This is a genomic window from Acidocella aquatica (genome assembly GCF_030160635.1).
In the GTDB taxonomy this organism is placed as follows: domain Bacteria; phylum Pseudomonadota; class Alphaproteobacteria; order Acetobacterales; family Acetobacteraceae; genus Acidocella; species Acidocella aquatica.
The window spans coordinates 1-57045 of record NZ_BSOS01000024.1 but is presented as its reverse complement, the minus strand read 5'-3'; the positions used below and the strand labels follow the sequence as shown (position 1 = coordinate 57045).

Below are 57045 nucleotides of genomic sequence, written 5' to 3'. Positions count from 1 at the left end.
GAAACCGAGATGGAGATCGAGGCCCTGATGGAGACCGACCTCTCCGCCCGCCTCGCCGCCTCGGGCAAGCTCGGCCGCGCCTCGCGCCTGGTGGATGCCGCCGGGCGCTACATCGAGGCCGCCAAATCCTCGCTGGAACGCGGCCTGCGGCTGGATGGCCTGCGCATCGTGCTCGATTGCGCGCATGGCGCGGCCTACAAAGTGGCCCCCGCCGCCCTATGGGAGCTGGGCGCCACCGTCATCTCCATCGGCGTCGAGCCGGACGGTTTCAACATCAACCGCGACGCCGGCTCCACCGTGCCCAAACACCTCTGCGCCGCGGTGCTCGAACACGGCGCCGACATCGGCATCGCCCTGGACGGCGACGCCGACCGCGTCATCCTCGCCGACGAACACGGCGAGATCATCGACGGCGACCAGATCCTCGGCCTCATCGCGCGCGACATGCACGAATCCGGCCGCCTCACCGGCGGCGGCATCGTCGCCACCGTGATGTCCAACCTCGGGCTGGAGCGGTTTCTCGGCGCGCAGGGGCTCACCCTGCACCGCACCAAAGTAGGCGACCGCTACGTCGCCGAAGCCATGCGCGAGCGCGGCATCAACCTCGGCGGCGAGCAATCCGGCCATGTCATCCTCTCGGACTTCGCAACCACGGGCGACGGGCTGATCGCGGCGTTGCAGGTGCTGGCCGTGCTGGTCCGCACCGGGGAGCGCGCCTCAAAAACCTGCCGGGTGTTCCAGCCGCTGCCGCAGCTTCTCCGCAACGTGCGCTACGCCGGCGCCTCGCCGCTGCGCCTGGCGCATATCCAGGCCGCCATCACCCAGGCGGGCGAACGGCTTGGCAACACCGGGCGCGTGCTGATCCGCCCCTCGGGCACCGAACCGCTGATCCGCGTAATGGCCGAGGGCGAGGATTCCGCCCTTATCCACGCCATCGTCGGCGAATTATGCGACACCATCGCCCTGGCCACTCTCTGAATGTTCCGCGTTCTAAGCATAGCCGGGTCGGATTCCGGCGGCGGCGCCGGCATCGAGGCGGATATCAAAACCATCTCCGCGCTGGGCGGCTACGCCTGCACCAGCATCACGGCGGTCACCGCGCAAAACACCCTGGGCGTGGCGGGCGTGCACCCTCTGCCCGCTGATTTCGTGCGCCTCTCCATCGAGACCGTGCTTTCCGACATCGGCGCCGACGCCATCAAGCTCGGCATGCTGGCCAATGAGGAGATCATCCGCGCCGTCGCCGCCTGCCTGCCCGCGAACATGCCCCTGGTGCTAGACCCGGTGATGGTCGCCACCTCCGGCGCCGTGCTGCTGCCTGATGCCGCCATCGCCGCCCTGCGCGAGCGCCTGCTTCCCCGCGCCACGCTGGTCACCCCCAACCTGCCCGAAGCCGCCAAGCTCACCGGCCTGCCCGTGGGCACGCAGGGCGAACAAATCGCCGCCGGGCGCGCACTGCTGGCGATGGGCGCAAAGGCCGCCCTCATCAAAGGCGGCCACGCCAGCGGCGACATGTTAACTGACTACCTCATCACGCCGGACGCGGTGGAAGCCATCTCGCTGCCCCGCCTGCACACCAGAAACACCCACGGCACCGGCTGCACCCTGGCCTCCGCCATCGCCACCGGCCTTGCCCAGGGCATGGGCCTTTCCGCCGCCGTGCACCGGGCGCGCAACTACCTGCAACAGGCCATCGCCACCGCGCCGGGTTTCGGCGCCGGGCATGGTCCGGTCAACCACCTCGCGCAATCTACTCTCGGATAATCGCCTCAGGCGGCTGAAAGCTGCAGCGCTCCCGCCACTGACCCGCGCGTCAGCCGGTAATTCGCCTGATCCGCGAAGACCGCGCGAAGCAGCTGATTATTCAGCGCATGCCCCGTCCTGCTGCCCACAAACCGCCCGCAAACCGGCGCCCCGGCCAAGGCCAGATCGCCCACCACATCGAGCAATTTATGCCGCACGAACTCATCGGCAAAACGCAACCCTTCCGGGTTCAAAATATTCGCGCCATCCACCACAATGGCATTTTCCAAACTGCCGCCACGCGCCAGCCCAACCTTGCGCAGCGCCTCAATCTCCGCCGCCTGCGCAAAGGTCCGCGCCGCCGCGATCTCGGCTGCGAAACTCTCCGCCGTCAGCGTGAAACTATAGGCCTGCGCGCCAATCGCCGGGGCGGCAAACTCAATCGCCAGCGAGAGTTCAAACCCCGCGCCGCCAGCGCCATGCGGCCGCAGCTCGGCAAACGCGCCATCCTGCTCCACCCGCACGGTGCGCAAAATCTCCAGGCTCTCGCGCAACCCGCCATGCGCAACCACACCGGCGCTCTCGATCAAAAACAAAAACGGCGCGGCCGAACCATCAAAAATCGGCAATTCCGCGGCATCGACCTCAACCACCAGGTCATCCACCCCGCTCGCCGCCAGCGCCGCCATCAGATGCTCAATGGTCCCCACCCGCGCGTCACCCACGCTCACCACCGTGCACAGCCGCGTATCGTTCACATAATCAAACCGCGCGGGAATGCGCACATCCAAATCGGTGCGATGAAATACAATCCCGCTCCCAGCCTCGGCCGGTACCAGCCGCATCGTCACATCCGTGCCGCTGTGCAGCCCATGCCCGATGCATGAAATCGCCGCCTTCAGCGTCTGGCGCGGGGCCAGGGCGCGTTCGGTGCCGCTAAAGCTGTATCTGTCACGCAAAGACGACATTTTCGGGTCCATCATTAATAACACCTTACTATCTACCCGCCCCCGCACGCCACCGCCAGTCAATCATTATTTCCAATTATGTCGACAGAATCCCTTGAATTTAAACAATAAAAAAGCACCGGACAGTCCCCTGTCCGGTGCTTCACAGCGGCGCGGCCAACCCCCGCCGGGGTGTTAGTTATTGCGGCGTAAAAACGCGGGAATTTCCAACCCGATCTCATCAATCTGCGCCGGACGCACCGCGGCGCGCGGCGCTTCGGCATGCACGGCCGGTTCCTGGCGATGCGGCTGCGCGGGTGCGGCAGCCTTCGAGCCGCCAAACCCGAACACTGATTTAAAGATGCTCGTGCTGCGCGGCGCCTCGGCCGGGCGATGCGATTCGGGCATCACGGCGGGGCGCATAACCGGCGCCGGGCGAGCGGGCGCCTGCGCGGCCGGCTCACCCAGTTCGAGTTCCTGGCCGCCATAGGCCTTGGAGACCAGGGGCGCGGCCGGCGGTTCGGGCACATAACCCGCCGGACGTGAAACCGGAGCCCCCTGCGGCATCTGCATCATCTGCGGCGCGCCGGCATTCTGCTGCCCGCCGTTCTGGCTCACCGCCTGCGCCGGAAACGCCACCGGCTCGGCGCCGCCATTCACCACCTGCAGCTTCGGCATCTGCTGCGGCGCGCTGTCGATCCCGGTTGCGACCACCGACACCCTGATCCGCCCCGCCATGCTCTCATCGAGCGACATGCCGAACATGATGTTCGCATCCTTGTCGACTTCCTCGCCAATCCGGTGCGCCGCCTGGTCAACCTCAAAGAGCGTCACATCCGAGCCGCCGGTGATGTTGATCAACAGACCATGCGCGCCGCGCATATTGGTATCTTCCAGCAACGGATTGCTGATCGCGGCCTCGGCCGCGCGAATCGCGCGATCCTCGCCCTCGGCCTCGCCCGTACCCATCATCGCCTTGCCCATGACTGACATCACGGAGCGGATATCGGCATAGTCAAGGTTCACGATGCCTGGCAGCACCATCAAATCGGTCACGCCGCGCACGCCCATGTAGAGGACGTTATCGGCCATCTCGAAAGCCTCTTTCCAACCAGTGCGCTCATTGGCGACCTTGAAGAGATTTTGGTTGGGAATCACGATCAGCGTGTCGACATAGGCCTGCAGCTCGGCAATGCCTTCCTCGGCCGCGCGCATGCGCTTCTTGCCCTCGAAGGCAAACGGCTTGGTGACAACACCAACGGTCAGAATGTTACGCTCGCGTGCCATCCGCGCGATCACCGGCGCGGCCCCGGTGCCCGTGCCGCCGCCCATGCCCGCGGTGATGAACACCATATGCGTATCTTCCAGATGCCGCGCCAGATCATCCGCCGCTTCATCAGCCGATGCCTTGCCCACTTCCGGCCGCCCGCCGGCACCGTTGCCCTGGGTCAGATGCGGCCCGAGCTGAATGCGCTTTTCCGCCAGCGAGCGCTGCAACTGCTGCGCATCCGTATTCGCCACGACAAAATCAACGCCCGGCAATTGCAGCGAGATCATGTTATTAACAGCATTACAGCCGCCGCCGCCGACACCGAACACGGTAATCCGCGGCGTGAAATCTGTGGTCGACGTCTTCTGGATCGTCAGGTTCAGGGTCATCGGTTATCTCCTCAAGGCAGTATCGGTAAAGAACACATCGTTTTCATGTCAAACACGATTTTTTAAAAAATCCACGAGACCGCGGAACCATCCGCCGCCGCGCTCACTCTCGAAATTTATATCCTGCATGGTCTGGCCTTCACCGGCCGCGAAAGCCAGTAATCCCACCAGCGTCGCGAAGTTCGGCGCGCTCGCCGAATCGGGCAGCCCGATCACCCCGCCCGGCCGGCCGAGCCGCACGTTGCGTTCCAATATCTGCGCGCTGAGTTCACGCACACCGCCCAGTTGCGAGGCCCCGCCGGTCAGCACCACGCGCGTGCCGCCCGCATTGCCAAGCCCCGCGGTTTCCAGCCGGTCCTTCACCAGCTCAAAAATCTCCTCGAGTCGCGGCCGGATCACACTGATCAACATCGAGCGCGGCATTTTCGCGATCTGGTGTTCATCCTCGCCCACCTGCGGCACCGGCAACAGCTCGCGCTCGTCATCGGGGCTGCCCTGGCAGTTGCCGTACAGCGCCTTTAACCGCTCGGCATGCGCCACTGACGTCGAAAATCCCCGCGCGATATCATTGGTGACATGAATGCCCCCCAGCGGAATCTGCGCGGTATGCACCACATGCCCCTCGGAGAACACGGCCATCGAGGTCGTGCCGCCCCCCATATCGATCACCGTCGCCCCCAGCTCGCGCTCATCGCCCACCAGCGATGCCAGCCCCGCCGCCATCGGCGCCGACACCAGCGCCGCGATATCCAGCTCGCAACGCGACAAACAGGCCGAGAGCGTGCGCAGCGCGGTGTTGCCCGCATCCACCACATGCAGCTGCGCCGAGAGCGTATCACAAAACAACCCGCGCGGATCGAGCACACCTTGCGTCTCGTCGGTTGAAAAACTCAAAGGCAGCGCATGGATCGTTGCCCGCCCCTCAGCCGCCGCGCGCGTGCGCGCCTCGCGCACCACGCGCTTGATGTCATCAGCGGTCACGGCCCGCCCATCCACCGGCCATTGCACATTAAACAACCGCGACTCCGGCTGCCCGCAGGAGAGATTCACATAAACCGACTTCAGCCGCATATCGGCCATATCCTCGGCCGCGCCCACCGCCGCGCGGATCGCCTTCTCCGCCTCATCCAAATCGACAATGCCGCCCGACTTGATCCCCCGGCTTTTCTGCCAGCCAAATCCCAACGCCCGCAGCCGCCCGTCGGATTCCGCCCGCCCGATCAAACAGGCGATTTTTGCCGAGCCGATATCCAGCACGCCAAACGGCCCCGATCGCATCACCTTGCCGCGCAGCGTCTCCTCCGGCAGCGGTTTCATCGCGCGTTCGGGCGCAGCCCGGCGAGACAGATCATTCATGCGCGCGCGCCCCTCTTCATGTATGGCTATCCTTTGCCGAGCCGGGCGGCGGCGCCGCCGGATAAGGGCGCACCACCAGCTTGCCCGCCTGGCGCAGGTCGATCACCTCAACCGGCCGGTCAAGCAGCTGCATGCTGGTCTGCAAGGCGCCGAGCTGGTTAATCGCGTCCTGCTCACCCGCAACCGGCAGCTTCACCAGCGCCTGGTCCTTCAAAATCAGGTTCCAGCGCAGCCCATCCACCCGCTCCGCCGCACTCACCCGCGAAGCCAGCGCCGGCACGGCCTTCAGCTCGCTCACCAGCGCCGCCGCGTTCTGCGGCGCATCCGCCCCCGTGAGCAACAACAGCGACGGCTCACGCCGCTTCGCCGCCGCCGCATCCTGCCCCTCGATCACCTTGCCGGTCTTGTCGATCAACACAAAGCGCGGCGGCGCGCCACCGGCGCCCCCGGTCTGCCAGATGGCAAACGCATCCCGCTCGGTAATGTTCACAATCAGCGTTCCCGGCAGCACACGCTCCACCGTGGCGCTTTGCACCGGCCCCAGTTGCTCGACGCGCGCCCGCACCGCCCCCAGCGAAAACCCCAGCGCCGGCTCCCCCGGCTGCACGCCGATCGCCGCCTGCAGCAGCGCCGGGTCCACCGTCTGCGCGCCCACCACCTCCACTTTCGAAATCCTCAACCCCACATCGGCCGCCAGCGCCGCCAGGCCAAAGCCGCCATGATGCGCGGCCACCGGCGCTGGCACCGGCGCCGACCTGACCGAGGGCAGCGAGCGCACCAGCTCCCCCCCCACAATCAACACCGAAACAGCGCCCAACACCCACAGCCCCGGCTTCAGGCTGCGCTTCACCCGCCGGAAATAAAGCTTGCGCGTGCTCAGCCGGTCCTGCGGCGCGGCGGTCTTTTTCGCCCGCGCGCGCGGCGGCGGCGCCGGCATCGCCGCCCGCGCGGTGGCGCCTACACGCGGCATGCCGCCCGCTCCACCATCCAGGTGCAAAGTGCGCGGAAATCCATCCCCACATAGGCCGCCTGCTCGGGCAGCAGCGAGGTCGGCGTCATCCCCGGCTGCGTGTTCACCTCCAGCAGCACGAGCCGCCCGCTGGCATCGTCATAGCGCAAATCCGCCCGGCTGGCGCCCCGGCACCCCAGCGCCCGGTGCGCCGCCAGCGCCACATCGCGCGCCCGCTGCGCCACCTCGGCGGGAATATCCGCCGGCACCACATGGCGCGAGCCGCCAGCGGCATATTTCGCGTGGTAATCATAAAAACTCTCTTCGGAGAGTATCTCCGTCACCACCAGCGCGCGGTCATCCAGCACGCCCACGGTCAGCTCCCGCCCCGGCACGAACTGCTCGACCATCGCCGGGCCATAATGCCATTCCTTCACAATCCGCGCCCGCTCGTTATCGCCCGGCTGCACGATATAAACCCCCACCGATGAACCCTCGTTCACCGGCTTGACCACATAAGGCGGCGGCAGCGGGTCATGGTCCGCCAGCTCCGCGATATCAATCACCCGGTGCGGCGCCACCGGCAGCCCGGCATGCGCGAACACCGCCTTGGCCGCCGCCTTGTCCATCGCCAGCGCCGAGGCCCGCACGCCCGAATGCGTGTAGGGAATCCCCAGATAATCCAGCACACCCTGAATCGTGCCATCCTCGCCAAAGCGCCCGTGCAGCGCGTTGAACACCACATCCGGTGCTGGGGTGAGCGCCGCGATCACCGCGCGCAGATCCTCGCCCACTTCCACCGGCAATACCTCAAACCCGGCACCGCGCAGCGCCGCGATCACCTGCGCGCCCGAGCGCAACGAGACCTCACGTTCAGCGGACATACCCCCCAGCAAAACCGCAACGCGCATCATCCGGGCACTCCAATCCGTTTAATTTCCCAACGCAACGAAACCCCAGCGTTGCGCTCCACGCGCGCGCGCACTTCCTCCCCCAGCCCCTCCAGATCCGCCGCCGTGGCCTCTCCGGTATTAATGAGGAAATTACAATGAAGTTCCGAAACCTGCGCACCACCGCGGCGCAACCCCCGGCACCCGGCGGCATCAATGAGCTCCCACGCCTTCTGGTCCGGCGGATTGGCGAAGGTCGAGCCCCCCGTGCGCGCGCGCACCGGCTGGCTCGCCTCGCGGCTGGTCTTTATCTGCGCCATCTTCGCCGCAATCGCCTGCGCCTCGCCCTTGCGCGCGCGCAACCGCGCCCGCACCACCACCGCGTCCGCCGGCAAATTCGCGTGGCGATAGCTCAACCCCAGCTCATGCGCCCCCACGCGCACCAGCTCGCCCGCGCGCGTCACAATCTCCACCCAGTCGAGCACCTGCGCCATATCCCCGCCATAAGCGCCCGCGTTCATCGCCACCGCGCCGCCAATGGTGCCGGGAATGCCGGAGAGAAACTCCAGCCCCGCCAGCCCCGCCGCCGCCGCGTGCTCCGCCACCGTCACATCCAGCGCCGCGGCCCCCGCGATGATGCCCTCATCCTCAACCACGATCTCGCCAAACCCGCGCGCCAGCTTAATGACAACACCGTTGATCCCGCCATCGCGCACAATCAGATTCGAGGCCGCGCCGATCACGCTCACCGGCATCTCCAGCGGCAATTCCCGCAAGAACGCGCATAAATCCGCCACATCAGCCGGGCGCACCAAAAACTCCGCCGGTCCGCCGACACGGAACCACGTCATCGGCGCCAAAACCGCTCCCGGCGACACCCGCCCGCGAATTTCCGGCAGGACCAGGCTCATCATCACAGCCGCCCCCGCGGGCGCGCCGCATCCTGCAACCCCTGCAACTGCGCCGGCAGCGCCGCCGCCCAATGCGTTATGCTGCCCGCACCTAGGCAGATCACAAAATCGCCGTGCCGCGCGATGGCATGCACCATCTCCGCCAGATGCGACGGATCCGTCAGCGCCACCACCTGGCGGTGCCCCCGCGCGCGCAAGCCTTCAACCAGCGCATCGCGGTCCACACCCTCAATCGGCGCCTCACCCGCGGCATACACATCCGCGACGATCACCGTCCCCGCATCGTTCATGCAGGTGCAGAATTCCTCAAACAACGACTGCAACCGCGTGAAGCGGTGCGGCTGCACCACGGCCACCACATCGCGCGCCCCCGCCTGCCGCGCCGCCTTCAACACCGCGGCGATCTCCACCGGATGATGCCCGTAGTCATCAATCACCGTAATCCCGCCCGCCTCCCCGGTCTTGGAGAAGCGCCGCTTCACCCCTGCGAAATTCGCCAGCGCCGCCTTTATCTGCGCCTCGGGAACATCCATCTCGGCCGCCACCGCGATCGCCGCCACCGCGTTGGAGACATTATGGTTGCCCAACATCGGCAGCCGGAACGGCCCCATCCGCCGCGCCCGCTCCGAAACCCGGTCGGAGAACCGTACCTCAAAGGTCGCGCCGTCCTTGCTTGAGATGATCCGCTCCGCGCGCACATCCGCCTGCGGTGAAAATCCATAGGTAATCACCCGATGATCCGAGAGCGCGGGGATCATCTGCTGCACCGCCGGATGATCGATGCACAAAACCGCAAAGCCATAAAACGGAATGTTCGAGACAAACTGCCGGTAACCCGCCTCCATCGCCTCGCGCGTGCCCCAATGGTCCAGATGCTCCGGGTCCATATTCGTCACGATCGTGATCACAGCGGGAAGCCGCAGGAAACTCCCGTCGGACTCGTCAGCCTCCACCACCATCCAATCGCCCGCCCCCAGCCGCGTGTTGCTGCCATAGGCGTTGATGATCCCGCCGTTAATCACGGTCGGGTCAAACCCCGCGCCTTCCAGCACCGCCGCCACCAGCGAGGTCGTCGTCGTCTTGCCGTGCGTGCCGCCAATCGCCACGGCCCATTTCAGCCGCATCAGCTCCGCCAGCATCTCGGCGCGCCGCACCACCGGGATCAACTTGCGCCGCGCCGCCACCACCTCGGGATTATCCTTGGGCACGGCTGTGGAAATCACCACCACCTGCGCATCGCCCAGGTTCTTCGCATCATGCCCGATGGCCACCCGGATCCCCGCCGCGCGCAACCGGATCACATTGGCGCTCTCGGCAATATCGCTGCCCTGCACGGCATAGCCCAGCTCATGCAGCACCTCGGCAATGCCGGACATGCCGATCCCGCCGATGCCGACAAAATGAATCGTCCCGATGGAAAGCGGCAACGCCCTCATGCGCCCACTCCTTCCATCACCAGCCCCGCCAACCGCTCCGCCGCGTCCGCGCGCCCCGCGCTCGCGGCCGCTTGCGCCGCTGTCACCAAAGTCTCAGGCTTCATCAGAATACTTTCAATTTTATCAGCCAGCGCCTGGGCGCTCAGCCCAACCTGGTCCAGCCGCCACGCGGCATGCGCATCCACCAGCGCATCCGCGTTGGCGCGCTGGTGGTCATCAATGGCGCTGGGCAGCGGGATGAAAATCGCCGGCCGCCCCGCCACCGCGATCTCGGCCACGCTCGAAGCCCCGGCCCGCGCAATCACCAGATGCGCCCGCTGCAAGCGCGCCGCCACATCGTTGAAAAACGGCGCCAGCTCCGCCTCTATCCCCGCATCCTTCAGCGCCACCCGCGCCGCGCCCAATTCTTCCACCCGGCATTGCTGGCTCACCACCAGCCGCGCCCGCAACGCCGCCGGCAACAACGCCAGCGCCTGCGGCATCAACGAGCCAAAAACCTTCGCCCCCAGCGAGCCGCCCAAAATCAACAGCTCGATTTTCCCGTCCGGCGGCGCATAACCCTGCCCATGCAGCGCCGCCACCGCCGGGCGCACCGGGTTGCCGAGCAACACGGTCTTAACGCCCGCGGGCACCGCCGAGGTCTTCGCAAAACTCAACACCAGCACATCACAAAACCGCGCCAGCAGCCGGTTCGCCCGCCCCAGCACCGCATTCTGCTCATGCAGAAAAATCCTTGGCCGCCGCCCCAACAAAACCGCCGCCACCACCGGCGGCACCGCCGGATATCCGCCAAACGCCACCACCACGCCCGGCTGCAACGCCCGCAAAATCTTCCGCGCCTGGAACACGCCCTTCGCCAAGGCCAAGGCCCCCTCCAGCGCACTGCGCAAACTGCGGCCAGACAATCCCGCCCCCGCGATCACATGCCGCTCCGCATTGGCAAACACCGCGGATGACAACCCGCCAGAGCGCGCATCAGTCAGCAACACCACCCGCTCGCCGCGCGCCAGCAGCGCCGCCGCCAGCGCCTCGGCCGGGAAAAAATGCCCCCCCGTACCGCCGGCCGCGATCACCACCGGCCTTTGCACCGGCGCCCTCATGTATAATCCCCCTGATGGCGCTTGCGCGTCAGCGCCAGCAAAAACCCCATCTGAATCGAAATCGCCAGCACCGAACTGCCACCATATGAAATAAACGGCAGCGTCATCCCCTTGGTCGGAATCAGCGAGAGCGAAGAGGCCATATTCACGAACGCCTGCAGCCCAAACCCCACGATCAACCCGCCCGCCGCCAGCACCACGAACAAATTCGGCTCCGCCAGCAGGCGCACCAGCGCACGCATCACAATCGAGGCGAACACAAAAATAATGAACCCGCAAAAAAACAGCCCAAACTCTTCCCCCGCCACGGCAAACACAAAATCCGCCCGCGCATCGGGCAGATAATGCTTAACCTGCCCCTCGCCCGGCCCCAGGCCAAACATCCCGCCATTGCCAAACGCCGAGAGCGCGGTCAGCGCCTGATACGCCGAGGTTTTCGTCGGATGCAGAAACAATTCAACGCGCGTGTGCACATGGCTGATGAACATGAACGCGCCGATAAACGCGAGCACCACGAGCGCTGCGGCCACGCCCACCCATTTCACTTCCATCCCGTCGAGATAAAACTGCGAGAACACCACCATGGTGAACAAAAACGTCATGCCGATATCGGGCTGCATTTTCAGCATCAGCGCGGTGATCAAAAACACTCCCAGCGCCGCCCGCTTGCCCGGAAACCCCGGCGTGCGCCGCGATTCCGCAATCAGCCAGGCGGTGATGATGATAAACCCAGGCCGCAAAAACTCGCTCGGCTGAATGGTGAACCCGGGCAGTGAAATCCACCGGTGCGCGCCATCCACCTCCACGCCATGCACCAGCGTGAAGCCGGTGAGGAAGAAGAACACAATCCCCAGCCCCAGCGCGCTCAGCTTCACCTGCCGCAGCGAGAGCATCGACATGCCAAGCATCACCCCGCCCCCCATGGCGAGAAAGAAAATCTGCCGGACCATCGCCATCGTATGCGGGTCGGTCAGGCGCATCGAGATCCCCGGCGTCGCCGCCAGCGCCAGCACATAGCCAATGCCGATCAGCACCGCGAGCGCCAGCAGCGTCACCCGGTCCACGCTCCACCACCAGCGGCCGATCACCGATGTATCGGCGCGCGAGAGCGGCGGCATTACACGCCCCCCCTTGCCAACGCGGCAAACCGCGAGCCGCGCGCCTCAAAATCCACAAACTGGTCAAAACTGGCGGCCGCCGGCGAGAACAGCACCACCTCCGCCCCGCTCGCCTTCGCCGCCTCAAACGCCAAGGGCACCGCCGTCTCCAGCGTCCCCGCAATATCGTTCGCCACGCCATGCGCGCTCAATGTCCGCGCGAACGCCGGCCCATCGCGCCCGATCAAAAACGCCTTCTCAATGCGTGAAAAATACGGCACCAGCGCGTCAATCCCGCCCGCCTTGCCCACACCGCCCGCAATCCACACAAAGCGCGCATAACAGCCCATGGCCCGGGCCGCCGCGTCGGCATTGGTCGCCTTGCTGTCGTTGATGAACCGCACCCCCTCGCGCAGCGCGACATCCTGCTGCCGGTGCGCCAGTCCGGGGAAGCTCTCAATCCCCCGCGCAATCGCCGTGCCGTCCACCCCCAGCGCCCGCGCCGCCGCCGCCGCCCCCGCCGCATTCTGCGCGTTATGCTCACCCGGCAACGCCCGCGCCCTGCTCACGCCGCCCACGCCCGAAACCCGCACCACGCGCGCCGCCTGGCCATCCAGCCAATCCGCCATCTCGCGCGAGAATTCATCATCCACGCCAACCACCGCCACGCATTCCGCATCCTGGCGCGCGAAAATCTCGCGCTTGGCGGCGGCATAACCTGCCATGTCGCCATGGCGGTCCAGATGATCGGGGGATAAATTCAGCATAACCGCGACATCGAAGCGCAGGCTGGCGAGTCTCTCCAACATATAGCTCGACATTTCGAGCACATAAACGCCGTTGTCCGGCAACAGCGGCAGGCTCAGCGCCGCCGGCCCCAGATTCGCCCCCGCCGCGCTGGGCACCCCTGCCGCATCCAGAATATGCGCCAGCAGCGCCGTGGTGGTCGATTTCCCGTTTGTCCCGGTAATCCCCACAAACCGCGCCCGGCTCCCGCTGCCCCTTACCGCGCGGAACAACAACTCCGCATCAGTGAGCACCGGCACCCCATGCGCCAGCGCCCATGCCGCCTGCTCATGCGCCTTGGGCAATCTGTGCGCGATCCCGGGCGAAATCACCAGCGCGTCCACCCTGCCCGGCACCTCGGAAGGTTTCGCCACCTCAAACCCAACCGCCGCCCTGCGCGCGCCCGCCGCGTCATCCCAGACAAACACCTGCGCCCCCATATCGCGCAGCGCCCGGGCCGCGGGCAGCCCCGCCCGGCCCAGCCCCAGCACGGCAAAGCGCATCCCAGCAAATACCGGAGCGTAATTCATCGTATTTTCAACGTGGCCAGGCCCACCAGCCCCAGGATCATGGCGATAATCCAGAACCGGATCACAATCGTCGGCTCCGCCCAGCCCTTTTTCTCAAAATGGTGGTGCAGCGGCGCCATCAGGAACACCCGCCGCCCCGTGCGCTTATACCAGAACACCTGCACGATGACCGAGACCGTCTCCACCACGAACAACCCGCCGACAATCGCCAGCACGATCTCGTTCTTCGTCGCCACCGCCACCGCGCCCAGCGCCCCGCCCAGCGAGAGCGAGCCCGTATCGCCCATGAACACCGCCGCCGGCGGCGCGTTGAACCACAAAAACCCCAGCCCCGCGCCAATCAGCGCGGAGAGAAACACGGTCAGCTCGCCTGATCCGGGAATAAAATTAATCTCCAGATACCCGGCAAAAATCTTGTTCCCCACCAGATACGCGATCAGCCCGAACACCGCCGCGGCGATCATCGCCGGCACAATCGCCAGCCCGTCCAGCCCATCGGTCAGGTTCACCGCATTGGAGGCGCCCATCATCACGAACATCGCCACCAGCGGGAACAGCAGGCCAAAGGGTATCAGCACGTTTTTCAACATCGGCAGCGCCAGCTCGGTGCCCAGCGGCGCTGGCATCAGCGCCAGCATCCAAACCGCCGCCACCAGCCCGATCGCCGCCTGCGCCGCCAGCTTCACCCGGCCGGAGACCCCCTTGGTGTTGCGCCTCGTCAGCTTCAGGAAATCATCGGCGAAGCCAATGCCGCCATACCCGAAGGTCACCAGCAGGCTCGCCCAGATATAGCCGTTGCGCAGATCCGCCCAGATCAGCGTCGAGAGCCCCATCGCGATCAAAATCAGCACCCCGCCCATGGTCGGCGTGCCCTTTTTCTCGATCAGATGCCGCTCCGGCCCATCCGTGCGGATCGGCTGCCCATGCCGCTGCACCGACTTCAGATACCGGATCACCTTCGGCCCGGCCCAGAAGCTGATAATCAGCGCCGTCAGGCACGCCCCGCCCGCCCGGAAGCTAATGTAGCGGAACAGGTTGAACACATGCACATGCCCAGCCAAGGGGAAGAGAATCGCATACAACATCAGGCGGGGCTTTCCAGAACCGAGATAACATCACGCATGCGGCTGCCGTAACTGCCCTTCACCAGCACAGTGTCCCCCGCGCGCAATGCGGCTTTCACCAGCGGCGCCAGGGTGGCGGCGTCAGCTGCATGCGCGCCCTGCTTGGACCGCGGCAGCGAGTCGAACAAAGCCTTGCTATGCGCGCCGCACGTAAAAACACTGTCCGCGCCTGCCAAAACCGCCGGCAAAAGTGCTAAATGCTCACCCTGCGCAAAATCCCCTAACTCCAGCATGTCCCCCAGCACGGCCACATGCCGCCCAGGTTGCAACGCCAGCACCGCCAGCGCCGCGCGCATGGAGGCCCCCGAGGCATTGTAGCTCTCATCGAGCAGCACCGCCGCCCCGCCCGGCACAGCAATCCTCCGCCGCGCGCCCCGGCCGGAGAACGGCGCAAACCCATCCAGCGCCGCCGCCGCGCGCGCCAGGTCCAGCCCCAGCCCCGCCGCCGCCGCCAACACTGAAAGCGCGTTCATCGCCATATGCCGCCCCGGCGCCGCCAGCCCGAACCACACCGGAACGCCATCAATTTCGGCTGCAATCTCAGAGGCTTCCGCCGAATTCTTCAACTCAACCAGCCGCGCATCCACAGCGCCCTCGCCAAACACCAGCGCCCGGCACCCCACCGGCACCGCCGCGCGCAGCAGCGGCAGAAACATCGAATCCCCCGGCAAAACCGCCGTCCCGCCCGGCACCAGCCCCGAAAACACCGCCGCCTTCTCGCGCGCGATCGCCTCCTCGGAGCCCATCAACCCGAGATGCGCCCGGTCCACGCAGGTGATAATCGCCACATCCGGCTGTACCAGCGCCACCAGCGGCGCGATCTCGCCCGGATGGTTCATCCCGATCTCAAACACCCCGAACGCCGCATCCCCCGGCATCCGCGCCAGGGTGAGCGGCACCCCGATATGGTTGTTGAAACTCGCCTCGGCGGCATGCACCGGCCCAAACGCGCATAAAGTCCGGCGCAGCATCTCCTTGGTGGTGGTCTTGCCCACGCTCCCCGTCACCGCCACAATCTTCGCGCCCGCCCGCGCCCGCGCCGCCCCGCCCAGACGCTCCAGCGCCCGCAGCGTATCCGCCACCACAATCACCCGGCCCGGCATGGGCTTTGAGACCAGCGCCGCCGCCGCCCCCTTGGCAAACGCGGCTTCGACAAACTCATGCCCATCGCGCTCGCCGCGCAGCGCCACGAACAAATCTCCCGGCGCCAGCGTGCGCGTATCGATGCTGATCCCGCTCACATCGCGGCCAACATCCACGCCAAACACCGCGCGCAATTCAGCCGCGCTCCAAAGCGCGCTCACAGCGGCGTCCCTGTCTGGGGCGCGGCGCCCAGCGCGCGGATCACCGCGGCATCGTCAAAAGGTATCACCTCCCCCTGCACAATCTGCCCCTGCTCATGGCCTTTCCCGGCCACCACCAAAACATCCCCGGCGCGCAGCGCGCTCAGCCCGGCGGCAATCGCCTCCCGCCGGTCGCCAATCTCAATCCCGCCCGGGCATGCCGCCATAATCGCCGCGCGGATCAGCGCCGGGTCCTCGCTGCGCGGATTGTCATCGGTCACAATCGCCACATCCGCCAGCCTCGCCGCCTGCTCGCCCATCAACGGCCGCTTGCCCGCATCCCGGTCGCCGCCCGCGCCAAACACAATCACCAGCCGTCCGGCGGCATGCGGACGCAGCGCGCTCAAAACCCGCGCGATCGCATCGGGCGTATGCGCATAATCCACATAGGCCGCCGCGCCGTTATCCAACACCAGCGCGCGTTCAAGCCGCCCCCGAACCCCTTGCAATTGCGGCAAATACTCAACCGCCCCGGCCACGCCCACCGCCTCGGCCAACGCCGCTGCCAGCACCGCGTTATCCGCCTGAAAGCGCCCCGGCAGATGCAGGCTCACCTGCCGCCCCTGCGTATGCACAACCTGCCCATCGGGCCGCGCCTCCACGCGCGAGACGCCCACGGCCCTGAATTCCAGCCCGCGCCGCGCCGCGATCTCGCGCAGGAGCGCCAGCGTCTGCGCCTCCATATCCGCCATCGCCACGGCCACCGCCCCGCGCGGCAGCAACACCTCGAACAGCCGCAGCTTCGCCGCCCGGTAGGCATCCATCGAGCCGTGATAGTCGAGATGGTCGCGCGTCAGATTGGTGAACCCCGCGGCGGCAAAGCGCAGCCCATCCAAGCGGCACTGCTCGATCCCGTGGCTGGAGGCCTCCAGCGCCACATCGGTAAACTTCCGCGCCGCCAGCATCGCCAGCGTGTTCGCCAGCGTCACCGGGTCGGGCGTCGTGAGCGAACCGCTCACCGGAACCCCCGGCGCGATCACCCCCAGCGTCCCCAGCGACGCCGCCTCGCGCCCCGCCGCGGCCAGAATCTGCCGCAGAAAATCCACCGTGCTGGTCTTGCCGTTGGTCCCCGTCACCGCGACCAGCCGCTCGGGCATCTTGCCCGCCAGCTCCACCGCCAGCTCCGCCAGCCGCGCGCGCGGCTCGGCCGCGCAATAGAGCGGGCGCGGCGGCACGCCAGGCGGCCAGCTCGTTCCCTCCGGCGCCAACACAGCCACGGCGCCGCGTTGCACCGCCTCGGCGATATAGCGCCGGCCATCCGCCTTAACCCCCGGCAGCGCCACGAACAAAAACCCCGGCCGCACCGCCCGGCTGTCAGCCGTTATGCCGCTCACCCCGTTCAATTCAGGACTCCTCATGCCCAGCCCCGCTCTCACGTTGCGTCATATGGCTGCCCGGCAGCGGATACACGGGCGCCATCACACCGTTATGCGCGCGGTGGCTGGCATGCGAGGCCGAGAGCAGCGGCGCCGGCGCGCTGGCCGCCTTCCCCGGTGCAGGCTGCGCGGGCGCCGCCGGCGGCTTCTCGCCCAGCAATTCATAGGCAAACGCATTCGCCCCCGGCGGCAGCGGATTCCCCGGCCCCAGCGCCGCCTTGCCCGGCGGCGGCGCGGGTTGCAACGGCACGGTCCAGGCCGCATCCAGCGCCGCCAGCTGGTCGCCCGCCGCCGGCAAAATACCCAGCATCGGCCCAATCCGCGCGATAATCCGCGCCACCGCGGGCGCCGCGATATACCCGCCCGTGGTAAATCCGTGCGTCGTCGCATCCGCATGCGGCTGCAACACCAGCACATAGATCACATATTGCGGGTCCTGCATCGGGAACGCCGCCATGAACGAGGCATTATTCGTATGCAGCAGATACCGCCCGTTCGGCCCCACCACCTGCGCCGTCCCGGTCTTGCCGCCCACCACATAGCCCGGCACCGAAGCAAAGGTGCCGGTGCCCGAGAGCACCACATTGGTCATCAGCTTGCGCATCATGTCCGAGGTGCTCTGCTGCATCACCCGCACCCCCTGCGGCTGCGGCCCGCTCGGGTCCACCGCCAGCAGCGTCGGGTCATACCGGATGCCGCCGTTCACAATCGGCAGCACCCCGGTCACCAGATGCAGCGGGCTCACCGCGATGCCGGCGCCAAACGAGACCGTCATCGTCGTCGCCAGCCCCCACTGGCTCAGCGGCGGATATTGCGGCATCGGCGGCCCCGGCAGCTGCACATTCAGCGGCTTGAAAAACCCCTGCTTGGCCAGCCACGCCTGCTCGATCTTCGGCCCCAAAATCGTCGCAATCCGCGACGCGCCGATGTTGGACGACACATTGAGAATCTGCGGCACCGCCATCCACACATGCGCCGGCTCAAAATCCGTGATGGTAAAGCGCCCCACGCGCAGCGGATGCGTGGTATCAAAATAATCCCAGTAATGGATCATCCCCGAATCCAGCGCCATGGAAATGGTCTGCAGCTTGAACACGCTGCCCGGCTCATAATCGCCATTGACGCATTTATTGAACTGGCTGTTCGGGTTTGCCGTGCCATAAACATTCACATCATAATCCGGCAGGCTCGACATCGCCAAAATCTCACCGGTATGCGCGTTCATCACAATCGCGCAGCCCCCCGGCGACTGAAACTCCTTCACCGCCGAAGCCAGCTCATCATGCACGATGCTCTGAATCCCCGCATCGATGGAGAGCGCCAGCGGCGCCGGATCGCTGGTCAGCCGCTGGTTGAAATACTCCTCCACCCCCGCGATGCCGTTCCCGCCGACGCTGACCCCGCCCAAAATATGCGAAGCCAGATCCCCATCGGGATAATGCCGCTTCTCGGCATCCTCAAAATACACGCCAGGAATACCAAGCTGGTTCACCGCCAGCTCCTCGGGCGGCGTCAACTTGCGGTCCAGATACACAAAATCCTTGCCCGAGGCGAGCTTCTTCTCCGTCCCCGCCACGTCCAGCCCGGTCAGCACCGTGGCCAGCTTCTCCGCCGCGCCCACCGGGTCGGGCACCTGGCGCGGATCAGCATATAACTCCGCCCCCGGCAGCGATACCGCCAGAATCGTGCCGTTGCGGTCGGTGATATCCGCGCGCCCCGGCGGCGGCGGCGTCACATCCAGCACCGGCTGCATCGCCGCCAGCTGCGCCTGGCTCGGCAAAATCGGATGCCAGATGGTGGCATAGGTCAGCCGCAGCGCCAGCGCGCCAAACAGCACGGCAAACATCAACGCGCCGATCAACAGCCGCCCATGCGCCTTCTCCAGCGCCGCCCGCTGGTCCAGATCCGGCGAGGTGACCCGCACATGCTCCATCATCGGCACGGCACCGCGCTCCGGCGCACCCTTGCGGCGCGACGGCGGCGGCGGCTCAGGCCGCAAAGTCAGTGTCAATTGCCGCTCCCGCTCTGCGCCATCCCCAGCAGCGAGCCCCCATCGTCCTGCGCCGAAGCCATCGGCACCGCCTGCGCCACCGCGCGGACCGACATCACCTGCGCCCCCATCGGCGGCCGGACCGCCGCCAGCGGCTGCGCGCTGAACGCCGGGCGGTTCTGGGCATATTCATGCGTCACGCTGGCTTTGTTATGCCGCACATGCGCCATATGCGCCTGCCCCAGCAGGCTGCGCGGCTGCGCATCAGCGCTGGCGAGATGCACCGCCGCCTTGTCCGCACCAACAACCCCCTGCGCCCGGGCGAGATGCACCATCGCCTTCGCCACCGGCTGCACGCCCGCCATCTTCACCGCCGGTTGCACCATTGTTTGCCCAGCCGATTGCACCGCTGACGCCACCGCCGCCGGCATGGGCGCCACCACCGGCAACACCGGCACCGCATCCAGCGGGTTAGGCCCCGGCGCCGCGCTGCCCGGCGCCGGCAACGCGCTGCCAAGCGCCGCCAGCGTCATAAGCTGGTTCGGCTTCATCGGCTGCAAAGTGGTGAACTGCGTGGAGAGCTGGGCCAGACGCGAGGGATCAGCCTCCAGCGCCCATTGCGCCTGCAACACGCGGATACGCTGCTGGTCCAGCCGGGTCGCCTGCGTCACCGCGGCAATCTGGTCATCGAGCATCTGCGCATGATGCTTCACCACAAACAGATACGCGCCCGAAACAAAGAACAAGATCGCGCTGAGCAAGGTGAGCGGCCGGATCATGCTGCCAGCCTTTCCATCGCCCGCAGCTTGGCGCTGCGCGCGCGCGGATTGGCCTTTACCTCCGCCGCCCCCGGCCCCACGGCATTGCTCGTCAACAATTTAAACCGCGGCTTCGCGCCGCCCTGCATCCCCGCCGGATCATGGCGCGACACACCGGGCGCGCGCCCGCTCTCCTGCGCGAAAAACCGCTTCACAATGCGGTCTTCCAACGAATGAAAACTCACCACCACCAGCCGCCCGCCCGGCGCCAGCAACGCCGCCGCCTGCTCCAGCGCCGCCGCGATATCGCCAAGCTCATCATTCACGGCAATGCGCAACGCCTGAAAACTCCTGGTCGCGGGATCAATGCCCGATTTATCTGGCCGCACAACGCTCCGTATCACCCCGGCGAGATCCGCCGTTGTTACAAATTTCTCTACTTTCCGCCGCTCAACAACGGCTTTCGCAATCCGCCGGGACGCTTTTTCATCCCCGAACTGGTAAAGTATATCAGCGAGTTCGGATTCGGGTAGCGTGTTAACGAGCGTCGCCGCCGTCATCTCCGCGCTGCCCATCTGCATGTCCAAAGGCCCGCTCTGGCGAAAAGAAAATCCGCGCGCCGCATCGTCGATCTGGTACGAAGAAACGCCCAGATCAAACACCGCGCCATCCAGCGCCTCGACTCCCCTCTCGCCCAATAGCTTTAAAATTTCGCTGATCCTGCCTTGGCAAATCTCCAACCGGCCCGGATACTCACCGGCCATCTCCAGCGCGCGCGCCACCGCCGCCGGGTCGCGGTCAATGGCGAACAGGCGGCAATCGGCGGCATCGAGAATCGCCTTCGCATAGCCGCCGCCGCCAAACGTGCCATCCAGATAAACGCCGCCGCCGCGCGGGCGCAGCATCGCCACCGCCTCATCGCGCATCACCGGAACATGAGAGAAGCTGTTCATGCCTGGCCTCCTGGCACAGCCGCGCGCGCCGCCGCCAGATGCGCCGCCCCCGCCGACGGCTCCCAGATATGAAAATTATCGCCCCGGCCAAAAAACGCCACCGCGTCCTTAATCCCGGTCAGCGCCAGCGCGCCGGGCGGCAGCATGATCCGCCCCTCCTTATCGGTCTCCAACTGCCAGGCATCGGTGAACAGGCGCGAGACGGTCTCGTCATAGGCCGCGTCCAGCCGGTCATATTTGCTAAGCTCCTTGCGCGCCATCTCCGCATAAGCCGAAGGCGCCCAGGCCTCGATGCAGCCCTTGATATGCGACGGACACAAAACCAGCGGAATCGCCCCCGGCTCACTCTTCAGAATCGCGCGGAAAGGCGCCGGGATGGAAACCCGCCCCTTCACGTCCAATCGATTCTCGTGCTTGCCAAAAAACAGGGACATCGGGGGGGGTTCTCGTTGGGCCTTCATATATCCCGCATGGGATCACATGGGATTTCCCCCCACTACCATGTTCAACACCCCCACGTCAAAGACAATCAAGCCGATACGGCCTCGATTCAACCCGATTCACCCCCTTCGCGCCTTTAAAGTTTCAAAGCCAATGTTTCTGATTTGTTCCATATCCGGCGCGGCGCCCGCCCTGGCGGAGAACCCGCGAGAGCCATATCCAGACGGTCTGTAAGCCGGGTTCTGTCCACATCTTTAACGATGCTGGACGGCCATTCCTCTGGGACGGACCTTACAGCCCGCCTCAACGCGACCAACCCGGGCGGCGGGTCGAAAACACCCCCGCGTTCATGCCTTGCGGGCACAACGCCGGCCGCCCCTATTCGGTCTTGCTCCCGGTGGGGTTTACCCTGCCCTCTCTGTCACCAGCGAGGCGGTGCGCTCTTACCGCACCGTTTCACCCTTACCCCGGACAAGCCGCGGCGGTTTGTTTTCTGTGGCACTGTCCCTGGGGTCGCCCCCGCCGGCTGTTAGCCGGCACCGTATTTCCGTGGAGCCCGGACTTTCCTCCAGCGAGTTTCCCCGCCAGCGGCCGTCCAACCGTCTGGATGTGCGCTCATAGCACCTTTTCACGCCGGCGCGTCAATCAGCGCCCGCACCGCCGCCGCGCGCGCCGCGGTCATCATATCCGCCTCGCCACTTAAATGCTCCGGCAAAAAATGCCGCTGAAACGCGATGATCACATCGCGCGCGGCAAAGCGCGTATCATAGCCGATCGCCGCCAGATCATCGAGCAAATCCCCCGGCGGCGCGAACCCATCGCTCCACAGCCCAACCCCCGCCGCCGCCAGCCCGCGCCAGTCAAACAATTCGCCAGGGTCCCATTTGCGGTCAGGCGCAATGTCGGAATGTCCCACCACATTGCGCGCCACAATCGCGGGCCAGCGGCCCAGCACCTCCAGGCACAGCGCCGTCACCGCCGCCATCTGCCGCGCGGGGAAGGCAACATAGCCAAACGCATGCCCCGGATTGACGATCTCGATACCAATCGAGGCATCGTTGAGCATACTCACCCCGCGCCAAAAACTCACCCCCGCATGCCAGGCGCGCTTCTCCTCGGCCACCAGGGCATAAACCGCCCCATCCTCATCCACCACATAATGCGCCGAAACCTTGGCCACCGGGTCGCGCAACCGCGCAATCGCCGCCTCGGCGGTCTGCATCCCGGTGTAATGCAACACCAGAAACGCAACCCCGCCCGGCCGCTCGTCAAAATTTGGCGAAGGTGCCGGAATCAAAGACGCTGGAATCAAATCTTCCGCTCGCGCTTGATGGTATCGTAGGCCGCGTTGATCCGCGCCACCCGGTCGGAGGCTTTCTTCACCATATCGGCGGGCACACCCTTGGCCGCCAGCGTGTCCGGATGGTTCTCGCGCATCAAATTCTTCCACCGCGCGCGTATCTCCTCTTTCGTGGCCTGCGGCTTCAACCCCAGCACGGCATAGGAATCCTCGGCCGGCGGCGGGGCCATCGCGCCGCCGCGCGCGGCACGCTGCGCCGCATCCATATCCAGCCCGAAACCATACGCCACGCGGGAGAGAAACTCCGCCTCCGCCCCGTTCACCGGCCCATCCGCCCGCGCGATCTGATACAACCCGGCCAGCACCTGCTCCAAAATCCCCCGGTTGTCAGAGAACGCCTGCCCGAGCTGCACCGCATAGGTCTCAAACCCGGCGGCCGACTCGCGCGCATTATCAAACAACCGCCCCACCTCGGCGACGCTGCCCTCCGGGATGGCAAAGCTGCGCCGGAACGCATCGATCTCCACCCGCCCCACCGGGCCGTCGCATTTCGCCAGCTTCGCCGCCAACACGGTGACGCCGACGGCAAAAATCTGGTCGCGCCGCCCCAGCATGGCAGCCGCCCGCGCGCTCTCAAAGGGCAACGGCCGCCCCGCGAAGCTGAATCCGTTCAAATTCCCCTCATCGGCGGCATGGCCCATCGCCGCGCCAAACAGCGCGCCCACCGGCCCGCCCATGGCGAAGCCCGCCATACCCCCGATAATCTTACCCCAAAACGCCATACACCCCACCTACCATACCCGCACCCTTGAACCCAACCCAACAATCATACATCAACCACCCCATCTCTCACGGCGGGAAGCATGACAGGCTGGCATTTCTGGGTCGATCGCGGCGGCACCTTCACCGATATTGTGGCGCGCGCCCCCTCCGGCCAGATCACCACTAAAAAACTCCTCTCCGAAAACCCTGGACACTACCAGGACGCCGCCCTGGCCGGCATCGCCGCCTGCCTCGGCCTGCCCCCTGGCGCGCCAATCCCGCCGGGCGCCATCACCCAGGTTAAAATGGGCACCACCGTCGCCACCAACGCGCTGCTGGAACGCAAGGGCGCGCCCACATTGCTACTGGTCAACCGCGGCTTCGCCGATCTGCTGCGCATCGGCAACCAGGCCCGCCCCCGCCTGTTCGACCTCGCGATACAACGCCCGGGCATGCTCTACACAATGGTTGCCGAGGTCTCCGCGCGCACCGGCGCGCACGGCACCATCATCGAACCGCTTGATGAGGCCGACGCCCTGCAAACCCTGCGCGCCGCCCGCGCCCAGGGTATCAACTCCGCCGCCATCGCCCTCATCCACGCCTGGAAATACCCCGCGCACGAGGCCCGCCTCGGCGAACTGGCAGCCCAGGCCGGTTTCACCAACATCTCCCTCTCGCATATCGCCAGCCCCTTGCTCCGCCTCGTCCCGCGCGGCGACACCACCATGGCCGACGCCTATCTCTCGCCCATTCTCAAACACTACGTCGCCCAGGTTTCCCATGGCTTAAACCATGCGCCCCTCTATTTCATGCAATCACACGGCGGCCTCGCCAGCGCGGAAAATTTTTCCGGCAAGGATGCGATCCTCTCCGGCCCCGCGGGCGGCATCACCGGCGCGGCGCGCACCGCCGCCCTGGCCGGGTTCCACCGCGTCATCGGGTTTGACATGGGCGGCACCAGCACCGACGCCGCCCTCTATGACAACGGCTTCGCCCACGCCTTCGAGACCGAGATCGCCGGCGTGCGCCTGCGCGCCCCCATGCTCGCCATCAACACCGTAGCCGCCGGCGGCGGCTCCATCCTCAGCTTCGACGGTGCGCGCCTGCAAGCCGGGCCGCAGAGTGCCGGCGCCAACCCCGGCCCCGCCGCCTACCGCAAGGGCGGCCCGCTCACCATCACCGACGCGAACATCCTGCTCGGCAAAATCCTTCCCCACCATTTCCCCGCCATCTTCGGCCCCAACGGCGATCAACCACTTGACGCCGCCATCGTGCGCGCAAAATTCACCGCCCTGGCGGAAAAAGTTTCCGCCGCCACAGGCAACCCCACGACCCCAGAAATCCTCGCCGAAGGCTTCATCCGCATCGCCGTCGCCAACATGGCCCACGCCATCCGCCAGATCACCGTGCAGCGCGGCATCAACCCGGCTGACTTCACCCTCGCCAGCTTCGGCGGCGCGGGCGGCCAGCATGCCTGCCTGGTGGCTGACGAGCTTGGCATGGACACCATCTTCATCCACCCCCTGGCCGGCGTCCTCTCCGCCTACGGCATCGGCCTCGCCGATTTTTCTCTGCTGCGCGACCAGGCCGTCGAACTCCCGTTCACGCCGGAAACCATTTCCGCCCTCGCCGCCACCGCCGCCACCCTGGCCGCCAGCGCCACCGCCGCCCTGCGCGCCCAAAACCCCGGCGCGCAAACCACCACAACCACCACCATCCTGCTGCGCTACGCGGGCACCGACACGGCCCTGCCCATCGCGCTCACCACCCACGCGCAAATGGCCGGACAGTTCGCCGCCGCCCATCAGCGCCTCTTTGGTTTCACCACCCCGGAGAAACCCCTCATCGCCGAAACCGTGGTGGTTGAAGCCAAGGCCCCCGGCGAGCGCATCGAGGAGCCGGAAATCCCCCCGGCCCCCTTGCCTGCCCCGCTGGAGGCCGCCGCCATATTCACCGGCGGCAGCCCGCGCGCCGCCCCGGTGTATGATCGCGCATCCCTGGGCGCTGAGAGCATCATCACCGGCCCCGCCATATTGCGCGAGCAAAACGCCACCACCGTCATCGAACCCGGCTGGAGCGCCACCATCACCGCGCAAAACCACTGCATCCTGCGCCGCACCACCCCGCGCGCGGCCACCCTCATCGCCGACCCCTCCCGGCCAGACCCCGTCCTGCTCGAACTCTTCAACAACCTCTTCATGGCCATCGCCGAACAGGCGGGCACCGTGCTGCGCAACACCGCGCAGAGCGTGAACATCAAGGAGCGGCTGGATTTCTCCTGCGCCATATTTGATTCATCCGGCGGGCTTGTGGCCAATGCTCCCCACGTTCCCGTCCACCTCGGCGCCATGGGCGCTTCCGTCCGCCACGTTATTGCGCGCCGCGGCCCCACCTTGCGCCCCGGCGATTGCGTGGCACTGAACAATCCCTACGCCGGCGGCACGCACCTGCCCGATATCACCTTAATCACCCCGGTCTTCGACGACGCGGGAACAAAAATCCGCTTCTTCACCGCCTGCCGCGGCCACCATGCCGACATCGGCGGCCTCACCCCCGGCTCCACACCTCCCTTTTCGCACACGCTGGAGGAAGAAGGCGCCGTCATCGATAATTTTCTCCTCCTCTCTGGCGGGCAGTTTCATGAGGCCGAATTCCGCGCCCTGCTCGCCGCCGCGCGCTACCCCGCCCGCAACCCGGACCAGAACATCGCCGACATCAAAGCCCAGATCGCCGCCAACGCCACCGCCGCCAGCGCCCTCGCGGCCGTCATCGCCCGCTACGGCTGGGAGGTGGTGGATGCCTATATGCGCCATGTCATGAACAACGCCGAAGCGGCCATCCGCCAGGTCATCGCCAAACTCCGCGACGCTGATTTCACCTACACGATGGACAGCGGCGCCCCGCTGCGGGTCAAAATCACCATCGCGCGCGCAACCTCCAGCGCCACCATTGATTTCACCGGCACCGGCCCGGCCGATCACGGCAATTTCAACGCCCCGCCCGCCATCACCACCGCCTGCGTGCTCTATGCCTTCCGCTGCCTCACCGGCGCCGGCATCCCCCTCAACGAAGGCTGCCTCAAGCCGCTTACCATCATCATCCCCGAAAACACCTTCCTCTCCCCCCCGCCCGGCCACGCCGTGGTGGCCGGCAACACCGAGGTCTCCCAGGCCCTCGCCAGCGCCCTGCTCGGCGCGATGGACGCCTGCGCCAGCGCCCAGGGCACCATGAACAACTTCCTGTTCGGCGACGCCAAACTCCAGTATTATGAAACAATCTGCGGCGGCTCTGGCGCCGGGCCCACATTTCATGGCACCTCTGCCGTCCATACGCATATGACCAACACCCGCATCACTGACCCCGAAATCCTGGAGCTGCGCTATCCTGTCCGAGTCGAAGAGTTTTCCATCCGCCAGGGCTCCGGCGGCCCCGGCACCCATGCGGGCGGCGATGGCTGCGTGCGCAAAATCCGCTTCCTGGAACCCATGACCGCCACCATCCTCGCCTCCCGGCGCACCATCGCCCCCTTTGGCCTGCACGGCGGCGGCGCGGGCGCGCGCGGTGAACAATATATTGAACGCGCCGATGGCACCCTGGAACACCTGCCCGGCTGCGCCCAGGCCCAGCTTGGCGCGGGTGACGCCTTCGTCATCAAAACCCCCGGCGGCGGCGGCTATAACCTCCCGTGAACAAAAACCGCCTCTGGCTCATCCCGCTTGGCCTCATCGCCGCCGCCGCCGCCGCCGTGCTGGCGCTGCCCGGTTTCGTCGCCTCCAGCGCGCACCGCGCCCGCATTGAGCAACTGGCCTCCAGCCTCACCGGGCGGGATGTCCACATCACGGGCAAGCTCACCCTCAGCCTGCTGCCAGCGCCCGAGCTCAACGCCCAACAGATCACCATCACCGGGCCAGACAACGAGGTCATCACCGCCAAGGCCCTCACGCTGGACATCTCCCTGCCCGCCCTGCTGCACGGCCAGCTCAGCGCGCAGACCCTCACCCTGGAGAGCCCCACGATCGCCTTCCCCTGGCCCTTGCCCGGCGGCCCGAAATCCATCGCCCCGCCCGGCTGGCTCGCCGCCCTGCACGCGCAGATCCACCACGGCAACATCAGCCTCGGCGGCGCGCAATTCGCCAATGTTGACGCCGATCTCTTCACCGGCGCGAACGGCGCCGTCACCATCTCGGGCACCGGCAATCTGCAAGGCAACAATCTCAGCCTCACGGCCGCCCTGGGCGCCACCGCCCTCACCGGCGCCGCGCCGCTTTCGCTCACCGCCAACAGCGGCCCCCTCGCCCTCAACTTCTCCGGCAGCCTCGGCGGCGACAGCGCCTTGACCGGCCAGCTCAGCCTCGCGGCCCCCAACACCTCCGGCAGCGCCAGCCTCACCATCGCGGGCAGCACAGCCACCGCCGGCGCGCTGCACCTCACCATCGCCAAGGCCAGCGTCACCGGCAGCGCCACGCTCGATTTCTCGCAGCCCGCCCTCACCGCCACGCTGGACGCCCAGAACCTCGACCTCACGCCGCTGCGCGCCCTGCTGCCCGGCTGGCCGAGCCTGCCCATCGCGCTCGATCTCACCGCCAGCAACCTCACCTACAACGGCCAGAGTCTTCCCGCGCTCACCACCAGCCTCAACCTGTCAGCCGGCGGCCTGAACATACAATCCCTGCAGGCCACCCTGCCCGGCACCACCACACTCGCCACCAGCCTGAAAATCTCCGCCGCGGGCGCGCTCACTGGCCAGGCCAGCCTCAACAGCCCCGACCTCCCGGGCCTGCTCACCGCCTACGGCCTCACCCCGCCCCCCGCCTGGACCTCGGCGCAGCTCTCCACCAACCTCTCCGGCACCATCAGCCAGCTCACGCTCGCCAACCTCACCGGCAGCCTCGGCCCCAGCCACCTTACCGGCGGCCTCATCATCACCGGCCACCACGCCACCGGCGCCCTCAGTTTTGACCGTCTGGACCTCACCCCCCTGCTCTCCTGGCTTGGCCAGCGCCCCGGCAATTTCACCGCCGACGGCCAGATCACCGCCGCGCGCGCCAGCCTCGGCCCGGTTCCGCTCACGCATCTGCTGCTTGACGGCGCGCTGAACAACCAGCTCAACATCCGCCGCATCTCCGCCAATGTGCTGGGCGGCCTCGCCGCCGGCAGCGTCACGCTCGACGCCCAGAGCAATGTCACCGCCGCGCGCGGCTTCCTCTCGCTGCCCTCGGCGGCGCCGCTGGCCGCGCTGCTGCCGGCATCCTGGCCGCACCTGCCCGCCGCTTTGGTGCAACCCCGCCTCAGCCTCACCCTGGCCGCCCGCGGCCCCGCCAGCGCCCTGGCCGCCAGCGCGCTCGCCGTGCTGGGTCCCTTCACGCTCACCGCCACCCCGGTCATCAACCTGACGCAGCCAAGCGCCACCGGCGCCATTTCGCTGCAACACCCCAGCGCCATCGCCGCGCTGAATATTTTTGGCCTCTCGCAGGGCCTCGCCTATCCTGGCGCCGGGTCCATCTCGCTACGCGCCAATTTCATCGCCTCTCCAACAAGCTTCGGCCTGCCAAATTTCGTCCTCTCCCTCGGCGACCTCACCGCCAACGGCCAGCTGGTGAGCAACAAGGGCATCATCTCCGGCCAGATTGACTCCAGCACCCTCGCCCTGCCGCCCATTCCGGCGGGCTACACACTCCCATGGCAGGCTCTCGCCGCCGCGCAGGGCAAAATCGGCATCACCGCCAGCCGCGTCCTCTATGGCGGCAACCCCATCCTCGGCGCCACCAGCGCCAGCCTCACCTTCAGCCCCGGCAGCCGCCTCACCCTGGCCCTGCCCCAGGCCAGCCTCGCGGGCGGCACGCTGGCGGGCAGCATCACCGCCACCGCCGCCGGCAACCAGCCCCCGGCACTCACCGCCCAGTTCACCGCCAGCCATATCGACCCCACGCAGCTCAACCTGCCGCTGGCCTTCCCCTACACACTCTCCGGAAATTTTGACGCTTCAGCCGCGCTCACCGCCACGGGCTACGCGCCAAAAACCTGGGCCGCGACGCTCGGCGGCACCGCCAGCCTCAACGCCAGCAACGGCCAGCTCCAAGGCTTCTCTCTCGCCGCGCTGGCCCAGGCCCTGCATGCGCCAGACCGCGCCAAGGCCCTGCGCGCCGCACTGGCCAGCGGCAACACCGGCTTCACCACCCTGGCTCTCTCGGGCACATTCGGCCACGGCAACTGCACTTTAAACAGCGCCAGCCTCACCGGCCCCTCAGGCAGCGCCAGCGCCACCGGCAGCATCGACATTTTTGACCACAGCCTCGCCCTGCGCCTTGCCCTGCTCCCCAGCGTCACCCCGCCGCTCACCCTCAACACCGCGCTGCTCGGCAGCTGGGCAAAGCCCAACCAATACCCGCGCCTCAAACCCGCGCTGGACTGGGCACCACCGGCGCCAGAACCAGCCCCAGCCGCGCCGCCGCAATAACGCAGCCGGCCGTTTGTTGTGTTTCCGGCACGCACCCGCGCAAATTGGGGCGCAAGTGGGAAGCTAAAGCCGCTTGACCACAACGGGTACTCTAGAAAAACATCTTCACAAAAGCTCCATGTGAAGCAGCTGCTTATTGCACCCGCGCCTCTATCAACGCCAGCGCGCGGGCAAACGCCGCGTCGGCATCCATCTCGGTGGTGTCGAACAAAATCGCATCCGCCGCGGCCACCAGCGGCGCCGCCGCCCGCCTGGCATCCGCCTCGTCGCGCGCCGCCAGATCCTCGCGCACCGCCTCCAGCGAAACCTCATCGCCCTTGGCGCACAGTTCGGCATGCCGCCGCCCCGCCCGCGCCTCCAGGCTCGCCGTGACGAATAATTTCACATCCGCCTCGGGGAAAATAATCGTCCCGATATCGCGCCCGTCCAGCACCGCGCCGTTTTCATTGCCGAACTGCCGCTGAAACGCCAGCAGCGCCGCCCGCACCTCGGGGATTGACGCCACCTGGCTTGCCGCCTTGCTGGCCGCCGCATCGCGCAGATCGCCCCTGGCGAAATCCGCCGCCCGCAGCGCCTTGGCCGCCGCCGTTGCCGCCACCGGATCGGCCGGGTCGCCCCCCGCCTCCAGCACCAGCCGCCCCACCGCGCGGTAGAGCATCCCGGTATCGAGATACGGCAAGCCGAGCGCCGCCGCGATCCGGCGCGCCAGCGTGCCCTTGCCCGCCGCCGCCGGCCCGTCGATGGCGATGATCATGGCACCGAAATATCCGCGCCCAGCCGGCGCATCAGCGCCACGAATCCCGGAAACGAGGTGTCGATGAAGCTCGCATCGTCAATGCGCATCGGCTCGCGGGTGGCCTGGCCGAACACCAGCGCGCTCATCGCCAGCCGGTGGTCCATATGGGTCTCCACCAGCCCGCCGCCCGCGGGCTGCGTGCTGCCATGGATGATCAGGTCATCCCCCTCGATCTCGACCCGCACGCCCCCGGCGCGCAACATGGCGGCCGTGGCGGCCAGCCGGTCGCTCTCCTTCACCCGCAGCTCCGAGAGGCCCCGCAACCGCGACACCCCGCGCGCGCAGGCGCAGGCCACGGCCAGCACCGGGTATTCGTCGATCATGCTCGGCGCCCGCCCGGCCGGGACATCCACCGCCACCAGCGCGGTATGCTCGACATGAATATCGCCAACATTCTCGCCGCCCTGAATCCGGAAATCACGGATCTCCAGCTCCGCGCCCATCTCGCGCAAAGTGTCAAACAGCCCGGTGCGCAGCGGGTTCAGCCCGACGCCGTTGATCACCAGCTTCGAGCCCGCCACCAGCAGCCCCGCCACCAGCGGAAACGCCGCCGAGGACGGATCGCCCGGCACCACCACATCGGCCGCGCGCAGCTCCGGCTGGCCGGTCAGGCGGATCATCCTGCCCCGCCCCGCCTGCGTCACCTTCACCTGCGCGCCGAAATGCGTGAGCATGTTCTCCGAATGGTCACGCGTCGGCTCGGGCTCCTCCACCTCGGTGATGCCCCGCGCGTTCAGCCCCGCCAGCAAAATCGCCGACTTCACCTGCGCCGAGGCCACAGGCAGCCGGTAGGTGATCGGCAGGGCATCCCGCGCGCCCTGGATGGTCAAGGGCAGCCGGTTGCCCTCGCGTGCCGTGAACACCGCTCCAGAGGCCTTGAGCGGCTCGATCACCCGCCCCATCGGCCGCTTGCGCAGGCTCGCATCGCCGGTCATCACGGAGGAAAAATCATGCGTCGCTAGAATCCCCGCCAGCAGGCGCGCCGCGGTGCCGGAATTGCCCATGTCCAGAACATCCTCGGGGGGCGTCAGCCCGCCGATTCCCCGGCCCGAGACCAGCCAGTCGCCGCCATCGCGGGTAATCTCGGCACCCAGGGCGCGCATGGCGGCGGCGGTGCGCAACACATCCTCGCCCTCCAGCAGGCCTGTTATGCGCGTCTGGCCAACCGCCAGAGCGCCGAACATCAAGGCCCGGTGGCTGATCGATTTGTCGCCGGGAACGGCGATTTCCCCGGCGAGGGGCGTTGATGGGCGGCGGGCGGCCAGTGGCCGTGCGGGTTGTGTCTCCATGCCGCGCCGCTTAGCATAAGGTAAGCCGTTTGACATAGCTGGCTGGGCATGGCATCGCGCCGCCCTTGTTGAAATCGCGTTCAGAGCAGAGGTTGGGCATGGCGAAACCGGAACTAGGATCAAAACATACCTGCGTGTCGTGCGGGGCTCGGTTTTTCGATCTCGGCAAGGAGCCGGCGGTCTGCCCGAAATGCGCGACCGAGCAGCCGGCCGAGCAGCCGCGCCTCAAGCGCGCCGCGCCGATGCCCGAGGAAGTGAAGAAAGTCGTCAAACCGGCGGCGGTCGACCCGGATGATGTGGATGTCGAGGTTGTCGATGACGGCGACGACGAGGACATTCTGGAAGATGACGATCTGGACGACGATGCCGACGTGCTCGACGCCGATATCGACGTGCAGCCGGAATCAGACGACACCGAACGCTAAATTCGTTTATGCGGCCACAAAAAACCTCCGGCTGGCGCCCAACGCGCTGACCGGAGGTTTTTTTATTTCAGGCGTGGTCCGGGGCGGGGCGCCTCACAGGAAGCGCCGCCGCCTGGGCCTGGGTTAAACGCTGGCCTGGGTTACAAACTTCGTCACCAGATAAGGCTCCAGCCCTTCGGCGCCGCCTTCCGAGCCGTAGCCGCTGTCCTTCATGCCGCCGAACGGCGTTTCAGGCAGCGCCAGGCCGTGGTGGTTGATGCCCACCATGCCGGACTCGATGCCAGCGCCGAGGCCCGCCGCCGTGGTGGCGGAGCGGGTGTAGGCGTAGGCCGCGAGACCGTAGGGCAGACGGTTGGCTTCGGCGATCGCGTCGTCAAAACTGCCGAAGGGCATGAACAGCGCCAGCGGGCCGAATGGCTCCTCGTGCAGCACGCGGGCATCGAGGGGGATATCGGTCACCACCGTCGGCTCGAAGAAATAGCCCTTGTTGCCTGAACGCTTGCCGCCGGTGGCGATTTTGGCACCCTTGCCCACGGCATCGGCGAGCAGCGACTCCATCGCCGCGACCCGGCGGTCATTGGCGAGCGGGCCCATGGTGGTGCCATCCTCCAGGCCGTTGCCGAGTTTGATGGCCTCGCATTTGGCGACGAATTTTTGCAGGAACGGCTGGTAGACCTCGTTCTGCACGATGAAGCGCGTGGGGGCCACGCAAACCTGCCCGGCGTTGCGGAACTTGTTGGCGGCGAGAATGGTGGCCGCCGCGTCGAGATCAGCGTCGTTGAAAATAATCGCCGGGGCGTGGCCGCCCAGCTCCATCGTCGCGCGCTTCATGTGCGCACCGGCCAGGGCGGCCAGATGCTTGCCCACGACGGTTGAGCCGGTGAAGGAAATTTTCTTCACCACCGGGTGGGGAATCAGATATTCGGAGATTTCCGCCGGGACGCCGAAGACAAGCTGGACCACGCCGGCGGGGGTTCCGGCATCAACAAAAGCGCGCACCAGTTCGGCGCAGCTCGCGGGAGTTTCCTCCGGCCCTTTCAGGATGAACGCGCAGCCTGCCGCCAGGGCGGCGGAGACCTTGCGCACGGCCTGGCTCATCGGGAAGTTCCACGGCGTGAACCCCGCGACAACGCCGACAGGCTCACGCAGCGAGAGCTGGTAGATGCCCGCCGCGCGCGCCGGGATGACGCGGCCATAGGCGCGCCGGCCTTCCTCGGCGAACCAGTCGATCACATCCGCCGAGCCGAGAATTTCCATCCGCGCCTCGGCCAGGGGCTTGCCCTGCTCCGCGGTCATGAGCCGGGCGATGGACTCGCTGCGCTCACGCACCAGATCGGCCGCCTTGCGCATGATCTTGCTGCGCTCATAGGCCGAGAGTTTCCGCCACACGGCAAAACCGGCGGCGGCGGATTCCAGTGCTTCGTCAAGGTCGGGAATGCCGGCATGGGCCAGCGTGCCGATGACCTCTTCCGTCGCGGGGTTGACGACACCAAGCGTGCGGCCACCATGGGCCGCGCGCCACTTGCCCGCGATATGCAGCAAAACGTCCTGATACATTATCTATACTTCCTCTAGCTCTCTTTGATGACTTTTCGCATGATATCGATCATCTGCGAAAGCTCGTCCGCCGTGGCGGCAAATGGCGGGGCGAGGACGATGGTGTCGCCCGCCGCGCGCAGCACCAGACCGGCCTCGAACGCCTTGCAGAGAATGTTGAAGCCCCGGTCGCCGGGCTTGCCTTTTGGCTCCAGCTCCACCGCGCTGAGCAGGCCGTAGCCGCGCGTGTCGGTGACGTAGGGCAGATCCTTGAACGCGCCGATCTGCTCCAGGAAGGCTGGGGCGAGATTGCGCACGCGGGCGAAGGTGTCTTCCTCGCGGAAGATTTTCAACGTCGCCAGGGCAGCCGCGCAGGCAACGGGGTGCCCGGAATAGGTGTAGCCATGGTAGAACTCGATGTTGTTCTCGGGCGCGGCATCGAGAATGGTCTGCTGGACCTCCTCGCGCACCGCGGTCGCCGCCATCGGGATGGAGCCGTTGGTGAGCGCCTTGGCCATGGTCATGATATCGGGCGTGACGCCAAAGGTCTGCGCCGCGAAATTCTGCCCGGTGCGGCCGAAGCCGGTGATGACTTCATCGAAGATCAGCAGGATGCCGTGCTTGGTGCAAATGTCGCGCAGGCGCTGCAGATAGCCCTTGGGCGGGACCAGGATGCCGGTGGAACCGGCGATCGGCTCGACGATGCAGGCGGCGATGGTGTCGGCGCCGTGGAGATCAACAAAACGCTGCAGATCATCCGCGAGGTTGGCGCCATGGGTGCCCTCGCCCATCTCGTACTGGTTTTCGGGGATTTTGGTGTGGCGCATGTGCAGCGCGCCAGGCAGGCCGAGGCCGAAGCTCTTGCGGTTGTTGACCATGCCGCCGACGGACCATCCGCCAAAGTTGACGCCATGGTAGCCGCGCTCACGGCCGACGATGCGCTGGCGCTGCCCCTCGCCGCGGACGCGGTGATATTGGATGGCGATTTTCAGCGCGGTTTCGACTGATTCGGAACCGGAGCCGGAGAAGATGACGCGGTTGAGGCCGGGGGGGAGCATTTCGGCCATCTCGGCGGCGAGACGGAAGGCCGCCGGGACGCCGTATTGAAACGGCGGGGCGTAATCCAGCTCCTGCATCTGCTGGGTGACGGCTTCGCGGATTTCGCGGCGGCCGTGGCCCAGCGGAATGCAGTAAAGACCGGATGAACCGTCAAAGATTTTGTCACCACGTGTATTATAATAATAGACACCTTCAGCGCCCGTGATCAGCCGGGGCTGCTCCAGAAACTGCCGGTTGGCGGTGAAAGGCATCCATTGGTGAACAAGCGGGACGTTACTTGGGGCGTGGGTGTCTGGCATGGTGCGGCTCCTCTGCGTTTTCTCTAGTTAACTATTTTAAACACCCAATACCAGAAAAATTTTTATGATGCACTATGATTTAGAGGCATGGCTTTGGTTGCGCGGCGGGCCTGGGGTAGAATTGCGGGCGGCAGATGCGGGAGAGCGGGTATGAACGATGCGATCGCCTATAAAATATTAACCGGCACGGAGTTCGCCGCGCTGAAGGCCGGGGTGTTTGATGGCGCGCCGGTGGATCAGGCGGATGGATATATCCACCTCTCCACCGCTGCCCAGGTGCGCGAGACAGTGGACCGGCATTTCGCCGGGCAGGATAATCTGGTGGCGGCGGCGGTGGATTTGGCGGCGCTGGGCGAGGCCGTGCGTTGGGAGGTCTCGCGCGGGGGGCAGAAATTTCCGCATCTCTACGGCCGGTTGAGCATCGCCGCGGTGGTGGCCCATGCACCGCTGGCGCGCGCGGCGGACGGCAGCGTAAAACTGCCCTGACGACACCATTTTTTCCTACACCATTTTTTCCTACACCATTTTTTCCTACACCATTTTTTCCACCGCGCGGGCGATTTTGAGGACCACATCGTCACGGTACAGAGGGGCTGCGATTTGCACGGCGACCGGCAGGCCGGCGGCATTCACCCCCATGGGCAGCGAGATCGCCGGCTGGCGGGTGAGGTTGAAGAGCAATGTCCACGGTGCCCAATGGTGCATCAGGGCGTGGACGGGGTCTTCCACCGGGACACCGGCAAGCGGGGCGGCCTGGGGGACGCAGGGGCAGATCAGCGCATCATAATCAGCGGTGGCCATGGCGTGGGCGGCCTGCACGCGCAGGGCTTCAGCCTCTAGCATGTCAATCGCCGTGGTCTGGGCGAATTGTTGGGCGAGGCTGGTGAGGCCGTAATCCAGCAGGGCGCGATGCTCCGGCGCGATGGCGGCGACCTGGCGGGCCAGGGCGGCGCCCCAGATTTTGGCGAAGCTGGCGGAGGCGTCCGGCAGGGGGATGGTGGCCTCGACCAGTTTCGCGCCGAGGGATTCGAGGATTTGACGGGCGGATTGCAGGGCGTCCATCGCGTCATCATCCGCCGGGGCGGCGAAGCCGGGGCTGGTGAGGATGCCGATGCGCAGGCCGGCCACGCCGTCCTCGATACCGGCCAGGAAGTCACGTTTTGGCTCGGGCAGGGAGAAGGGGTCGCGCGGGGCGAAACCGGCGGTGGCGGAGAGCATGAGGGCGGCATCGCGCACCGTGCGGGTGATGGGCCCGGCGACGGCGACATGGCCGAAAGCGCCCAGCGGCCATTGCGGCACACGGCCGAAGCTGGGCTTGAGGCCGACCACGCCGGACCAGGCGGCGGGGATGCGGATAGAGCCGCCGGCATCGGTGCCCACATGCAGCGGGCCGAAAAACGCGGCGGCGGCGGCGGCGGCGCCGGAGGAGGAGCCGCCGGGGGTGTGGGCTGGGTTCCAGGGGTTGCGGGTGATGCCGGTGGCCGGGCAGTCGCCGGGGCTTTTCCAGCCGAATTCGGTGGTGGTGGTTTTCCCCAAAATCACCGCCCCGGCGGCGCGCAGGGCGGTGACGGCGGGGGAGTCCACTGGCTGGGGCGCGGGGCTTGAGGTTTTGCTGCCGCGCCGGGTGGGCAGGCCCGCGACGTCTATAATGTCTTTGATGGTGACGGGCACACCGTCCAGCACGCCTTGCGGCGCGCCGGCGGCCCAGCGGGCGGTGCTGGCCTGGGCGTCACGCAGGGCGGCTGGGTTCATCACCGCGAAGGCGTTGATCTCGGGGTTGCGCCGCGCGATGCGCTCGGTGATGGATTGCAGCGCCTGCAGCGGGGTGAGGGTTTTGGCGGCGTAGGCGGCCAGCAGCTCCTCGGCGTCAAGCGTTGAGGGGTCTTCTAGAGCCATGCCGGCACCGGCAGGTTTTTGGAGCGCAGGAATTCCGGGTTGAAGAGCTTGCTCTGGTAGCGCGCCCCGCCGTCGCACAGGATGGTGACGATGGTGTGGCCCGGGCCGAGGGTTTTGGCGACGCGGATGGCGGCGGCGACGTTGATGCCGGCCGAGCCGCCGACGGAGAGGCCCTCGTGGATCAGCAGGTCGAACACTTGTTCCAGCGCCTCCGGGTCGGGGATGCGCTCGGCGTCGTCAATGATGGCGCCGCCCAGATTTTCCGGCACGCGGGACTGGCCGATGCCCTCGGTGATGGAGGAGCCGGTGATGGTGAGATCGCCGTTTTTCACCCAGCCGTAGAGGCCGCTGCCCTCTGGGTCGGCCAGGACGATTTTGATATCCGGGTTGTGGGCCTTCAGCGCGAGGCTGACCCCGGCCAGCGTGCCGCCGGTGCCGCAGGCGCAGGTGAAGGCATCCACCTTGCCGCCGGTCTGGGCCCAGATTTCGGCGCCGGTGGTGGCGCGGTGGCCCTCGCGGTTGGCCAGATTGTCAAACTGGTTGGCCCAGAGAGCACCCAGCTCCCCGGCCAGGCGGCGCGAGACGTGGACGTAATTGCCGGGGTCTTTGAAGGGTTTGGCGGGGACCAGGCGGAGGTCGGCGCCGATCATGCGCAAAAAGTCGATCTTCTCGCGGCTCTGCGTCTCGGGCATGACGATGACGCATTTATAGCCCAGCGCGTTGGCGACCAGGGTGAGGCCGATGCCGGTGTTGCCGGCCGTGCCCTCGACGATGGTGCCGCCGGGTTTGAGCGTGCCGTCAGCCTCGGCGGCGCGGATGATGGCGAGGCCGGCGCGGTCTTTCACCGAGCCGCCGGGGTTGAGAAACTCGGCCTTGCCCAAAATCTCGCAGCCCGTGGCGGCGCTGGCCCGCCCGAGCCGGATGAGCGGTGTGTTGCCGATTGCGCCGATCAAACCGTCCACGACTGTTTCCATTGCTTAATGTCCCCGCTATGCTGGCCGTAATCGGCATACAATACTTGCGGGGGACATTATGATCGAAGATTTGGCGCCGCGACAGGTCTGGGAAGCGTTAATGAGCAATCCCGATGCTGCTTTGTGCGATGTGCGGACAAATGCCGAGTGGAGCTTTGTCGGCGTGCCGGATTTGACCCAGACCGGCAAGCAGCCGGTGCTGGTGCAGTGGCAGATTTACCCCACCATGCAGCCCAACCCGAAATTTTTGGAAGCGCTGGCAGCGGCGAAGCTGGAGCATAGCGACCATATATATTTCATCTGCCGCTCGGGCGCGCGCAGCATGGCGGCGGCGATGGCGGCCAAGGCGGCCGGGTATAAGCATGTGTATAATGTGAAGGACGGGTTCGAGGGGCCGCAGGACGCGCGGGGGCACCGCGGGAATGTGGGGGGCTGGAAGGCGGAGGGGCTGCCCTGGAAGCAGGGGTAGGGGGTTAGGGTTTTAAGATCAGGGCTCTGCCCTGCAACCCGCCGGGGCCTGAGGCCCCAGACCCCCATTATCTAAATAACACCTTGCCGCCACTTACAATCTATTACATCCATACGTCTTTAACATGGTGCCGATTGTCACCGACTGGTATTCCCCGTTATGCTTCGCACAAGGTAAAAAAATGGCAAGTGTCCCGCAAACCTACACAATTTCTGATTTCATAGAGTGGTATAATAAAAAACAACTAATCCTCTCACCTGATTTTCAGCGCGGTTCTGTTTGGACGCCTTCGGCAAAAGTATATCTGATCGATACGATATTAAACGACTTTCCAATGCCCCAGATCTACTTTCGCACCATACTTGATCGAATCAGTCAAACTACCGTTCGTGAAGTTGTCGATGGGCAACAGAGATTGCGCGCCATTCTTGAGTTTGCCGCCGGCAAATTGAAACTGACTTTAAAGGCCCCAAACCACAAAGGGAAATTTTACGCAGACCTCAACGCAGAAGATCAGGAAAGTTTTCTTTCGTACAAAGTGTCAGTAGTTCAACTTTTGAATGCTAACGATGCTGACGTGCTGGAGGTATTTGCTCGGTTAAATTCATACAGTGTAAAAGTTACCCCAGCTGAGCTTCGTCATGCCGAGTACTCAGAACCGGTAAAATGGGCTATTTACGATGCCACATCGGACTGGAGCAAGCTTTGGAACGAGTTCAAGATTGTCAGCGTCCGGGAAAGCGTTAGACTTAAAAACACCTCAGTCATGGCTGAGATGTTCATGGTCGTCGATGTAGGATTCGGGGATGGTGGTGAACCATCGATTGGAAGATACTACAGGGAGCATATCGGAAATGATGAAACCTATTTCCAAAAGCTTCGAGTAAAGATCGACGAGACAATCAACGAGATAATCAAACATACTTCCCAAGATTTTGTTGAAACGACCTTCTATGATGCACCCAATTTTCTCGCACTATTTGCGGCGGCAGCTTATCTCAACGGGAATGCACCCGATAACCGACTAACCGAAGGCATTACGGAACTCCGTGGAGTCGGTGTTGATTGGGAGAGTGCTGGGAATTCACTTGCACAAATTGCGCAAGCATTCGACTTGGAAGACGATGAAAGCTCGCCCTACGCTCAGTTCGTCGGGGCAAGTAAAAGTACTACACATCGCGTTTCCTCACGAAAGACCCGCCTCCATTTCTTGGTGAATGCAATCGCTAATCATGGAGCTAAGTAGACGCCTTTTCCGGTTTGGAGCACGGATTGACGCCTTAACCCAAACCATCAATGAGTATGACCATGGTACAAGTCTCGCCTCTCACGAGATTTTCATTGTCGAGAGATCGCTGATCCAACTTCAAATTGAATGGGAACTGTTCATTAGAAATCTCATTCTTGATTGCGCAACAGGCAATTATTGCGACAGCTCTGGTCCAATAGTTTCAAAACTGCCCATCCGTCTCTCGACAAGGGAAGCTGCGTGCCATGTGCTCCTTGCCCAATATAGGAACCAAAAGCGACCGATGGAACCTGATTGGTATCTACCCGACAAAGCAGTCCAAGCCGCAACACATTTAGCTGTTTCAAATTTACAAAACATCACAGATCAATTGGGCGTTACCCCTTGGGATATTTCGGACTTGAGATACGTCAGAAATTTCATCGTGCATCGTTCAAAACGATCCGCTTTGACCATACGAGAGCGTCAACTCGTAACGGGTCCAGAAAAAATTGACCCCGTTTCAATCGCCTATAAATTCTGTTCTTCTGGAATTCAAAACCACAAAAATTGGGCCCAATTCATCAAACTTGTCGCAAAAAATCTCGCTACCTAATTATCAATCTTTGAATCTATTCGAAAGATTAACTTTTTAACTTCTCAAACACCACCACGCTCTCAACATTTTCCGAATACGGAAACTGGTCGATCGGCGTGGCGTTGCGGACCAAATATCCGGCGCGGCGCAACACGGCGGCGTCGGTGGCCAAAGCGTCGGGGTTGCAGCTTACATAGATGATGCGGGCAACGCCGCTGGCGGCTAAAAAGCGCATTTGGGTGGTGGCGCCGGCGTAGGGGGGGTCTAGGACCACGGCTTTGGCGCCGGCCATGTCGGCGGCTTGCAGGGGGCGGCGGTGGAGGTCGCGCTGGGTGACGCGCATGCGCCCGGCCAGATTGTTCAGGCGGATGGCTTTGTCCTGCGATTGGGTGGCGCTGGCATCGCCCTCATAGGCCTCCACCCGCGCGTGCTGCGCGAGGGCGAAGGAGAGGGTGCCGGCACCTGCGTAGAGTTCGACGATGCGCGATTTGAGGCTGAGTTTGGGCAGGCCCGCGAGCACGGCAGCGATGATGGCTGCCTCCCCTGCCCGGCTGGCCTGGAGAAAGCCGCCCGGCGGGGGGTCTACCGGGACGCCGGAGAAGCTGATGGCGGGGGTTTGCAGGATGACCGCTGGCTCGGGCAGTTCAGCCCCCGTGGCGATGCTGATGCGCGGCGCGTTGTGGGCGCGGGCGAAGGCGATGATCTTGGTGCGGTCGGGGCCGGTGAATGCGGCGTCCATGCGCAGCAGGATATCCGGGCCATTGTCGAGCCAGTTGATGACGACGGCGCCGGTGCTGCGGAAAGCCTGAAGGCTGCGCAGGAGGATTCGTAGATCAGGCAGCAGCGCCACGATTTCCGGCAGGAGCAGCGCGCATTCGCGCATGTCAACCACCGCGGGGCTGGCTGTGCGGTGCAGGCCGAGAGAGATGTCACCGGCTTTGCGGGTGGCGCCGAGGTCCGCGCGGCGGCGGCTGCGCAGCGGGGTTTCCACCAGCGGGGACAAAGGGGCGTCCGCGAACCCGGCTCTGGCCAAAGCCTGAGACAGCGCCAGGGATTTTTGCGGCGCGGCCAGGGTATCCGTGGCGCAGCCGCCGCAGATGCCAAAGTGGAGGCAGTGGCTCATGGGGTTAGTTCAGGCCGGGGTGGAGAGGCGAAGCGGGCTTGAAGGTCAAGCCGCGATGCCCTCGCCGTTGCTGGCATCGCCGGGCTGAACCACATCGTCTTCCTCGGTCTCGTTTGGCTCGTCCAGAATGGCGGCGAGCGGGCCGCGCTTGCGGATGAGCATGAAGGCCGGGACATCGGCGCCGAAACCGCGCACGCTGGGGCCGTTGTTGTCGCTCGCGTAGATGGTGCGCGGCTCGCGGCGGCGGGGTTCCTCGACGCGGGCGGCTGGCTCCTCACGGCGCGGCTCGCCGCGTGGCGGGCGCGGGGTGCGCTCGCGGGCTGGTTCGCGCTCACGCTCACGGGCGGGTTCTTCCTCCTTGGCCTTGGCGGGGGCCTTGGCGGGGCGGGCGGGCGCCTTGGCGGCGGGTTTGCCACGGCCTGTGCGGCCGCCACGGCCGCGGCGGCCATCGCCCTCGGCCCATTCGACGATATCCAACCCCGGGATCTCGATGCGCGGGATGGGGGCGGCGATCAGTTTTTCGACGGCTTCGACGGCCAGGCGGTCATCGGGCGTGGCGATGGTGAAGGCGCGGCCTTCCTTGCCGGCGCGGCCGGTGCGGCCGATGCGATGGACATAGTCTTCGCAATGATGCGGCACGTCAAAATTGAACACATGGCTGAGGCCGCCGATGTCGATGCCGCGGGCGGCGACGTCGGAGCAGACCAGGAGGCGCAGTTCGCCGGCCTTGAATTTTTCGAGGGTGGCGAAGCGCACGGATTGCGCCAGGTCACCATGCAGGGCGCCCGCGGAGAAGCCGTGTTTGAGGAGGGATTTGAGCAGAATGTCGACATCGCGCTTGCGGTTGCAGAAGATCAGCGCGTTCTGCACGTCCTCGGAGCGGATGAGGCGGCGCAGGGCCTCGCGCTTGTCATGCTCGTTGACCAGCACCAGGCCGGAGGTGATGGTGGTGGCGACCGAGGCCGGTTTGGAGACGGTGATCTCCTTCGGGTTGCTCAGGAAGGCGTCGGCCAGGCGGCGGATTTCGGGCGCCATGGTGGCGGAGAAAAAGAGCGTCTGGCGGGTGGCGGGGAGCATGGCGACGATGCGCTCAATGTCGGGGATGAAGCCCATGTCCAGCATGCGGTCGGCTTCGTCGATCACCAGCACGCGCACGTCGCGCAGCAGCAGGCCGCCGCGCTCGAACAGGTCGATAAGGCGGCCGGGGGTGGCGATGAGCACATCAACGCCCTTGGCCAGCGCGTCCTTCTGGTCGGACATGCTCTCGCCGCCGATCAACAGCGCGTGATTGAGCTTGAGGTATTTGCCGTAGGCGACGAAGTTTTCGGCGACCTGGAGGGCGAGTTCGCGCGTCGGCTCGAGGATGAGCGAGCGGGGCATGCGGGCGCGGGCGCGGCTGCCTGAGAGAATGTCAAGCAGCGGGAGGGTGAAGCCCGCGGTTTTGCCGGTGCCTGTCTGGGCGCAGCCGAGAACGTCGCGCCCCATGAGAACGGTGGGGATGGCCTGGGCCTGGATCGGCGTGGGGCGGAGGTAGCCCTTGTCGTGCAGGGCGCGCAAAATGGGTTCGGAGAGGCCAAGCGGGGCAAAGCCATCGGCTTCGGCGGCGGCATCCTCGGCGACGCGCTCGTCGGCGTCGGCTTCGTCGGACTCTTGAACAGGCTCCGGCCCGGCCGGGTCTGGCACATCCGGCGCGGCGGCTGGAGTCTCAATGATTCCGCTTACGGCGAGGTGCTCCGCGCCGGTGTCTTGAATAGTCTCATCGAGCGCAGTGGTCTGTGCGCCGGTCTCAGGAGTGTCTGACAAAAATTGAACCCGTTCGTGTTGTGGTCGTGCGCGCGACAACGCGCCTAGCGCAAACCGCGCTATTTTCCTCAGGCCTCCTATCGGCAAAGCGGGGCGCAAAGTCAAGGTTTACCGCCGGTGGAGGCATGGGGGAAGGCGGACTCGCTCATTTTTGCCGCCATTTGCGCAGGCGCAGCGCGTTGGCGACCACGCAAACCGAGGAGGCGGCCATGGCGGCGCCTGCGATGGTGGGGCTGAGCAGGCCGAAGGCGGCCGCCGGGATGCCGATGAGGTTGTAGATCATCGCCCAGAACAGCCCCTGCCAGAGCACGCTCCAGGTCTGGCGGGAGAGCGCCAGGGCGTCGGGCACCAGAGCGAGGTCTGGCCGTAGCAGGGAGACATCGGCGGCCTCGATGGCGGCATCGGCGCCCTGCCCCATCGCCATGCCGAGGCTGGCGGCGGCCAGGGCCGGGGCGTCGTTAACGCCGTCGCCGACCATGGCGGCGGTTTTGCCCGCCGCGTGCAGGGCCTGGATGGTGGCGATTTTCTGCTCCGGCGTGGCGTGGGCGATGATTTGTTCGATGCCGAGTTCCTGGCCCACGGCCTGGGCCGCGGCCTCGCGGTCGCCCGAAAGCAGCATGACGCCGATGCCCATGGATTTCAGGCGCTCGATCGCCGCGCGGGCGCCGGGGCGCAAGGTGTCGGCGAAGGCGAAGGCGGCGAGGCAGGTGCCGTCCGCCCGGGCCAAGTAGGAGAGCGTGGCGGTGGTTGCGACCTCCGGGGCGGTGCCGCCGGCATCCGCTATGAGCGCGGCAGACCCGAGAATATAGCGTTGCCCGGCGATGGTGCCTTCCACGCCGCGGCCGGGGAGAATGCGCACCGCCTCGGCCTGGGGCGGGCTTGGCCGGCGCAGGGCCGAGGCGAGCGGGTGCGTGTCGGACGCGGCCAGGGCGGAGGCGATGTCCAGCGCGCGCTCAACGGTGATGCCGCGCAGGAAGGGGATGTCAGTGAGGTGGGGCTGGCCGCTGGTGAGGGTGCCGGTTTTGTCGAACACCACCATGTTGACATGCGCGGCGGTCTCTATCGCGTCGGCATTGCGCAGCAGGATGCCCAGCCGGGCGGCGGCGCCGGTGCCGGCCAGGATGGCGGCTGGGGTGGCCAGGCCGAGCGCGCAGGGGCAGGCGATGACCAGCACGGAGACGGCATTGATGATGGCGGTGGCCAGGGTGGCGCCGTGCAGCAGCCAGCCGAGGAAGGTGAACGCGGCGATGACCATGATGACCGGCACGAAGACGGCTGCCACACGGTCCGCCAGATGCTGCACCCGCGCCTTGGAGGCCTGGGCCGCCTCGATCAGCCGGGCGATGCGGTCGAGGAAGGACTCCCCCGCGCGGGAGGTGACACGCAGGCGGAGCACGCCATCCAGGTTGAGGGCGCCAGCCAGCAGGTGCTCGCCGGGGGCGCGGGCAACGGGGAGGGATTCGCCGGTGAGCGGGCTTTCATCCAGGCTGGAGGTGCCGCTGAGAATCACGCCGTCAGCCGGGACACGCTCGCCGGGGCGCAGCTCCACCTCGTCGCCGGGGATGAGGCTTTGCACCGCGACATCGCCGCGCCCTGGCACATGTGCCAGGGCCGGGCGCAGGCTGTTGAGGCCGGTGATGGCGCCGGCGGCCTCGCGCTTGACGCGGGATTCGAGGAATTTGCCGAGGCGGATGAAGGTGATGATGGCGGCCGAGGACTCAAAGTAGAGCGGCCCGGTGGTGGCGAAATCCCACAGCGAGAGGCCGTAGGCGGCGGTGGTGCCAAGGGCGACCAAAACATCCATATTGGCGGCACCCGCGCGCAGGGCCTTGAAACCCGCGATGTAGAAGCGGGCGCCAAGCCAGAATTGCATGAGCGTGGCGAGGGCGAGCTCCAGCCCGCCCGGCAGGGGGACAAGCATGGAGGCGAATAACGGCGCGGACAGCGCGACGGCGGCGATGAGCTCCAGCTTCTCGCGCCGGTGGGATTGCGGCCTGGCCTGGGCGCGCAGCTCGGCTGTATAGCCCGCGCGGGCGACTGCTGCCGTGAGAGCCTCCATGCTGGTGCCGGGGGCGGCGAGCAGATGCGCGCTCTCGGTGGCGAGATTAACCGCGACGCTCTGCACGCCGGGAACCTTGCCAAGGGCTTTTTCGACCCGGGAGACGCAGCTGGCGCAGGTCATGCCGCCGATGGCGAGGTCGATTGTCCGCGCGGGCGTAACAGGCTGGTCCATGCGGGAGTATGTGGCTCCCATCGCGGGGCGGTCAAGGCTTGACCTTGCCGGGGGGAAACTACTTACTATGTGTAATCAAGGAGAAAATCATGGCCAGCGAGACCAGTTTGCAAGTCACCGTGCCTGATATGGATTGTTCCTCTTGCGTGCGGGCGATTACCGCCGCGGTGCAGGGGGTTGACCCCCACGCCACCGTTGCCGCCGACCTGCAGAGCAAGAAGGTGGTGATCGGCGGAGATGCGCAGGCGCAGCAGTTCATCGAGGCGATCCGGGAGGCCGGGTTTAGCGTGACGCCCAGTTAAGGACACAGGCGGGCGATGCGCGCGCATGGGCCGAAGGCCTGCGCGCTCATGCGTGTTTGCCCAAAATCATGTCCGCAGCTTTCTCGCCGATCATCATGGTTGGGAAGTTGGTGTTGCCGCTGATGATGTTGGGCATGATCGAGGCATCGGCGACGCGCAAGGCATCAACGCCGCGCACACGCAGGGAGGAATCCACCACTGCCATGTCGTCGGAACCCATCTTGCAGGTGCCAACAGGGTGATAGAGCGTGGCGGCGTTGGCGCGGATGTAGGCGTCGAGATCGGCATCTGACGTTGCGCTGGCGCCGGGGGCGAATTCGGTGCCGCGGAAATCATCGAAGGATTTTTGCGCGACGATTTCGCGGGCGATTTTGAGGCCATCGCGCAGGACGCGGATGTCGTTGGGAGCGCTGAAGAATTTCGGGTCAATTTCAGGGTGCACGGTGGGGTCGGCGGAACGGATTTTGACCGTGCCGGTGCTCTCCGGGCGGCAGCCGTTGAGCGCGGTCATGAAACCTTCCTCGGGGATGATGTCACGGCCATGGTCGTTATACATCAGCAATACGCAGTACATCTGGATATCGGGATATTCCAGGCCGGGGCGCGAGTTGAGATGCGCCCAGGCTTCCAGCCCGCTGGTGGCGGTGGGGCCCGAGTGGAACAGCAGGTATTGCGCCACGGCCTTGAGCGTTGCCAGCGGCTTGAGCGCGCTCAGCATGGAGTAGGGTTTGGTGATGCGCTGCTTATGGGAAATGGCGATATGGTCGCGCAGGTTGCGGCCCACGCCTGGCAGTTCGTGCTGCATGGCGATGCCGTGCGGCGTGATGTCTTCCGCCGCGCCGATGCCCGAGAGTTGCAACACCTGCGGGGAGTTGATGACGCCGCCCGAGAGGATGACTTCACGCGCGGCGGGGAGGAATTTTGTCTGGCCGCCCTGGATGTATTCAACGCCGGTGGCGCGGCCTGCTTGCAGCACCACGCGTTTGACCAGCGCGCCGGTGATGACCCGCAAATTTGGGCGTGCGCGGGCGGGTTTCAGGTAGGCATCGGCGGCGCTGCGGCGCACGCCACCCACGAAATTCGCCTGCATCTGCGCCATGCCGTAGGGATTGGGGCCGTTGACGTCAGGGTTGAAGGGAAAACCAGCCTGCAGGCCGCCCTCGATCCAGGCGCGGGCGATCGGGGTCATGTGTTCGGGCGGCGGCGTGAGGGTGACGCCGACAGGTCCGCCGGTGCCGCGATATTCCGGGTTGCCGCCGGGGTAGTCCTCAAGTTTTTTGAAGTAGGGCAGACAATCGGCGTAGGACCAGCCCTGGTTGCCGCATTGCGCCCAATGGTCATAATCACCCGCGTTGCCGCGCGAGACGACCAGGCCGTTGATGGAACTGGAGCCGCCCAGCACCTTGCCGCGCGGGAAATAGACGGTGCGGTTGTTCAGGCCGGGCTGGGGGATTGATTCATAATTCCAGTTGCCCTTGCCCGAACGCATCAAACCGAGCAGGCCGGCCGGCATGTGGTAGAGAAAGCTGCTGTCTTTTCCTCCGGCTTCCAGAAGCGTGACCTGCACCGCGGGGTCGGCGCTCAAGCGGTTGGCCAGCACGCAGCCGGCGGAACCGGCACCCACAATTATATAATCAACCATGAAACACCCGAAAGCTGAAATGGGACCGCGCGCAGGGGGCTATCGACATGCCGCCTGCCCCGTTTGTTTGGCAAAACCGCAGGCCTCAGTGCTGGCCGCGCGGTAGTCTTACCACCAGCCCGTCGAGTTCGGCTGACATTGATATCTGGCAGGACAGGCGGCTGTTATCCTGGCGATTGTCGAGGAGGGAGAGCATTTCCTGTTCCGCGTCCTGCGCCGGGGTTCCGGCTTTGGCGAACCAGGCGGGATCGACATAGATGTGGCAGGTGCCGCAGGCCAGCGCGCCGCCGCAATCGCCATCAATACCCGGGACGTTGCTGCTGGTGGCGGCCTCCATGACGGAGGCGCCTTCATGGGCATCGACGTCATACTCCTTGCCGTCATGGGTTATGTATTTGATTTTTGGCATGGGTGAATTCCTGAAAGATGATTGATTGCGGCTTGCGTTTTATTTGCTCAGGCGAACCGGGATGCTGGTGTAGCCGTGGATGAGGCAGGAGGGGATGCGGGTTACCTCGCCCACGACTTCAATTTTCGAAAAACGCTTGAAGAATTCTTCCCACAATACGCGCACTTGCATCTCCGCGAGGCGGTTGCCGACGCAACGGTGGATGCCAAAGCCGAAGGACATGTGGTGGCGCGGGTTTTTGCGGTCGGCTATGAACGCCATTGGGTTCGCGATGACGCGCTCATCGCGGTTGGCCGAGAGATACCACATGACAACCTTGTCGCCCTTGCGGATCTGCTTGCCGCGGAACTCATAGTCGCAGAGCGCCGTGCGGCGCATATGCGCGATCGGGGTTTGCCAGCGGATGGTCTCGGAGACCGCGCTTGGGATAAGCGCCTGATTGCTGCGCACCTTCTCGAACTCGGCCGGGTAGAGATGCGCCGCCATGGCGGAACCGGACATCGAGTTGCGCGTTGTGTCGTTGCCGCCGACGATGAGCAGAACGACCGTGCCGAGGAATTCCTCCGGCGTGATGTCGGCCATCTCGGGTGAATGCGCCATCATCGAGATGAGGTCGGATTTCGGCGGCGCGGCCTTGCGTTCGGCGAACATTTTCTGGAACGTGGCCTCGCACTGGCGCAGTTCCTTCTCGCGCTGCTCCCAGCTCTCGATAACGCCATCACCTGGCGAGGCGGTGACGACATCGGACCAGCGGGTCAGGTTGCGGCGTTCCTCGAAGTTGAAGTCAAGCAGGGTTGCCAGCATCATCGTGGTCAGCTCGATGGAGACGCGCTCAACCCAGTTGAAGGTTTCGCCAATTGACAGGCTGTCCAGCACTTTTTGGCTGCGCTGGCGGATCAGCGGCTCGATGCGCTCAAGATTTTCGGGCGCCACAGCGGGGCTGACCACTTTGCGGTGGATGTCGTGGCGCGGCGGGTCCATGCCCAGGAAGTTGGGCAGGAAGAGGCCGTTTTCGACGACCGGATTGAGGGTTGCATCGTCAAGCACGAAGCTGCCGACGGAGGCATCGGAGGAGAAGACCTTGTGGTTGGTGTCGATCGCCACGCAATCTTCGAAGCGGGTGACGGACCAGTAGGGACCGTAGGCGCTTTGCTTGCAATAATGCACGGGGTCTTCATCGCGCAGGCGCTTGAAATAGGGGTGCAGGCCCTCGCGCAGATATAGCTCTGGCCGGCTGACATCGAACTGGTCAAGCGGCGTGGTGCGCGCGAGTTCTTCGTCGTTAACGCTTGGTGTCATCGGCATCCTCCTGGATATCGCGTGGTCCGCGACTTGTTGCCTGGTCTGCGTATTTCTTATTGAGTATATTGTCAATAGTAAAGTACCCACTTCCCTGCGGGATCATTTTTGTCCCCTCTTGACGTGTCATTGAGAAACCCTAGCATCAGGGGCGCCAATCAGGATTTGCTTGGTGCTAAATAACCCGGGAAGAATCACATTTTGAAAACTGAAAGCAGAGCGCCGCGCAGCCGGTTGCTGCCCGAGCAGCGCAGGGCCCAGTTGCTCGCCTGCGCCATCGCCGCGTTTGCCGAGCATGGGGTGGCGCGCGCGACGCATGCGCATGTGGCGGCATTGGCGCATGTCTCGGTGGCGGCTGTGCATTCCTATTTCCGCACGCGCGAGGATTTGGTGATCGAGACGCTGGCCGAGGTTGAAGCCTCGCTGCTGAAAATCGTCACCGGGGCGGTGCGCGAGGGGATTCCCGCCCGTATGGCGTTGCGGGAAATGGTTGAAGGATTGGACCGCGCGGCGCGCGAGGATTCGGATTTCGTGAAAGTCTGGCTGGATTGGAGCACGGGGTTTCGCGCCGATGTATGGCCGCGCTATCAGGTGATGCAGGAGCAATTGCTGGCCGGGGTGCGCAAGGTTTTGGCAGCCGGCAAGCGCTCGGGGGAGATATCGCCGCATATGAACATCAGGGCGGCGGCGCGGTTGTTTGTCGGCGGCGGGCATACGGTGGCGCTGACGCGATTTGCAGGGGCCAGCCAGAAGGAGATTGATGTTCTGATCGATCATCTGATCCGCGCCGTGATGAGCATCGGCCTGGAGGCCGGCGGCACCGCTGGAGCGCGCCGGGATTAAAACGCCCTGCCCGCATGTTTGCAGGCAGGGCATGGGTTTTATTAAATCCCCGTCCAGGGCAGACGATAGCCGGTCTCGTAGAGGCCGTAGCCGAGGGTGCCATCGGACAGGCGGTATTCCATCAGTTGTTCGCGCAGGACGAACGTGTCGAGCGGGAAGAGCCAGCTGAATAGCGGCTTGGCGGTGAACTCATGGGTGCGGCCAAGCTCGTCGGTGAACTTCCAGTGGGCGCTTTCAACCGAGGTTTTATCAGCGGAGAATACCATCTGGTCGTCGATGTCGCTCACCTGCATCCAGCGGGTGCCGTCGTGATACATGCGCATGTAGGCTGACTGGCGGCCGGTGGAGATGCCGTGGATGCCGGCCAGGGCTGTGCCGTTGTCAAAAATGGGCCAGGCCAGGCGATAGTGCAGCATGGCGTCCCAGTTGCGCGGGCCGGCGGCGATGTCGCGGAAGCCTTTGCCGTTGAGCTCGCTGCGCGCGCCGCGGCTGATGATATGGCCGGTGACGGTGGAGGTGCCCTCGATATGCACATGCGCCAGTTCGCGCGCGAAGGAGCCGTCCTTGTCATGGCTGAGCGAGATGCAGTCTTCCATCGGGTGCAGCTCGTTCCACACAAGATCGGCGCTGAAGTCTGGTGTGGAGATGGTGATGCGGGTGCGCTTGAGCGGGATTTCCGCCTCGATGCGCATGCCCGCGATCTCCATGCCGCCGAGCGGGCGGCCGGGGATGTAGGGCAGATTCATGTTGGTGCGGGTGAACAGTGGCAGGCCATCGCGGAAGGCGATGAACCAGCTGTTGGCCTCCTGGCGGTTCTCCTGAATGCCGACGCGCACCAGCACGCCGGTGCGGGTCGCGGGGTCGTAGGCGTTGTAGTAGAAGCTCTGGTTCCACAGCGGACCATCGCCCTTTATGTGGCCTTCAAATTTTGCAAGATCGTGCGGCAAGTGAGGTTTCCTTCGCGGTGATGGGGCCATAAGCCTGATCGCTTGAAGTGCGATCAGGCTCTGGCCATTTTTCTGAGGGCGATTCACGCTTTCGGCCCGCTCGGTTGAGCGAACCTCAAACGATCGCGCTCTAATCCAGATGCGGCAGCAGCGTGCCGATGGCGGGGACGGCGGCGGGGTCAATTTCGTTGCCCAGCGAGATCAGCAGGGAGCGATCGCGCAACAATTGTTCGCGCGAGAGGTCCAGCACCACTTTTTCGGCTTCGGTGAACTGACCGGCGCCCAGCTCCTCGCGCTCCACTGTGACGATAAGGGCGCTGATGTCAGCGCGCAGGGTGCGGATGGAGTCGAGGATGCGCGCGGGGTCGATGCGGCTCTTCTCGAGCACATGCTGCGCCTCGGCGCGCGCGGCCTTCAGGCGGCGCAGTTCGGCGCTGGCTTCGGGGTCCTGCTTGCAGACGCGCTCAAGTTTCTCGCATGCCTGCACGAGGCGCTGCAATTCATCATGGTCGAAACGGAACTGCACCGGCATCTGGGTTGAGAGCAGGTTGAGCAGGCCCATGGCGAGATGCGCCTGCTCAACCGCCAGCTTGTTGGCGGGGTCGATGGCGGGGACGATCACGTCCTTCAGGGCCTTGATGACGGTTTTGATCTGGATTTCCGCACGGAGTTGCATGTTAGAATCCCTGTTCCAGCTGTTCGCGCATCTCGTTGATGATGACGTGGCCGATGCCCATCAGGTAGGTGACCAGAACGTCCTGATGGGTTTTGGCGTTGCGGGCGATGCGGTAGCCGGTGCCGAGCATGAGGATGGCGAGGCTGAAGCTGTTGTAGATTTTGTACCAGTGCAGCGTGCGCGGGTTGACGGTGACGCCCGCGGCCTTCTGGTATTGCTCGAAGAATTCCGGCTCGGGAAGCATGGAGCAGACAAGCTGGGTTTTGCCGTCGGCGGCAAAGGTCTTGAAGGCGGCGTTGGTGGTCCAGGCGAGGTCTTGATGGCGGTCGCCGATGCGGCCGAGCTCCCAGTCAAGATGTGCGGTGATGCGCATGTCGTGCTCGGTGAAGAGGAAATTGCCGAGGCGGTAGTCGCCATGCACGAGGGAGGGTTTCTCCAGGCTGGGCGCGTTGCGGCGCAGCCAGCCCGCGGCCAGGCGCAGCAGGGGGATGTCTTCATCGGCGTCTTCCTCCCAGACGCGCTCCCACCAATCTACGCCCCAATCGGCGCATTGGGTGCCGGGCATGGGGGCGGTGAAGGCGGAGAGGTCGAGGCCGTGGTAGTCCAGATTGTGGATGGCGGCGAGCTGGGTGATGAACTGCGGCGAGAGGGCGGCGGCGACATCGGGCGGGAGCGAGGTGTTGCTGCCGGAGACGCCGCTGGTGGAGGCGGCGGGTTTGGTGACGCCGGTGGCAAAGCCGTAGACCAGCGCCGGGTAGGGCAGATGCACGCCATCCTCATCGCACCAGAACACCGGGGGAACCGGCACTGTGCCGCCGACGGCCTTGATGAGCTGGAATTCGCGCAGGCGGCTGGTGGCGACGATGGACTCGGCCGGCTCCATCCGCAGCACCATCGGGGTTTTCTCGAAGCCAACACCGGGGCGCTGCCACTCCAGCGTGAAGGCCATTTGCAGCTTGGAGGCGCCGCCCGAGAGCCAGCGGGCATCGGCGAGTTTGAAATCATTGCCGATGTTCGAGCGGATCAGCGATTCCACCCCCGCACTCAGGCGGTCCAGGGGCACGGTCTCATAGCCGGGGCCGGCGCGCAGTTCCATCTTGCGGGTGAGCAGGCGGTCGACCTGCGGTTCGATCGCGTAGCGGCGGCGCAGATGTGAAATCCATTCAGGTGACGGACGGTCTTTGTCCGGATTGGCTGTGAAGGCGATGTGTCCCATTTTATTCTACCTTGATGATGTCTTGGGAAACCAGATTTTTCAGGCCCGGCGCGCGCATCGCGCGGGCAAAGTTATGAGAGCTGGTTTCGTCACGGTCTCTCCGGTTTTATTTTTATCGTTGGTCTTCGCACGTCAGGCAGCGCGAACACCCGCGCGCCCTTCGGTTTTTGAACTAGGGATTTTGAAGGGTCCGCGCCCCATTCTTTAGGGTGGGTTTGGCGGGTAATTCAGTCGTTGGCCGGGTAGGCGGCCATTAATTTTTTTTGGTGGCGCCAGAGGGAGGCCAGTTTGCGCAGGCCGGATGGCCGCAGGCCGCGCTGGCGGACCGCGGCGCCGATTTTGAAGGATTCGCCGTAGTGGAAGAACTGCGTGGCATAGGCGGCGCGCAGGGTCATCTCCGGGTCCCAGATGTGGGTGGCTTCCGAACCGCTGCCGTTGAATTCGATGATCTGGAAATTGCGCCCCTCGCGCAGGGCTTCCAGCGATTCGTAGCGCAGGTCGAGGCGGGAGAAATAGACTTCCTGCATGTCCTGGACGATTTCGTCGATCCGCGCGGTCAGGGCGGGGGTGACGATGTCCAGACCGTCCTTGAAGGTGGAGCCGCGGCAGTGATTGCCGACGAAGACCAGGCGCACGCTCTCGCCCTCGGCGGGAATTGCCCCGGCCTTGGCGCCAAGCTGAGGCAGCAGCAGATTGGAGACCGCATTGAGGCGCTGATCGGCGGCGATGAGTTCGCGCACGCTGCGCTTGCCGTCGCCGGTGACGGAGGGGGGGAATTTAAGGGTGACGGAGGTGATGCGCCCGGCCGCCTCGCCCGGGTGGCGGATGTAGAAAATCCCGGCTTCGCCCTCATGGGTGATGAGCGCCTGCAGCTGCATGGCGGTGGCGCGGGGGAAGGCGGCAAGATAGGCGGCCAATTGGGCCTCGTTATTGACCACGCGCACGCCGACGCCGTTGCAGCTCATGTCCGGCTTGGCGACGACGGGAAAGCTCAGACCGGCGCGCGCCATGGCGGCCAGGGCCAGGGTGAGGTCGTTGCCATCGTTATGGCCCGAGGTGGTGAGCGGCGTGTAGGGGGCGATCCATTGCCGTGCCAGGGGGCCTGCGAGGCCGAGGATGTCGTTTTTCGACTCGCCGCAGATGCCCCCGGCATTGATGCGCGGGTTGGCCAGGGTGGGCAGCGTGAGGCTGCCGTAGCGGATGGATTTGAGAATCCAGAACACGGCCACCGGCGCGTAGAACAACCAGCCGGGCCAGAACTCGAAAAACGAGACCGGGCTTTTGCGCCGGGCGGAGCTTGCCTGCAGGCCGGGGGCATCCAGTGCGACGGGGAGCGATGTTACGCTCATGGCGTTGTCCTCTTATTATAAAGCCGCGTGGCGATGCGGCCCACAGCCACCAGGATGATGAGAAATACGCCGAGACCGGCCCAGCGCCAAGCGCCAAGATAGCGCATCATCACCAGCCCGAGCTTGAAACTGACAAAAAACAGCCCGGAGGTCCAGACAAGAGTGGCGCCGATCGCAGCCAGGGTGAATTTGCCCAGATGCGCGCGCAGAAACCCCAGCGTGGTGTAGGTGGGCAGGCGCAGCCCGGGCACGAAGCGGCTGACCAGCACCACATAGAAAATGCGCGGATGCACCCATTCGCGCCCGAGATCGCGCCGGGCGCGGGGGATGAGGCGCTTGGCCCAGGGGTGCGTGGCCGAGAGCCAGCCGAGTCCGTAAAGCCCAAGGTCTCCCAGGATGATGCCGGTATAGAGGGAGGCCAGCGCCAAAGGGAGCGAAAGCGCGCCGGAGGCGACCTGCATGGCGGCCAGCAGGGTGGCCGCATCCTCCAGGATGAAGGTGCCGCCCACGATGATCGCGGCCTGCAGGGGTTTGGCTCCGGCTTCCGCTGCCAGCAGGTTAACGAATTGCGAGACGATCATGACCGCTCACATAGAGCCAGCCGGGAAAATGCTCAAATCGCCCCGGCGGGCGGCTTTAAGTGCCGTCGCCGGTGTTGGTGGTTTCCATCGCCAGATGGTCGGTCCGCGGCTCGATGATGCGGCAGGAATTGCCGCGCGCGACCATGGCGTCGCAGGCTTCATGGGCCGCGGCGAGGCTGAGGCCGGCCACTTGAGCGTTCCACAGGGTTTTGCCATGCCGCTCAACCCGGGCGATGCGGGTGAAACCGGCGCCGCTAATCTGGCGCGCGGCTATGGCCTCGATCCGCGCCTTGCTCACGCGCGAGAACAGGCCAAGCTGGGCGACCCAGCTGCCATCGGCCGGTTGGCGGGCGCGGCTGGCCAGCTGCGCGGCGGCGGGGCGGGAAGCGGGCACATGCGGCCGGGTTGCCGCGGCGAGATGCTGAACCGGCGAGGCCACGGCCGGCTGGCGGCTGGCGATCTGGGCGGCGGTGACGGGAACATGGCCGCCAAAGCCGTTGTCGAGCAGCGCGGTCATCTGCTGATAGGTGTCGCCCCAGGAGGGTTCGTGCAGCTCGACGCCGATGAGCACACGGCCATCGCGGCTGGCGCTGGTGACGAGGTTATGGCGCGCCAGATCGGTGTAGCCGGTCTTCATGCCGGTGGCGCCGGCATAGGATTTCAGCATCTGGTTGTTGCTGTAGACCTGGTGGCCGCGGAAATTGAACTGCTGAACCTCGAAGAACGGCTGATCCTCGGGGAAATTCACCACGATGTCGCGCGCCAGGATGGCGAGGTCGCGCGCGGTGGTGACCTGGCCGGGGTTGGGCAGGCCGGAGGCGTTGTAGAACTGGGTTTGCGCCATGCCGAGCGCATGGGCGCGCTGGGTCATCAGCGCGGCGCAACGCGGCTCGGAGCCGCCGCCCAGATATTCACCGAGGGCGGTGGCGGCATCGTTGGCTGACATTGTGGTCATGGCCAGAATGGCGTCGTGAACGGAAATGGTGCTGCCCGGTTGCAGGCCGAGCTTCACCGGCTCCACGGCGGCCGCGTGGTAGGAGACGGGGATTTGCGTATCCAGTGTCATGCTGCCAGCGCGCAGCGCCTGGAAGGCAAGGTCGAGCGTCATCAACTTGGTGAGGCTGGCGGGGTAACGCGGAATATCGGCGCCGTTGGAGGCGATCACCTGGCCGGAGGCGGCATCGATGACAATGCTGCTGACGCCGGGCGCGGTCGGGCCGAAATTGGTGGCGGCGGCATCAACCGCCGGCGCGGCGGCGGGGTGGGACAGCCGGCGGTAATGATGTTCCGAGCGAGCCTGGGCGGGAGATATGCTCACGCACGCGGCAAGACAAAGCCCGGCAAGCGCCAGGGATTTTTTCACGGCAACAGACTTCCAAGCCTGCATGAGCGGCACCTCAATCTATAAACCACGCCAATGTAGGCGCTTCCGGCGTGCGCTGTCCAGCAGGAAAACGCCCAAAATCTTATGGAAAGAACCGAAAAGCCAATGGGTTAAGACAGGCTGTTGAACTTCCCGCCGGGGCGATGGCGGGCCGGGGGCCGCCAGGGTGGAAGATCGCGGTTTCGTGACAGTTTTGTGCAGCGCACAAGAAATAGTTGACGGATGAGAAACGGTCGCGTATAAGGTTTTTGCTGCACTGCGGCATGCGCCGTACCGCTCGCCGGGTTGGGGCCGTGCAGTCACTGATTTTAGTCCTAACTGGAGATTGCGTATTATGAGCAGCACGAAAACCAAGGCGGCAGCCGCCACGACCATCGAAGAGACCACCGAAGCCGCCACCAAGGGCTTCGACAACACCATTGCCGCCGTGAAGGATGGCATTGAGAAAGCCACCAAGGGTCTGGAGACCTCGCAGGCGAAACTCAAGGAAGGCGTTGAGAAAGCTATGAAAAAGAGCGAAGAGCTGCTCGCGTTCAACCAGGGCACCGTGGAAGCCGCGATCAAGGCCAGCCAGATCTATGCCGCTGGGTTCCAGGACATTTCCAAGCAGTTCGCTGCTTCCAGCAAGGCTTCGCTCGAAGAGACCGTTGCGTTCACCAAGACCCTGATGGGCGTCAAGTCCGTTAAGGAAGCGGCAGGGCGATTCATTAAACCGCTGCGATCATTTGTGTGGCTCGGCTTCGGTTGTCCTGGAAATGCTC

At 65.3% G+C, this 57045-nt stretch carries 49 protein-coding genes and 1 other RNA gene (1 of these 50 only partly in view); 12 read left to right on the top strand and 38 right to left on the bottom strand.

Annotated features, from left to right (window positions below):
• Window positions 1-978: the 3' portion of a phosphoglucosamine mutase gene (gene glmM, locus QQJ84_RS05805; protein ID WP_284257169.1), read on the top strand. Its footprint begins 381 nt before the window's first position; only the last 978 of its 1359 coding nucleotides appear in the window; its start codon lies beyond the left edge, outside the window; its stop codon occupies window positions 976-978.
• A complete protein-coding gene (gene thiD, locus QQJ84_RS05800; protein ID WP_284257168.1) occupies window positions 979-1764 on the top strand; it encodes a bifunctional hydroxymethylpyrimidine kinase/phosphomethylpyrimidine kinase in 786 nt (261 codons plus the stop codon).
• 5 nt (window positions 1765-1769) lie between these two features.
• Here thiD and lpxC read toward each other — a convergent pair whose 3' ends face one another.
• The 20 genes from lpxC to QQJ84_RS05700 form a co-directional block, all read right to left on the bottom strand.
• On the bottom strand, window positions 1770-2726 hold the full coding sequence (gene lpxC / locus QQJ84_RS05795) for a UDP-3-O-acyl-N-acetylglucosamine deacetylase (RefSeq protein ID WP_284257167.1): 957 nt from the start codon (window positions 2724-2726) through the stop codon (window positions 1770-1772).
• 159 nt (window positions 2727-2885) lie between these two features.
• Window positions 2886-4349 (bottom strand): cell division protein FtsZ, encoded by a 1464-nt coding sequence (ftsZ, locus tag QQJ84_RS05790; protein WP_284257166.1) that lies wholly within the window; start codon window positions 4347-4349, stop codon window positions 2886-2888.
• A gap of 48 nt (window positions 4350-4397) precedes the next feature.
• Complete coding sequence (gene ftsA, locus QQJ84_RS05785; protein ID WP_284257165.1) at window positions 4398-5705, bottom strand: cell division protein FtsA; 1308 nt, start codon at window positions 5703-5705, stop codon at window positions 4398-4400.
• A 16-nt stretch (window positions 5706-5721) separates the two neighbouring features.
• On the bottom strand, window positions 5722-6675 hold the full coding sequence (locus tag QQJ84_RS05780; RefSeq protein WP_284257164.1) for a cell division protein FtsQ/DivIB: 954 nt from the start codon (window positions 6673-6675) through the stop codon (window positions 5722-5724).
• Window positions 6663-7568 carry a D-alanine--D-alanine ligase gene (locus QQJ84_RS05775; RefSeq protein WP_284257163.1) on the bottom strand — a complete coding sequence of 302 codons (906 nt, stop codon included), beginning with the start codon at window positions 7566-7568 and terminating at the stop codon, window positions 6663-6665. The genes QQJ84_RS05780 and QQJ84_RS05775 overlap by 13 nt, the downstream gene beginning before the upstream one ends.
• Window positions 7565-8458 (bottom strand): UDP-N-acetylmuramate dehydrogenase, encoded by an 894-nt coding sequence (gene murB / locus QQJ84_RS05770; protein ID WP_284257162.1) that lies wholly within the window; start codon window positions 8456-8458, stop codon window positions 7565-7567. Before murB ends, QQJ84_RS05775 begins: the two co-directional genes overlap by 4 nt.
• The gene (murC, locus tag QQJ84_RS05765; RefSeq protein WP_284257161.1) at window positions 8458-9891 is read right to left on the bottom strand and encodes a UDP-N-acetylmuramate--L-alanine ligase; all 1434 of its coding nucleotides are present in this window, start codon (window positions 9889-9891) and stop codon (window positions 8458-8460) included. Before murC ends, murB begins: the two co-directional genes overlap by 1 nt.
• Window positions 9888-10991, bottom strand: a complete 1104-nt coding sequence (gene murG, locus QQJ84_RS05760; protein WP_284257160.1) for an undecaprenyldiphospho-muramoylpentapeptide beta-N-acetylglucosaminyltransferase — start codon at window positions 10989-10991, stop codon at window positions 9888-9890. The genes murC and murG overlap by 4 nt, the downstream gene beginning before the upstream one ends.
• Window positions 10988-12109: an FtsW/RodA/SpoVE family cell cycle protein gene (locus tag QQJ84_RS05755; protein ID WP_284257159.1), complete on the bottom strand. Its 1122-nt coding sequence runs from the start codon at window positions 12107-12109 to the stop codon at window positions 10988-10990. Before QQJ84_RS05755 ends, murG begins: the two co-directional genes overlap by 4 nt.
• Window positions 12109-13404, bottom strand: coding sequence for a UDP-N-acetylmuramoyl-L-alanine--D-glutamate ligase (gene murD / locus QQJ84_RS05750; RefSeq protein WP_284257158.1), 1296 nt, complete (start codon window positions 13402-13404; stop codon window positions 12109-12111). Before murD ends, QQJ84_RS05755 begins: the two co-directional genes overlap by 1 nt.
• The gene (gene mraY / locus QQJ84_RS05745) at window positions 13401-14489 is read right to left on the bottom strand and encodes a phospho-N-acetylmuramoyl-pentapeptide-transferase (protein ID WP_284257157.1); all 1089 of its coding nucleotides are present in this window, start codon (window positions 14487-14489) and stop codon (window positions 13401-13403) included. The genes murD and mraY overlap by 4 nt, the downstream gene beginning before the upstream one ends.
• On the bottom strand, window positions 14489-15832 hold the full coding sequence (locus QQJ84_RS05740) for a UDP-N-acetylmuramoyl-tripeptide--D-alanyl-D-alanine ligase (protein WP_284257156.1): 1344 nt from the start codon (window positions 15830-15832) through the stop codon (window positions 14489-14491). Before QQJ84_RS05740 ends, mraY begins: the two co-directional genes overlap by 1 nt.
• Window positions 15829-17229 (bottom strand): UDP-N-acetylmuramoyl-L-alanyl-D-glutamate--2,6-diaminopimelate ligase, encoded by a 1401-nt coding sequence (locus QQJ84_RS05735; protein ID WP_284257155.1) that lies wholly within the window; start codon window positions 17227-17229, stop codon window positions 15829-15831. The genes QQJ84_RS05740 and QQJ84_RS05735 overlap by 4 nt, the downstream gene beginning before the upstream one ends.
• Window positions 17216-19258 carry a peptidoglycan D,D-transpeptidase FtsI family protein gene (locus tag QQJ84_RS05730; RefSeq protein WP_284257154.1) on the bottom strand — a complete coding sequence of 681 codons (2043 nt, stop codon included), beginning with the start codon at window positions 19256-19258 and terminating at the stop codon, window positions 17216-17218. Before QQJ84_RS05730 ends, QQJ84_RS05735 begins: the two co-directional genes overlap by 14 nt.
• Window positions 19255-20016, bottom strand: a complete 762-nt coding sequence (gene ftsL / locus QQJ84_RS05725; RefSeq protein WP_284257153.1) for a cell division protein FtsL — start codon at window positions 20014-20016, stop codon at window positions 19255-19257. Before ftsL ends, QQJ84_RS05730 begins: the two co-directional genes overlap by 4 nt.
• Window positions 20013-20948, bottom strand: a complete 936-nt coding sequence (rsmH, locus tag QQJ84_RS05720; protein ID WP_284257152.1) for a 16S rRNA (cytosine(1402)-N(4))-methyltransferase RsmH — start codon at window positions 20946-20948, stop codon at window positions 20013-20015. Before rsmH ends, ftsL begins: the two co-directional genes overlap by 4 nt.
• Window positions 20945-21382: a division/cell wall cluster transcriptional repressor MraZ gene (locus QQJ84_RS05715; RefSeq protein WP_284257151.1), complete on the bottom strand. Its 438-nt coding sequence runs from the start codon at window positions 21380-21382 to the stop codon at window positions 20945-20947. The genes rsmH and QQJ84_RS05715 overlap by 4 nt, the downstream gene beginning before the upstream one ends.
• 222 nt (window positions 21383-21604) lie before the next feature.
• Window positions 21605-21996: RNase P RNA component class A (gene rnpB / locus QQJ84_RS05710), an RNA gene on the bottom strand.
• 21 nt (window positions 21997-22017) lie between these two features.
• A complete protein-coding gene (locus QQJ84_RS05705) occupies window positions 22018-22701 on the bottom strand; it encodes an N-acetylmuramoyl-L-alanine amidase (protein WP_284257150.1) in 684 nt (227 codons plus the stop codon).
• Complete coding sequence (locus QQJ84_RS05700; protein WP_284257149.1) at window positions 22698-23471, bottom strand: TerB family tellurite resistance protein; 774 nt, start codon at window positions 23469-23471, stop codon at window positions 22698-22700. The genes QQJ84_RS05705 and QQJ84_RS05700 overlap by 4 nt, the downstream gene beginning before the upstream one ends.
• 81 nt (window positions 23472-23552) lie before the next feature.
• On the opposite strand from QQJ84_RS05700, the gene QQJ84_RS05695 reads away from it, so the two are divergent.
• Window positions 23553-27140: a hydantoinase B/oxoprolinase family protein gene (locus QQJ84_RS05695; protein WP_284257148.1), complete on the top strand. Its 3588-nt coding sequence runs from the start codon at window positions 23553-23555 to the stop codon at window positions 27138-27140.
• A complete protein-coding gene (locus QQJ84_RS05690) occupies window positions 27137-29908 on the top strand; it encodes an AsmA family protein (RefSeq protein ID WP_284257147.1) in 2772 nt (923 codons plus the stop codon). The genes QQJ84_RS05695 and QQJ84_RS05690 overlap by 4 nt, the downstream gene beginning before the upstream one ends.
• Before the next feature lie 133 nt (window positions 29909-30041).
• Here the strand turns inward: QQJ84_RS05690 and QQJ84_RS05685 are convergent, their stop codons facing one another.
• Both QQJ84_RS05685 and aroA read right to left on the bottom strand, forming a co-directional pair.
• On the bottom strand, window positions 30042-30662 hold the full coding sequence (locus tag QQJ84_RS05685) for a (d)CMP kinase (protein ID WP_284257146.1): 621 nt from the start codon (window positions 30660-30662) through the stop codon (window positions 30042-30044).
• Window positions 30659-31993 carry a 3-phosphoshikimate 1-carboxyvinyltransferase gene (gene aroA, locus QQJ84_RS05680; RefSeq protein WP_284257145.1) on the bottom strand — a complete coding sequence of 445 codons (1335 nt, stop codon included), beginning with the start codon at window positions 31991-31993 and terminating at the stop codon, window positions 30659-30661. The genes QQJ84_RS05685 and aroA overlap by 4 nt, the downstream gene beginning before the upstream one ends.
• Before the next feature lie 98 nt (window positions 31994-32091).
• Here aroA and QQJ84_RS05675 point away from each other — a divergent pair, with 98 nt between their 5' ends.
• Window positions 32092-32418 carry an FYDLN acid domain-containing protein gene (locus QQJ84_RS05675; RefSeq protein WP_284257143.1) on the top strand — a complete coding sequence of 109 codons (327 nt, stop codon included), beginning with the start codon at window positions 32092-32094 and terminating at the stop codon, window positions 32416-32418.
• A 123-nt stretch (window positions 32419-32541) separates the two neighbouring features.
• Here the strand turns inward: QQJ84_RS05675 and QQJ84_RS05670 are convergent, their stop codons facing one another.
• A complete protein-coding gene (locus QQJ84_RS05670; protein ID WP_284257142.1) occupies window positions 32542-33975 on the bottom strand; it encodes an NAD-dependent succinate-semialdehyde dehydrogenase in 1434 nt (477 codons plus the stop codon).
• Between the two features lie 14 nt (window positions 33976-33989).
• The gene (locus QQJ84_RS05665) at window positions 33990-35312 is read right to left on the bottom strand and encodes an aspartate aminotransferase family protein (RefSeq protein ID WP_284257141.1); all 1323 of its coding nucleotides are present in this window, start codon (window positions 35310-35312) and stop codon (window positions 33990-33992) included.
• A 150-nt stretch (window positions 35313-35462) separates the two neighbouring features.
• Between QQJ84_RS05665 and QQJ84_RS05660 the strand changes: the two genes are divergently transcribed.
• Window positions 35463-35798, top strand: a complete 336-nt coding sequence (locus tag QQJ84_RS05660; protein WP_284257140.1) for a DUF952 domain-containing protein — start codon at window positions 35463-35465, stop codon at window positions 35796-35798.
• Window positions 35799-35843: 45 nt separating this feature from the next.
• Here QQJ84_RS05660 and QQJ84_RS05655 read toward each other — a convergent pair whose 3' ends face one another.
• Together QQJ84_RS05655 and QQJ84_RS05650 are read right to left on the bottom strand one after the other, a co-directional pair.
• Entirely contained in the window at window positions 35844-37208 is a 1365-nt protein-coding gene (locus QQJ84_RS05655) for an amidase family protein (RefSeq protein WP_284257139.1), read from the bottom strand.
• Window positions 37199-38182 carry a cysteine synthase A gene (locus QQJ84_RS05650; RefSeq protein WP_284257138.1) on the bottom strand — a complete coding sequence of 328 codons (984 nt, stop codon included), beginning with the start codon at window positions 38180-38182 and terminating at the stop codon, window positions 37199-37201. The genes QQJ84_RS05655 and QQJ84_RS05650 overlap by 10 nt, the downstream gene beginning before the upstream one ends.
• A gap of 58 nt (window positions 38183-38240) precedes the next feature.
• Here QQJ84_RS05650 and QQJ84_RS05645 point away from each other — a divergent pair, with 58 nt between their 5' ends.
• From QQJ84_RS05645 to QQJ84_RS05635, 3 genes are all read left to right on the top strand, one after another.
• Window positions 38241-38651 carry a rhodanese-like domain-containing protein gene (locus QQJ84_RS05645; RefSeq protein ID WP_284257137.1) on the top strand — a complete coding sequence of 137 codons (411 nt, stop codon included), beginning with the start codon at window positions 38241-38243 and terminating at the stop codon, window positions 38649-38651.
• Window positions 38652-38832: 181 nt separating this feature from the next.
• The gene (locus QQJ84_RS05640; protein WP_284257136.1) at window positions 38833-39897 is read left to right on the top strand and encodes a DUF262 domain-containing protein; all 1065 of its coding nucleotides are present in this window, start codon (window positions 38833-38835) and stop codon (window positions 39895-39897) included.
• Window positions 39884-40495 carry a hypothetical protein gene (locus tag QQJ84_RS05635; RefSeq protein WP_284257135.1) on the top strand — a complete coding sequence of 204 codons (612 nt, stop codon included), beginning with the start codon at window positions 39884-39886 and terminating at the stop codon, window positions 40493-40495. Before QQJ84_RS05640 ends, QQJ84_RS05635 begins: the two co-directional genes overlap by 14 nt.
• A gap of 28 nt (window positions 40496-40523) precedes the next feature.
• Here QQJ84_RS05635 and QQJ84_RS05630 read toward each other — a convergent pair whose 3' ends face one another.
• The 3 genes from QQJ84_RS05630 to QQJ84_RS05620 form a co-directional block, all read right to left on the bottom strand.
• Entirely contained in the window at window positions 40524-41600 is a 1077-nt protein-coding gene (locus QQJ84_RS05630) for a class I SAM-dependent RNA methyltransferase (protein WP_284257134.1), read from the bottom strand.
• Window positions 41601-41645: 45 nt separating this feature from the next.
• Window positions 41646-43403 (bottom strand): DEAD/DEAH box helicase, encoded by a 1758-nt coding sequence (locus QQJ84_RS05625; protein WP_408861821.1) that lies wholly within the window; start codon window positions 43401-43403, stop codon window positions 41646-41648.
• A 145-nt stretch (window positions 43404-43548) separates the two neighbouring features.
• The gene (locus QQJ84_RS05620) at window positions 43549-45636 is read right to left on the bottom strand and encodes a heavy metal translocating P-type ATPase (RefSeq protein ID WP_284257133.1); all 2088 of its coding nucleotides are present in this window, start codon (window positions 45634-45636) and stop codon (window positions 43549-43551) included.
• 89 nt (window positions 45637-45725) lie between these two features.
• On the opposite strand from QQJ84_RS05620, the gene QQJ84_RS05615 reads away from it, so the two are divergent.
• Window positions 45726-45938: a heavy-metal-associated domain-containing protein gene (locus QQJ84_RS05615; protein WP_284257132.1), complete on the top strand. Its 213-nt coding sequence runs from the start codon at window positions 45726-45728 to the stop codon at window positions 45936-45938.
• Between the two features lie 46 nt (window positions 45939-45984).
• On the opposite strand, the gene QQJ84_RS05610 is transcribed toward QQJ84_RS05615, so the two are convergent.
• The 3 genes from QQJ84_RS05610 to QQJ84_RS05600 all read right to left on the bottom strand — a co-directional run bounded on the left by QQJ84_RS05610 (window position 45985) and on the right by QQJ84_RS05600 (window position 49288).
• Window positions 45985-47580, bottom strand: coding sequence for a GMC family oxidoreductase (locus tag QQJ84_RS05610; RefSeq protein ID WP_284257131.1), 1596 nt, complete (start codon window positions 47578-47580; stop codon window positions 45985-45987).
• 85 nt (window positions 47581-47665) lie between these two features.
• Entirely contained in the window at window positions 47666-47989 is a 324-nt protein-coding gene (locus QQJ84_RS05605; protein WP_284257129.1) for a 2Fe-2S iron-sulfur cluster-binding protein, read from the bottom strand.
• Between the two features lie 39 nt (window positions 47990-48028).
• Window positions 48029-49288: a cytochrome P450 gene (locus tag QQJ84_RS05600; RefSeq protein WP_284257128.1), complete on the bottom strand. Its 1260-nt coding sequence runs from the start codon at window positions 49286-49288 to the stop codon at window positions 48029-48031.
• A gap of 201 nt (window positions 49289-49489) precedes the next feature.
• On the opposite strand from QQJ84_RS05600, the gene QQJ84_RS05595 reads away from it, so the two are divergent.
• Window positions 49490-50131 carry a TetR/AcrR family transcriptional regulator gene (locus QQJ84_RS05595; RefSeq protein ID WP_284257127.1) on the top strand — a complete coding sequence of 214 codons (642 nt, stop codon included), beginning with the start codon at window positions 49490-49492 and terminating at the stop codon, window positions 50129-50131.
• 41 nt (window positions 50132-50172) lie between these two features.
• On the opposite strand, the gene QQJ84_RS05590 is transcribed toward QQJ84_RS05595, so the two are convergent.
• The 6 genes from QQJ84_RS05590 to QQJ84_RS05565 form a co-directional block, all read right to left on the bottom strand.
• Complete coding sequence (locus QQJ84_RS05590) at window positions 50173-51078, bottom strand: DUF7064 domain-containing protein (RefSeq protein ID WP_284257126.1); 906 nt, start codon at window positions 51076-51078, stop codon at window positions 50173-50175.
• Window positions 51079-51208: 130 nt separating this feature from the next.
• Window positions 51209-51754, bottom strand: coding sequence for a hypothetical protein (locus tag QQJ84_RS05585; RefSeq protein ID WP_284257125.1), 546 nt, complete (start codon window positions 51752-51754; stop codon window positions 51209-51211).
• 1 nt (window position 51755) lies between these two features.
• Complete coding sequence (locus QQJ84_RS05580) at window positions 51756-52970, bottom strand: phosphotransferase family protein (protein WP_284257123.1); 1215 nt, start codon at window positions 52968-52970, stop codon at window positions 51756-51758.
• A gap of 227 nt (window positions 52971-53197) precedes the next feature.
• Window positions 53198-54319, bottom strand: coding sequence for a D-alanine--D-alanine ligase (locus QQJ84_RS05575; protein WP_284257122.1), 1122 nt, complete (start codon window positions 54317-54319; stop codon window positions 53198-53200).
• Window positions 54316-54900 (bottom strand): DedA family protein, encoded by a 585-nt coding sequence (locus tag QQJ84_RS05570; RefSeq protein ID WP_284257121.1) that lies wholly within the window; start codon window positions 54898-54900, stop codon window positions 54316-54318. The genes QQJ84_RS05575 and QQJ84_RS05570 overlap by 4 nt, the downstream gene beginning before the upstream one ends.
• Window positions 54901-54955: 55 nt before the next feature.
• Window positions 54956-56263 carry a serine hydrolase gene (locus QQJ84_RS05565; protein WP_284257120.1) on the bottom strand — a complete coding sequence of 436 codons (1308 nt, stop codon included), beginning with the start codon at window positions 56261-56263 and terminating at the stop codon, window positions 54956-54958.
• A gap of 355 nt (window positions 56264-56618) precedes the next feature.
• On the opposite strand from QQJ84_RS05565, the gene QQJ84_RS05560 reads away from it, so the two are divergent.
• On the top strand, window positions 56619-57045 hold a 427-nt coding region (locus QQJ84_RS05560; protein WP_284257119.1), incomplete at its 3' end, for a phasin family protein.

What these genes read in the sequence shown, in the direction of transcription:
- thiD (WP_284257168.1), top strand. Translation starts at nt 979, where the DNA reads ATGTTCCGCGTTCTAAGCATAGCCGGGTCGGATTCCGGCGGCGGCGCC.
- lpxC (WP_284257167.1), bottom strand. Translation starts at nt 2,726, where the DNA reads ATGATGGACCCGAAAATGTCGTCTTTGCGTGACAGATACAGCTTTAGC.
- ftsZ (WP_284257166.1), bottom strand. Translation starts at nt 4,349, where the DNA reads ATGACCCTGAACCTGACGATCCAGAAGACGTCGACCACAGATTTCACG.
- ftsA (WP_284257165.1), bottom strand. Translation starts at nt 5,705, where the DNA reads ATGAATGATCTGTCTCGCCGGGCTGCGCCCGAACGCGCGATGAAACCG.
- QQJ84_RS05780 (WP_284257164.1), bottom strand. Translation starts at nt 6,675, where the DNA reads ATGCCGCGTGTAGGCGCCACCGCGCGGGCGGCGATGCCGGCGCCGCCG.
- QQJ84_RS05775 (WP_284257163.1), bottom strand. Translation starts at nt 7,568, where the DNA reads ATGATGCGCGTTGCGGTTTTGCTGGGGGGTATGTCCGCTGAACGTGAG.
- murB (WP_284257162.1), bottom strand. Translation starts at nt 8,458, where the DNA reads ATGATGAGCCTGGTCCTGCCGGAAATTCGCGGGCGGGTGTCGCCGGGA.
- murC (WP_284257161.1), bottom strand. Translation starts at nt 9,891, where the DNA reads ATGAGGGCGTTGCCGCTTTCCATCGGGACGATTCATTTTGTCGGCATC.
- murG (WP_284257160.1), bottom strand. Translation starts at nt 10,991, where the DNA reads ATGAGGGCGCCGGTGCAAAGGCCGGTGGTGATCGCGGCCGGCGGTACG.
- QQJ84_RS05755 (WP_284257159.1), bottom strand. Translation starts at nt 12,109, where the DNA reads ATGCCGCCGCTCTCGCGCGCCGATACATCGGTGATCGGCCGCTGGTGG.
- murD (WP_284257158.1), bottom strand. Translation starts at nt 13,404, where the DNA reads ATGAATTACGCTCCGGTATTTGCTGGGATGCGCTTTGCCGTGCTGGGG.
- mraY (WP_284257157.1), bottom strand. Translation starts at nt 14,489, where the DNA reads ATGTTGTATGCGATTCTCTTCCCCTTGGCTGGGCATGTGCATGTGTTC.
- QQJ84_RS05735 (WP_284257155.1), bottom strand. Translation starts at nt 17,229, where the DNA reads ATGAGGAGTCCTGAATTGAACGGGGTGAGCGGCATAACGGCTGACAGC.
- ftsL (WP_284257153.1), bottom strand. Translation starts at nt 20,016, where the DNA reads ATGATCCGGCCGCTCACCTTGCTCAGCGCGATCTTGTTCTTTGTTTCG.
- rsmH (WP_284257152.1), bottom strand. Translation starts at nt 20,948, where the DNA reads ATGAACAGCTTCTCTCATGTTCCGGTGATGCGCGATGAGGCGGTGGCG.
- QQJ84_RS05715 (WP_284257151.1), bottom strand. Translation starts at nt 21,382, where the DNA reads ATGTCCCTGTTTTTTGGCAAGCACGAGAATCGATTGGACGTGAAGGGG.
- QQJ84_RS05700 (WP_284257149.1), bottom strand. Translation starts at nt 23,471, where the DNA reads ATGGCGTTTTGGGGTAAGATTATCGGGGGTATGGCGGGCTTCGCCATG.
- QQJ84_RS05695 (WP_284257148.1), top strand. Translation starts at nt 23,553, where the DNA reads ATGACAGGCTGGCATTTCTGGGTCGATCGCGGCGGCACCTTCACCGAT.
- QQJ84_RS05685 (WP_284257146.1), bottom strand. Translation starts at nt 30,662, where the DNA reads ATGATCATCGCCATCGACGGGCCGGCGGCGGCGGGCAAGGGCACGCTG.
- aroA (WP_284257145.1), bottom strand. Translation starts at nt 31,993, where the DNA reads ATGGAGACACAACCCGCACGGCCACTGGCCGCCCGCCGCCCATCAACG.
- QQJ84_RS05675 (WP_284257143.1), top strand. Translation starts at nt 32,092, where the DNA reads ATGGCGAAACCGGAACTAGGATCAAAACATACCTGCGTGTCGTGCGGG.
- QQJ84_RS05670 (WP_284257142.1), bottom strand. Translation starts at nt 33,975, where the DNA reads ATGTATCAGGACGTTTTGCTGCATATCGCGGGCAAGTGGCGCGCGGCC.
- QQJ84_RS05665 (WP_284257141.1), bottom strand. Translation starts at nt 35,312, where the DNA reads ATGCCAGACACCCACGCCCCAAGTAACGTCCCGCTTGTTCACCAATGG.
- QQJ84_RS05660 (WP_284257140.1), top strand. Translation starts at nt 35,463, where the DNA reads ATGAACGATGCGATCGCCTATAAAATATTAACCGGCACGGAGTTCGCC.
- QQJ84_RS05655 (WP_284257139.1), bottom strand. Translation starts at nt 37,208, where the DNA reads ATGGCTCTAGAAGACCCCTCAACGCTTGACGCCGAGGAGCTGCTGGCC.
- QQJ84_RS05650 (WP_284257138.1), bottom strand. Translation starts at nt 38,182, where the DNA reads ATGGAAACAGTCGTGGACGGTTTGATCGGCGCAATCGGCAACACACCG.
- QQJ84_RS05645 (WP_284257137.1), top strand. Translation starts at nt 38,241, where the DNA reads ATGATCGAAGATTTGGCGCCGCGACAGGTCTGGGAAGCGTTAATGAGC.
- QQJ84_RS05640 (WP_284257136.1), top strand. Translation starts at nt 38,833, where the DNA reads ATGGCAAGTGTCCCGCAAACCTACACAATTTCTGATTTCATAGAGTGG.
- QQJ84_RS05635 (WP_284257135.1), top strand. Translation starts at nt 39,884, where the DNA reads ATGGAGCTAAGTAGACGCCTTTTCCGGTTTGGAGCACGGATTGACGCC.
- QQJ84_RS05630 (WP_284257134.1), bottom strand. Translation starts at nt 41,600, where the DNA reads ATGAGCCACTGCCTCCACTTTGGCATCTGCGGCGGCTGCGCCACGGAT.
- QQJ84_RS05620 (WP_284257133.1), bottom strand. Translation starts at nt 45,636, where the DNA reads ATGGACCAGCCTGTTACGCCCGCGCGGACAATCGACCTCGCCATCGGC.
- QQJ84_RS05615 (WP_284257132.1), top strand. Translation starts at nt 45,726, where the DNA reads ATGGCCAGCGAGACCAGTTTGCAAGTCACCGTGCCTGATATGGATTGT.
- QQJ84_RS05610 (WP_284257131.1), bottom strand. Translation starts at nt 47,580, where the DNA reads ATGGTTGATTATATAATTGTGGGTGCCGGTTCCGCCGGCTGCGTGCTG.
- QQJ84_RS05605 (WP_284257129.1), bottom strand. Translation starts at nt 47,989, where the DNA reads ATGCCAAAAATCAAATACATAACCCATGACGGCAAGGAGTATGACGTC.
- QQJ84_RS05600 (WP_284257128.1), bottom strand. Translation starts at nt 49,288, where the DNA reads ATGACACCAAGCGTTAACGACGAAGAACTCGCGCGCACCACGCCGCTT.
- QQJ84_RS05585 (WP_284257125.1), bottom strand. Translation starts at nt 51,754, where the DNA reads ATGCAACTCCGTGCGGAAATCCAGATCAAAACCGTCATCAAGGCCCTG.
- QQJ84_RS05580 (WP_284257123.1), bottom strand. Translation starts at nt 52,970, where the DNA reads ATGGGACACATCGCCTTCACAGCCAATCCGGACAAAGACCGTCCGTCA.
- QQJ84_RS05575 (WP_284257122.1), bottom strand. Translation starts at nt 54,319, where the DNA reads ATGAGCGTAACATCGCTCCCCGTCGCACTGGATGCCCCCGGCCTGCAG.
- QQJ84_RS05570 (WP_284257121.1), bottom strand. Translation starts at nt 54,900, where the DNA reads ATGATCGTCTCGCAATTCGTTAACCTGCTGGCAGCGGAAGCCGGAGCC.